The sequence below is a fragment of the Clostridium chromiireducens genome (assembly GCF_002029255.1).
GTDB lineage: Bacteria > Bacillota > Clostridia > Clostridiales > Clostridiaceae > Clostridium > Clostridium chromiireducens.
In genome coordinates this window covers 1-57,671 of the sequence record NZ_MZGT01000020.1, presented here as the reverse complement: position 1 = coordinate 57,671, position 57,671 = coordinate 1, and the positions used below count along the sequence as shown (strand labels likewise).

Below are 57,671 nucleotides of genomic sequence, written 5' to 3'. Positions count from 1 at the left end.
TGTTTAGCTGATCAAAAGCAGCTGTTGAACCACCACGACGACAACTCACAATTGCAGCTCCAGGTTTATATGCCAAAGAACCTGCACTAGCATAAAAGAGTCTATCTAAGAAAGAAGTGATTGAACCTGAAGGTGCTGCATAATGTACAGGGGAACCAAAGATCAAACCATCAACCTCTTTAGCTTTTTCTAAAGCTACATTTACAATATCATCACTATATACACACTTGCCAGCGCCACTTTTATGACATCCGCCACAGCCAATGCATCCACTGATAGGTTTATTTCCAATTTGGAAAATCTCTGTTTCGATATTTTCTTTTTCTAATTCATTTGCTATTTCACATAAAGCAGTATAAGTACATCCTTTAGCTTTTGGACTTCCATTAATTAATAATACTTTCATTTTCTTACACCTCATTATAATTATATATTTATAAATACTTATTATTAATAATATACAATAATGTAATAGAAAAAGATAGAACTCAACTTAATGTATGATTCTATCCTTAAATGAGAGTTAGCTTAGTATTTCTCATATAAAGCGTGTTCGTCACTTTTGAGAAATATATAAAATATTTGTGAATGTTGTAATATTCATATTTTCTCAGGTTTATAATCTTAATGAAAGGATAATAAATTTGCTATTACATTATCAATATTGCCTGGTGAATTTAACAACTTATCTGAAATTACAGCATAATTGCAGTCATTAGTTTTACTTTTAAGATATGTATATATTATCTGAGATTGATCAATCTCTTCTTTCCCAATATCGATAGGATAATTAATGTTTTCATGATTAAAGCAACGAACAACTTCGTTTATTAAGAGTGATTTCAAGTCTTTTGAATCAGCATCCTTTATAAAATACTTCTTTTTAAAAAGCATGTTATTTCCTTTAATGAGAAAAAATTTAAAGCTATTATTATCTAAATATTCGAGCAAAGCAATATTTGCGTTGTTTTCAGTAAATTTAACAACATTAATTCTATCAATTAGATAATTTACTGCATTTATATAATCTCTATATTTAGCAGCATTTTCAAAATCAAATTTTTCTGATGAATTCTTCATAATGCATTCCATTTCGTCAAGAATACTGTTATCTGTTCCACTGAGGAGTTTAACTATTTTATTTAATATATTTAAGTATTCCTCTAAAGCTGAGTGGTTAAAACACATCCCTATACATAAGCCTAAAGAATGATTGATGCAAGAGGATGAATTTTTTGAATTGTTATTACAAAGTATTTTGAAATATTCTTTTAATCCATAAATTCCTCTTTCAACGAGGTTTCTTCTTGAATATGGTCCAAAATAAATATTTCCATCAGTTTTACTAGATTCATGAGAGGTTTCAATACTCGGAAAATTTTCGTTTAGAATTATTTTAATATAAGAGTAAGATTTTGGATTTTTCATTAACCTATTATAAGCAGGCTTAATTTCTTTTATTAATTCACATTCAAGTAAGAAAGCCTCAAATTCTGTATCAGTGGTTCTATACTCGAAATCCTTAAGATTTTGAACTAACTTTATAATTTTAGGAGAATGAGATTTCGAGTTTATGAAATATGATCCAACTCTATTCTTTAAGTTTTTTGACTTACCAACATAAATAATGTTATTAAGAGAATCTTTCATTAGATATACACCAGGGCTAGAAGGAAGTTCTTTTACTTTCTCTTTTAAATTCATATTATACACTCCTAAAAACTAATATAGAGAAATTATTTAGTTACTATATTTTATCATGGTATATATCTAATTAATAATAAATTTTATTACCATTAAATTATGTAATAATATATGATCTAAGCAGATGTCTAATTTGACAAAAAGTAAAAATATACTATAATTATTATTAATTGTAAATAAATGGATTTGATATGGAGTAAACTATCCTTTGGAAAATGTAGCTTGTGATAATCTTAACCTTATATAGATCTTATAAGGGACAAGCAATAAAATAATACTGTTTTTTAGAAGGTATATATGAAAATAATTAAGGAGAATAGTAGAGGTGAAACGGTGAGAAGGAGTACTAATAGGACTTTAGAGTTAAGAAAATCATTAAATAATAACTCTAGAAAAAAGGCAAGAGTAAGAGCATCTAATAGTAATTTTTTTAGGGAATGGGTATTACCAACAGTTTCTGCGCTTACACTTGCGTTGCTAATAAATAAATTTATATATTTTAATGTATATATCCCCAGTGGGTCAATGATACCAACTTTGAATATTGATGATAAGTTGATTGTAACAAAAGTGTATGATAAGCAGAATCTAAAAGAAGGCGATATTATTGTATTTTATTCAGATGAGTATAAGGAAAGGTTAGTAAAGAGGTTAATAGGACTTCCGGGAGATAAAATAGAAATAAAAGATGGTATTGTATTTAGAAATGGTGAACAACTTAAAGAGAATTATTTGAAAAATAAAGATAAATACAATGGAACTTTTGAAGTACCTAAGGGAGAATACTTTTTCTTAGGAGATAATAGACCAGATTCAATAGATTCAAGACGTTGGGAAAAGCCATATATAGATGGTTCTGATATAGAAGGAAAAGTTCAGTTTAGATTTTACCCAATTAAGGATTTGGGGACAGTTAAATAACGATAAATGTGCATAGATATCCAATACAAAACTTAGATTTATGATATAGCCAACCGAAAGAGAAGGTACTCTGTTTCTCGGTTGCTAGAAAAGATAACTGTGGATTTCTATCAGTAAAAGTTGCACCAGTCCTGCTTGTTCCTTAGGCAAGCTAATGACAAGCAGGACTGGAACAACTTTTACTGAAGAAATACCTACAGCTATTTTTTCAATGCAACACTACGAAAAAGAGTACCTTCTCTTTCTGGTCTGGAAAGTATTTCAAAGCATAGATCAAATTAATAGTTTGGATATCTATATACAGAATGTGATAAAGATATTTTTGATTATATCTCTATACTAGAAATAAGTAACATATTGTTTGCAGTGTTTCATTGGAATTTTGATGGTAATGATTCTCGGCTAGAAGTTGTTCCGAATATGCTAAAACTTTAGGTTTATATCTTTACTAGAAATTATAAATATTTTCATAGCTTTTCGGAACAAAAATACTTATAATTTCGGTAAGTTATAGATATAAACTAAGTTATTTCATTAATTTAACAAGTACAGCTTTTTGAGCATGTAATCTATTTTCTGATTCATCAAAGATTGAATTCGCATGTTCCTCTAAAACTTCAGCTGATATTTCTTCACCTCTATGGGCTGGAAGACAGTGAAGTACCATGGCACTTTTATCAGCAACTTCCATTAGTTCCTTATTAACTTGGAAGCCTTCAAAGGCTTTAAGTCTTTCAGCAGATTCATCTTCTCTTCCCATACTAGCCCAGACATCAGTAATCACTACATCAGCATTTTTAGCAGCTTCAGACGGGGAAGTAGTTATTGTAAATTGAACTCCTTCTTTTTCTGCAATTTCCTTAGCTCTGCTTAAGTATTTTTCAGAGGCTGTGTAGTTTTTTGGAGATGCGATTGCGAAGTTCATTCCAACTTTTAGACATCCAATCATCAAAGAGTTTGCCATATTATGACCATCACCAATGAATGCAACTTTCAAACCTTCAAGTATGTTTTTGTTCTCCCTTATTGTCATTAAATCAGCTAATACTTGGCATGGGTGTTCTTCATCTGTTAATCCGTTTATAATTGGAATTGATGCGTATTTAGCTAATTTTTCAACTTCGTCTTGAGAGAAAGTTCTAATCATTATTCCTTGTATGAATCTAGAGAGAACTCTTGCTGTATCTTCGATTGGTTCGCCACGACCAATTTGTAAATCTCTATCAGTTAAAAAAAGTGAATTTCCACCTAATTGATACATACCTGTTTCAAAAGAAACTCTAGTTCTAGTAGATGATTTTTCAAATATCATTCCTAAACTTTTACCTTTTAAATGAGGATGTTCTATGCCATGTTTTTGTTCATATTTTAATTGATCCGCTAAGTTCAAAATATCTAAAATTTCTTCTTTAGAAAGATCATCCATTTTTAATAAATCTTTTTTCATACATATGCCTCCAAACAATAAAAATAAACAACGAACAATTAATGAGAAATTTCCAAAGAAATATTTAATCTTAAAAGGTTACTCTATAAATGTTCGTCGTTCATTAATAAACTCTATTCTACAATATTAGATAAAATCTCAAGAATAATATCTATACCAGTCTTTAATTCTTTCTCAGTTATAACAAGTGGTGGGAGAAGTCTTACTACATCTTTTCCAGCTGTTAATACTAATAACCCCTTTTTTATGGCTTCCTTTTGAACTAATCCTGGATCACATTTAACTTTTATTCCAAGCATTAATCCCATACCACGTACATCTACAACTTGAGGATTCTGAGCTTCATCTACAAGCTCTTTTACATAAGCACCTCTTTTAGATATCTTTTCTAAATATTCTTCGTTGCATATTTCTTCAAGAACAACTAAAGCACCAGAGCATGAAACTGGATTAGCTCCAAAAGTTGAACCATGATCACCAGGCTGAAATACATCTGCAACTTTTGATGAACAAAGTATTCCACCAATAGGAAGTCCAGCACCAAGGCCTTTAGCTACAGAAACTATATCAGCTTCTACATCGAAATTATTATATCCGAACATTTTACCTGTTCTACCTATACCGCATTGAACTTCATCGAAGATAACAAGTACATCTTTTTCATTACATATTTTAACTACTTCTTGAACAAAGTCCTTATTAAGTGGAATAACTCCACCTTCACCTTGGATAGCTTCAAGCATTATGGCACAAACATCATTTGTAAGTTTTGCTTTAAAATCTTCTAAATCATTTGCTTTTACATAATCAAAGCCTTCTGTGAAAGGGAAGAAGTATTTGTGGAACTTTTCTTGTCCTGTAGCTTTTAAAGTTGTAATAGTTCTTCCATGAAAAGAATCTATTAATGTAAGAATTTTATTTCTATCAGCCCCATATTTTTCATAACTATACTTTCTTGCGAGTTTTATTGAACCTTCATTAGCTTCAGCACCAGAGTTAGCAAAAAATACTTTGCTCATGTTAGCTTTTTCGGTTAATTCTTTAGCTAATTTTAAACTTGGTTCAGTATGGAAAATGTTTGAAGTATGAGCAACAGTGTTTAATTGAGTACTAGTAGCTTTAACCCATTTTTCATGTCCATATCCTAAGCTGCTAACGCCAATACCGCTAGTAAAATCTAAATATTTATTTTCATCCTGATCGTAAAGGTAAACACCTTCACCATGAGTAAGTATTAGATCTAAACGTCCATAACTATTTACAACATGTTCTTTTGCTTCATTAAAATCGTATGACATAAAATTACCTCCCAATATAAAATCAGTTGACAATTTATAATTAACAATGAGCAGTTAAGAAAGAAACTCTTTTTGGGAATTTGGACCGTGAGTTTCATTCTTAATTGTTCACAGGATGCAAAGAATTAGCATCAATATACATTGTCAATTGTTAATTATTAATAAATCATTGTTCCGATCCCTTCATTAGAGAATAACTCTAAAAGAATAGAATGAGGTACACGTCCATCAAGGATAGTTGCTTTTTCAACACCCATTCTAATTGCTTCAACACAACAATCAATTTTAGGAATCATTCCACCTTTTATTATACCTTCAAGGCATAATTTAGGTATTTGATGTAATCGTAACGTACTAATTAGAGTAGAAATATCTTTTGGATCTTTCATAACTCCTGGCACATCAGTAAGTAGTATCAATCTTTCAGCTTTTAATGCAGATGCAATTTTTGCTGCGCAAGTATCAGCATTTATATTATATGCTTTATTATCATCTTCACCTAAAGCTACACTTCCAACAACGGGTATATATCCTGAACTAATAGTAGTTTTTAATATTTCCGCGTTAACTTTAGTTATTTCACCTACATAACCTAAGTCATTTTCTGATTCTATTTTTTTAGCTTTTAAAAGAGAGCCATCCATTCCACATAAGCCAATAGCTTTTCCGCCAAATTTTTCTATTAAAGAAACTAAATTTTTGTTTACTTTTCCGCCTAAAACCATTTGAACTACTTCAATGGTGATATCATCAGTATATCTTAATCCATTAATAAATTCACTTTTGTGATTTAATCTATTTAATAAATCTGAAATATCAGGACCGCCACCGTGCACTACGATTGGTTCAATTCCAACACATTTCATTAATATAATATCGTTTATTACTGTTTCTCTAAGTTCATCACTTATCATTGCATTTCCACCGTATTTCACTACTATTATTTTTCCACGGTAGCGTTGAATATAAGGTAGTGCGTGAACTAAGACCTCAGCTCTTTCTGTCTGATTCAAGTTAATACCCCCAGTCAATTTAGAATGTACAGTTCATAATTAAAAAATTATGAACTGTACATTAAAATAAATCTAAAATTTATTAATCTATAATTTAGGATTAACTCCTATAGTCGCCATTTATTTTCACATATTCATAGCTTAGATCGCAACCCCAAACATAAGCGCTGTAACCACCTAATGATAAGTTAATTTTAATAATTACTTCATTTTCACTAAGAACTTTCTTTGCAATATCTTCATCGAAAGGTAAAGAGCTACCTGCTTCGCAAACTTTTATTGAGCCAGCCGTACTTTCGAAGGCAACATCAACTTTTTCAGGATCGAAATCAATATTTGCATATCCAAGTGCACAAAGAATTCTTCCCCAGTTTGCATCACTACCAAACATTGCAGTCTTTACTAAACTAGAATTGATAACACTTTTACCTAGAACAACAGCATCTTTTTCATTCTTTGCACCGATTATTTGACATTCTAATAGTTTTGTAGCACCTTCACCATCTTTAGCTATATTTTTAGCCATAATTGTATTTAATTCAGTAAGGGCACTTAAGAAAGTATTATAGCTTTCATCTTTTTCAGTTATAGTAGGATTTTCAGCTAAACCATTAGCTAAAATTAATACCATATCATTAGTACTTGTATCTCCATCAACGCTGACTCTGTTATAAGTTAAACCAACACTTGATTGGAGCGCTTCATGCAGCAATTCTGGAGCGATAGAAAGATCAGTTGTAATAAAAGAAAGCATTGTTCCCATATTTGGCTCAATCATACCAGAGCCTTTTGCCATTGAACCAATAGTGATTTTTTTATCTCCTAAATAAAATTCTAAAGCTAATTGCTTTTGAAAAGTATCTGTTGTCATTATAGCTAAAGATGCATCATTAGATCCATCTTTAGATAGATTTTTAGTAAGCATTGGAATACCATTTTTAATAGCATCTATATTTAAAGGAACCCCAATTACCCCTGTAGATGCAACTAAAACTTCATCTGTTTTTAAGTTTAATTCTTTAGCTTGTAGAGATGTCATCTTCTTAGCTTTATGTAATCCATCATCACCATTACAAGTGTTTGCATTACCACTATTTATTATTATTGCTTGCGCCTTTTTGTTTGATAAATGCTCTTTTGTAATATAAATAGGAGCACCTTTAACTTTATTTTTAGTATACATTCCTGCTGCAGCAGCAGGGATTTCTGAATAAATCAGAGCTAAATCCTTTTTTAAGCTTCCTGGCTTTAATCCACAGTGTATACCAGAAGCTAAGAAACCGTTAGGAGCTGTAACTCCACCATCTATATATTTTATATCCAAATTTATAACCCCCTTTAATTGACTAAAATGCCGGTGCAATTAGATTTAATCCTTCTGCTTCATCAAAACCTAAAATTATATTCATGTTTTGAATTGCTTGTCCGGAAGCGCCTTTAACCATATTATCTATTGTACTAATAACAATGATTTGATCTTCCCTATGATTTAAGTGTAGAGATATATGACAATCATTTGTTAATCGTACATTTTTTATTGAAGCTGTATCACCAAGTGGAAGTACATTTACGAAAGGTTCATCTTTATAAAACTCTGTATATAATTTATGAATTTCTTCAAGATTTACTTTATCTTTTGGAATGCAATAAATCGTTGAAACTATGCCTCTATTAATTGGAAGTAGGTGAGGAGTAAATGTTATATTCACTTTATCTTCTGCCATAGCAGATAATGTTTCTTCAATTTCAGGTGTATGTCTATGAGCTCCTACTTTATAAGGTGCAAAAGTTTCATTTTCTTCTGGAAAGTGAGTATTTAAGGTTAAGCCTCTTCCAGCACCTGTAGTTCCAGATTTAGAATCACAAATAATGTTATCTAATTTTATTAATGAGTTCTTAAGTAATGGCATTAATCCTAATTCTATAGTTGTTGGATAGCAACCAGGATTAGCAACTAAAGAACATTCCTTGATCTTATCTCTATTTAATTCTGGAAGGCCATAAACACTGTCTGAATGTATTTCAGGTTGTGTGAATTTTTTTCCATACCATTTTTCGTATTCTTCTTCGCTGGATAATCTGAAATCGGCACCCATATCAATACAGATTTTTTTATTATCTAGTGCTTTTTTAGCAATATCTTCACTTAATCCATGAGGTAGGGCAGTGAAGATCACATCGCACTTTTCAACAACATCATCAGCAGATTCACAAATTAAATTTGTTTTACTTAAGAAATTTTTATATATATTGCTAATCTCTTGACCCTCAAAGGAAACTGAGCTTAAAGCTGCAACTTCAACCTTTGGGTGAGATAATAATAATCTTAAAAGTTCAGCACCTACATATCCTGTAGCACCAATTATTCCGATTTTAATCACTTTTAAATAGCCCCCTTTTTATTAAATTACAGAGTGAATAATAGTATATTATTTTTCTGCATCTTAATTTTTAACAATAATATTTCAATTGTCTATAAAATTTCATGTTAGAAATTTCATAGACAATTGAAAGTTCTTATTAAAGAAGAAACCTTAAATAAATTTCTTCTTTAATAAGTAATCATATTTATTAAACTTCTTTATGTTCAGCTATAAAATTTTCTAATGCAGTAATTTGCATTTTTACTGATTCTGTAGAAGGACCTCCGATAACTTTACGTTCTTCTACACAAGTTAGTAAATCTATAGCATGATAGATATCTTCTTCAAAGATAGGAGAGAAGTTTTTAAATTCTTCCATAGTTAGTTCTTCAATCATCTTATTATCTTTTATGCATTGTAGAACTATTTCCCCAACGATTTCATGAGCGTTTCTAAATGCCATACCTTTTTTTACTAGGTAGTCAGCTACGTCAGTAGCATTAGTAAATCCAAGACCAGCACCTTTTCTCATATTTTCTTTCTTAACTTTCATTGTTTTAATCATTCCGCAGAAAGTTTTAAGTGAAAGAACAACTGTATCTAATCCATCAAATAGAGCTTCTTTATCTTCTTGCATATCTTTATTATAAGCAAGAGGAATTCCTTTCATAACAGTAAGTAAAGTCATAAGATCTCCGTAAACTCTACCAGTCTTACCTCTAACTAATTCTGCAACATCAGGATTCTTCTTTTGAGGCATAATGCTACTTCCAGTACTATAACCATCATCAAGTTCGATAAAGCTAAACTCATTAGTACACCAAAGAATTATTTCCTCTGAAAATCTTGATAAATGCATCATTATCATTGAAAGACATGAAAGTGTTTCAATAGCGTAATCTCTATCAGATACAGAATCTAAACTGTTTAGTGTAACTTTTGAAAAACCAAGATCACGAGCAACAGCTTCTCTATCAATAGGGTATGTAGATGTTGCTAGTGCGCCAGATCCAAGCGGCATCTCATCAACACGTTTATAGCAATCAGAAAGCCTTCCTAGATCTCTTTTAAACATTTCAGCATAAGCTAAAAGATGATGAGCAAATGTAATTGGCTGAGCCTTTTGCATATGAGTATATCCAGGCATTATTGTACCTATGTTTTCCGTAGCTTTTTCCAAAAGAACTTCTTCCAAAGCTATGATATCTTGGTTTAATGACTTTATAGCTTTCTTTAAATATAATCTTAAATCTAAAGTTACTTGGTCGTTTCTACTTCTGCCAGTATGAAGCATTTTTCCATATTCACCAATGTAATATGTTAAAGTACCTTCAACAAAGCTATGGATATCTTCCGAAGTTTCATCAATTTCTATAACTCCATTATCCATTCTTTTTAATATTTCTAGAAGACCAGAAGTAATCCTATCACTAGCTTCTTTAGAAATTATATTTTGATTCCCAAGCATCGAAGCATGAGCAAGACTTCCTTCAATATCTTCTTTATACATTCTGCTATCAACATTTATAGAAGAATTAAAATCATTAACTAATTTGTCAGTGCCTTTTTTGAATCGTCCGCCCCAAAGCTTCATTACATTTCCTCTTTCTTAATTTTTTCTTGCATTTTAGCTCTTACAACTGTTGGAAGACCATATAGATTTATGAATCCAGCAGAATCCTTTTGATCGTATACTCCATCTTCTCCAAAAGTTGCATATTCTTCACTATATAATGAATAAGGTGAAGTCATTCCGGCATTGACAATATTTCCTTTATATAATTTTAATTTAATTTCTCCTGTAACTGTTTCTTGAGTTTTATTAATGAATTCAGTTAATGCTTCTCTAAGAGGAGTAAACCATTGACCGTTATACACTAAATCAGCAAATTTCAGAGCTATTTGCTCTTTATAATGAGCAGTTTCTCTATCTAGGCAAAGTTCTTCTAAGTCTTTGTGAGCTTTGTAAAGAATAGTTCCACCTGGAGTTTCATAAACACCTCTTGATTTCATACCAACAAGTCTGTTTTCTACCATGTCAGTAATACCAATAGCATTTTCTCCACCAATTTTGTTTAATTCATCTAGTAATTCAACACTGTTCATTTTTTTACCATTTAAGCTAACTGCAATTCCTTTTTCAAAAGACAATGTAATATAAGTTGCTTCGTTTGGAGCAGCTTCTAATGACTTACAAAGTTCTAAAATCTTTTCATATTGTGGTTCATTTTCAGGAAACTCTAAATCTAAACCTTCATGGCTTAAATGCCAGATGTTTTTATCTTTACTATAGTTTGTTTCACGATTTATTTTTAATGGAACATTTTTAGCTTCTGCATATTCAATTTCATCTTCTCTTGATTTAATGTCCCAAATTCTCCATGGAGCTATTATTGGCATTTCTGGAGCAAATGCTTTAACTGCCATTTCAAATCTTACTTGGTCATTTCCTTTACCTGTGCATCCGTGGCAAATTGCATCTGCTCCTTCTGCTTTAGCAATTTCAACTAACCTTTTTCCTATTATTGGTCTAGCGAATGAAGTTCCAAGAAGGTATTTTCCTTCATATATAGCACCAGCTTGAATTGTAGGGAAGATATAATCATCAACAAATTCTTGAGTTAAATCTTCTATATATAATTTTGATGCCCCTGTTTTTATTGCTTTTTCTTCTAATCCGTCCAATTCATCCTTTTGACCTACATTACCGCATACTGCTATAACTTCGCATCCGTAATTTTCTTTAAGCCATGGAATAATAATAGATGTATCTAAGCCTCCTGAATAAGCTAAAACTACTTTGTTATACTTTGTCATTTTAAAAGCCCTCCTCAATATAATAGAAAATATCAGGCATATAAGATAAAATAACAGTCCCCCAAATATACAAACATGCTGGGCTGTTATTTTTGGAATACACCTGGATAAATTAATATAATTTTCTAATCTCATTTGATGTTTATAATTATACAGTTTTATGAAAAAATAATCAAGTGAAAAAAGAAAAAATATTCATAAAAACATTAAAAATATACATAATAAAATAAATACAATGCATAATGAATAAAAAATATGCATAAAATTTTAATTTTTATGCATGAAATTAAATCGTGCATAAGGATATGCAGAAACTGCATATTTATATAGGAATATATTCTTTAAATTAATTTCGGATAAAATTATAAAAACACCAATTTAAAGTATATTCTCGAAGTTTGGCATTTGCAGCTTCTTTATATGCTCGATACTGTGTTTTACTAAATGTAAAGATGTATGCGCATCTGTTGCATTTTCATGAACTAGGTATGTACATAATCTTACAGATTCATCTAATAAATTATCAAACTCTTGATGACTAAGATAAATAGAAGTTATATTATTATTTTCTTCAATAAAGTTTAATAATTCAAGAGATTGAGAATAAGCTTCTTCCATTTTATCACTGGTGATTTTAGATTCTATATCTTCAGCTTGTGAGCTGATATTATCACATAATTTGAGAATTGAATTATTTAAAAAATAAACACAGGTAATTGTTAAGATAAATATAAGGATTGATAATATTGCATTTCTCATTTTTTAGCCTCCTTCTCATATTCATCAAAAAGTTGGTATTTAAAATTGCCTTCAGTATCATATGAAGCAATAAGTACATGTTTTATTGAAGAAATATTATATTTTTTTAATAAAACATTTATCCATTTTTCATCTTTATTCATAGAAATAATAGAGTTTTTATGTATTTTACCATCAGAAATTAATATTCTAGGTAATTTAACTTCAGAATTTTTAGAGTTATTTCCAGAAGTTGAGTTGGATTTTTTAGAAGAATTATAATCCATGGGAAGTATCGATATTTGTCCATCGTTTTCTAGTATTGCGTATTGAATTTCATCAAGATTAAAATAATTTAAAAGGCGTAATTCTTCTAATAATTCATCTATGTTTAATTGCTGCTTCTTAAGGGTTTGATAATTGATTTTCCCTTTGTTTATTAAGATGCATGGCTCACCATCAACAAGTTTTCTTGTACTTTGAAATTTCAATCCCAGCTGAGTCAGAATTGTTTTTAAAAACAATAAAGTTATGATAGGGATAATTCCTAGTAATAATGGCAATCTCGTATCTTGCATAGGCAAGGATGCTAAATCTGAAATCATAATTGTTATTACGAACTCATATGGTTGAAGTTCGCCTATCTGTCGTTTACCCATTAATCGCATCGTTACTACAACTAGCAAGTATAAAATCGCAGTTCTAATTGATACCACAAACATTAAAAAATCACCTCGAAAATAATATCTGCAAAAAATAAATTAATATACACACCTTAGAAAAGAGCAGCTATGCTGCAATTCGGATCATTTCGCCTTAGAAAAAGCAGCTATGCTGCAATCAGGATCATCTCACCTATAAAAAGAGCAGCTATGTTGCAATTAGGATCATTCTACCTATGAGAAAAGCAGCCATGCTGCAATCAGGATTATTTCACCTATAAAAAAGCAGCTATATTACATACAAGAATATTTCTTGGTAAGTTTTGAATTGCTAGTCTCTTACATAGACCTAATAAAAAAGTTTATCCTTTTTATTAAAAATGTATATAATATATTTGAAACCATTAATTTGGTGCTGAAAACTTAAAAAAATTAAGAATTTAAAATTAATAATTGAGAGTAACATATATTTTAGTGAAGAAAATTAAATTAATTAGGTACTCATAAAATTAATTTGTTGAAAGGAAAGGTTTGGATAATATGATTGATAAAGGGATTGAACTAAAAGATTTGAATATTAAAGCCAAAAAAGGATTAACATTTTATGAGTTAATTATTGATAGCTATAAAGGTATAGCCAAAGACGTAGCTATATGTAAGCTAAACGGGAAATATCATGAATTAACTGAAGTGATAGAAGATGATGGAGATGTAGAGCTAATAGGATTTGAAACTGAACTAGGAATGAAAATTTATACTAGGACACTACAATTTATTTTTATAAAAGTAGCCTTAGATTTATTCCCGGGATCAAAAATAACTATTGACCATGCTATAAGTGATGCTGTTTATGGAGAAGTCCATAAAGAGAAGATGTTAAGTAAAGGTGATATAGACAAAATAAAAGTAAAAATGCAGGAAATAATAAATAAGGATATTCCAATAAAAAGCTTTAGGACTTCTAAGGAAGAAGCGATAAATATTTTTACAGGATATAAAATGGAGGATAAAGTTAAACTTTTAAAATATCATGACATACAATATGTTCATCTTTATGAACTGGAGGGAAGGTATGACTATTTTTATGGTCCTATGGGCTATTCTACAGGAATAATAAATATTTTTGATGTATTTAAATACGAATCAGGCTTCATTCTGCAAATACCAGAAAGAAAAAATTTAAGTGAACTTGCTGAGTTTAGAGAAGAGAAAAGCCTAACGAAGATTTTCATAGAAACACAAAGATGGTTAAATATATTAGGAATAGAAGATGTCGGAACTTTAAATGAAAAAGTCAAAAATAATGAATTAAGAGATATAATAATGATTTCAGAAGGGCTACATGAAAAGAAGATTGCCAATATTGCTGATGAAATATTAAATCGAAAAGATGTAAAAATTATATTTATTGCCGGACCATCCTCTTCGGGGAAAACTACTTTTGCAAATAGATTGAGCATACAGCTCAAGGTAAATGGCCTAATACCTATACCATTATCTTTGGATAATTACTTTGTTAACCGAGTGGATACTCCTAAGGATGAAAATGGTGAATATGATTACGAATCAATTGATGCTTTAGATTTAGAACTACTAAATAAGAACCTAGAAGGATTAATGAGAGGGGAAGATGTAGATCTTCCTATTTATAATTTTAAAACTGGAGAAAAGGAATGGAAAGACTATAAAGTTAAAGTTCCTAAAAATGGTGTATTAATTCTTGAAGGAATTCATGGATTAAATCCAGCATTAATTTCAAACAATTTAAATAGTAAGGTTTTTAAAATATATATATCTGCACTAACTCAATTAAATATAGATAACCATAATAGAATTTCAACGACAGATGTAAGAAAGGTTAGGAGAATCGTTAGGGATTCCTTATCAAGGGGATATAAAGCAGAAGATACATTAAAGATGTGGAAATCTATAAAAAGAGGCGAAAAAAATAATATATTTGTTTATCAAGAGGAAGCCGATGTTGCCTTTAATTCTACGTTAGTTTATGAACTTGGGGTGTTGAAGCCTTATGCATTAGAAGAATTAAATAAAATAGGTGAAGAAAGTTCTGTATATTCAGAGGCAATAAGATTGAAGTCTTTCCTAAGTTTCTTTAAAGAAATTAATGTTGATGAGGTGCCAAAGAATTCTCTTTTAAGAGAATTTATAGGTGGATCAGTTTTCTACGAGTATTAAAGGTATTGTGTATTAGCAAAATATAAAAATACTTGCAGTAAACTTAAATTAAGACTATATTCATGCAAGTATTTTTATTTTTCTTCGATTATCAATATCCTTGATGGATGATATTTACAATATTGAATATAATTGATATGCTTGAAATACAAGAAACATCTGAAATCACAAAAGGTATCTGTGAAACTCTTAAAGTAATCGCAATACATAGAAATAGAATACATATATGTATTCTATTTCTGTTGTTCATTGCTTCACTTTAAGTGCTTCACAATACCTTTAATTTGTGATTTAATAAATGTAAAATCACCCAAACTAAAGATAGAATATACCTAGAAAAGAAAAGGGAGTAGTAAGTTAATGAAAAACGTAGGAGTTTTTGATATATTAGGGCCAATAATGATAGGACCATCAAGTTCACATACAGCAGGAGCTGCAAGACTTGGGAAAATAGCTAGGAGTATTGCTGGTGGAGACATAGCAGAGGTAACGTTTTTATTACATGGTTCTTTTGCCAAGACATATAAAGGGCATGGAACAGATAGGGCATTAGTTGCAGGTATTCTAGGAATGGAACCAAGTGATGAAAAGCTTAGATATTCAATTGATATAGCAAAAGAAAAGAACATTAATTTCTTATTTAAAGAAATGGATTTAGGGGATGTACACCCTAATACAGTGAAATTTATTATGCGTACTACAAATGATAAATATTGTGAGGTTATGGGATCATCTATAGGTGGAGGGAATATTAAAATTACTAGAGTGAATGATAATGAAGTAGATTTTACTGGAATGTATGAGACTTTGATTATAGCCCATAAAGATGCACCAGGAGCAATTAATAAAGTGACAAGTATACTTTATTGTGAAAACATAAATGTAGCTTTTATGAGAGTCTTTAGACACCAAAGAGGTGAAGAGGCTATAATGATTTTTGAGATGGATAACAAAGTAAGTGATAACGTAATAAAACAAATTGAAAATATTGAGTTAGTACATAAGGTGATTTCAATAAGCCCGGCAAAGGAAGTGGAGTAATAATGATCGCAAAAACAGGAGAAGAATTATTAGAGATATGTAATAAATATAATATTTCATTAGGTGAATATGCATTGAGATTTGAGATAGAGGAAAAAGGATTAACAAGAGAAGAAGTAGTTGAGAAAATGAGAAAAAACTTAAAAGTTATGATTTCAGCAGCTAATGAAGGTATGGAGAAAGAAGTTTATTCAGTAAGCGGACTTATTGGTGGAGACGCTTTTAAAATACATAACTACATTAAAAAAGGTGGCGCTCTAACTGGAGATGTAACTAATATGGCCATGGCTATGGCGCTCTCATCCTCAGAAGTTAATGCGTCAATGGGAAAAATTGTTGCATGTCCAACAGCAGGGTCCTGCGGGATATTGCCCGCAGTGATTTTAAGTGCGGGCAATAAGCTTGGTTTAGATGAAGATGGGCTTATAAATGGTTTATTTGCAGCTACATCAGTTGGAATGATAATAGCATTAAACGCAACATTAGCAGGTGCAGAAGGTGGATGCCAAGCAGAATGTGGATCAGCATCTGCCATGGGAGCAGCCGCTGTAGTAGAAATGATGGGTGGAACTCCGGAAATGAGTTTAAACGCAGCCGCTATAGTAATAAAGAATGTTCTAGGCCTTGTCTGTGATCCAGTAGCAGGACTTGTTGAAATTCCTTGTGCTAAGAGAAATGCCCAAGGAGCTATAACAGCATTATGCATGGCGGATATGGTGATGGCAGGAGTAGCATCCAAAATACCATTTGATGATACAGTGAGCGCAATGTATAAAGTTGGAAAGAGCTTGCCAGAATCTCTTAGAGAAACGGCTTTAGGTGGAATAGCTATAACTAAAGAAGGCCTAAAATTGAAAGAGCAAGTTTTTGGAAAAGAAAAATAATACATAGACTAAAGGTATTGTGAAGCACTTAAAGTGAAGCAATGAACAAACGAAATAGAATACATATATGTTCCGCAGGACTGTGAAAAATTTCACTGTGAATATCTAAATGGAAAGTTGCACCACATCTGCGTGTTCCTGTGACAAGCACAGGACAAGCAAAAGTGGAACAACTTCCCATTAAGATATTCTAGCAGCTTATTTTTCAATGCCTGACTCCACATATATGTATTCTATTTCTTTGTTTTGCTACCACTTTTATTATTTCACATATACATACTAAAGAATATATGAGTATTGTATTATAAATATATAGACTGTATGAAAAGACTTGAATATTCATTAAAGGTACTGTAATCAGAAAAATGTAAAAATACTTGTATAAATATATCGCTATTTAAGCTTACTATTAAACAAAGAAAGTGGATATATGTTTTTACGCAGTGTTCATCAGAAGATTTTACTGGCTATGATTCTTAGAATATAAGTTGTTCCAAATGTGCTTGTTCAAGGCGTAGTCCTTGAAGCAAGCACTTTGGGCACAACTTATATTCTTAGAATCATCCAGCAAAATCTTCAAGGAACCGGAGTAAACACATATATCCACTTTCGGTTGTTCAGCAGTAAACTTAAATTAATCTCTTACTGCAAGTATTTTTATATTTCGGTGCTACACAATACCTTTAAGATGTGTATTATAGCGATTGGGATTCTATATTTCCTTATATAGATTTACTTCTCCGCTACCTACACGAAATTTAGCTAATAAAGGAACTATTCTTTTAAAATGTTCACTACTATTATGTAACTCGATTGCTTTCTGATCTTGCCATTCTTCTATGAAGGTAAATACGGATTCATCATTTATATCTTGAAATAGGCTATAAGAGATACAGCCAGATTCTTGTCTACTTTTATCAATTAAATCTTTCGCTAATTGAAGGTAGTTGTCTTTTTCTTCAGTTTTAATAACACTCTTTGCTACTATTTTTATCATAGTAATTTCCCCATTTCTATTTTTTTATATAGTTTAGTATATCATTTGATAACAATTTGTGTAACTAATATATGGAATAATGACCATAGATTAATTAGCATTATATTAAGTCATAAAGTAACTAATTATTGTTTAGGTATCTTAATTTGTATATAATTAACTATAAAATTGCCGATTTTATTCAGTATATAAGCCATAATATTTTTAGAAGAGGAGTTAATATGAATTTGATGGGAAGAGAGCAAATTACTATTCTTGTAGTAGACGATGAAAAAAGTATAATTGATTTTATACAAATGGGATTAGAATCAGAGGGATACATAGTGTACACAGCCTTAAATGGAAATGATGCAATTGAACTAGCTAATAAAGTAAATCCTAATATCGTTATATTAGATGTCATGTTACCAGGAATGGATGGATATGAAGTATGTTCTATTATAAAAAGGTCTACAAAAGCATCGATCATTATGCTTACAGCTTTAGATGAAGTAGATGATAAGGTAAAAGGATTAGATATTGGGGCTGATGATTATATGGCAAAGCCTTTTAGCTTTAAGGAACTTCTAGCACGTATTAATGCAAGAATAAGGAATAGTTTTCCTGAGTTAAATAGTATTACAAGTGTTGGGAATTTTACTATAGATGATAAGGCTCATGAAATGACTTATTGCGGAAGAATCTTAGAACTACCCCCAACACAATATAATTTATTGAAGTTTTTGATTATGAATAATGGAATGGCTTTAAGTAAATCATTAATACTTGAAAAGGTATGGGGATATGACTTTAATGGAGAAGAGAACATTGTTGAAGTATATATTAGATACTTAAGAGATAAGATAGATGATAAGGAGCATAATATTATAAGGACGGTGCGTGGCGTAGGGTATAAAATGGTGGCACAATGAAGAAAGTAAGAAATAAACTGAAAATAAAAAGTTTGAAATGGCAATTGCTATTTCGTTTCCTCATTATATTATTAATTTTATTAAGTGTAATGGGGATTTTCCAGTATATAAGCATGAGAGAATACTTATATGGGAGTAAACTTCAACTTTTACAGCAAAAATTTCATGAATTAGATTTAAAGAATTTATCAGAGGAAGATATAGAAGATATAGTTGAAGATAATCCAGAAGAAGTTTTAAAGAGGTTAGAAGATAAACACATGAGCATAGCGCTAATAAATAAGAGTGGAGAACCATTTTTGAAAATTAGAAACACAGATATTATCCATTCTTCAATTTCTGAAGATGATGATGATGGCGATGATGATAGCAAAGACGATGATTATAAAGATTTACTTGACAAGAAAATAGTAGAAATACCAGTACCAGTACTTTCTCCAAAAGATTATATTAGTATTTCTAACGAAAGTGGAAATTTAGAACATACATACAGAGTTGTAAAAGATCCTAATAATAAGTTGCAATTAGTTGCATTTAGGAAGGTTGGGGATTTGAATTCATCTTCAGGACTAATACAATTGAGTACACCAATAGAGGATATTACAAGTATTTTAGACAGACAGGAGTATGTACACATTAGTCTTTCCATCATGATTCTTATAATGGGAACAATACTTGGAATTACTATTTTTAATCGAACATTGAAGCCGTTATATAAGATAACTGAGACTGTGGAAGGAATAAGTGTAACTGATCTACATACAAGACTTGCTGAAGAAAATGGTCAACTAGAAATTGATAGATTATCAAAATCTTTTAATATTATGCTGGAAAGAATAGAGATATCATTTGAAAAAGAACAGTTTATAAAGGAAAAAATGAGACGTTTTGTATCTGATGCATCACATGAATTACGTACGCCACTAACCTCAATTCATGGCTTTGTTGAAGTATTGTTAAGAGGAGCAGCAAAAAATCAGGAAAAACTAGATTTAGCTCTAAACAGTATATTGATGGAAAGCGAAAGGCTTGCAAAATTGGTAAATGATCTTTTGGTGTTAACAAAGTTAGATCAACAGCCAGTTGTTGAAATAAACAAGGAAAATTTAAATGATATTATAAATGAAATAATCCCTCAACTCCAGATACTTTCTAAAGATCGAACTTTAAACTTAAAATTGAAGGACGATATATATGTATATATAAATAAAAATCAAATTAAACAGGTCATATTCAACATAACCCAAAATGCTGTGATTCATACTGATAAAGAAAAAGGTGTTATAACAATTTCTACAGATATTGAAAATTACAAAAATAAAACCTTCGCAGTTTTAAAGATATCCGATAATGGGACTGGTATACCTAAAGAGCATTTAGATAAAATATATGATAGATTTTTCAGAAGTGATTCTCACAGATCTAGGGAACAAGGAGGATATGGGTTAGGGCTTTCTATAGTAAAATCAATAATTGATAGCAATCGTGGGGAAATCAGCGTAGAAAGCGAGCTTGGAGTTGGGACAACATTTTCAATATATTTAAGATTACAAAATAAGGCAGATATATTTAATATTTTTTGATTGTGTCTAAAATTTAGAAAGGATGTTACAAAATAAGTTTATTATATTATTTTGCAACATCTTTTTTAGTATATTTAGTTATTCTATTGATTAAAATATCAACGCATCTCTAGATTAAGACGTTGTCAAGGAAAATCTGGGTCTGGAATTTTATATAATTCTCAGCAAATTCTAAGCTTGCACTAAGGATACATTAAGACTCTTTTGTTATAATTTCAACAATGAGGAGATTCATATATAGTTTAGGTAGGTGAGTATTATAAGTATAGTAAGTATTTTCATAGTGATGATTGGAATAATAATAGCTATTTTATTTTTTGTATTTGTGACGGGTAAATATGAAAAACATGAAGTAGCTAATAGTAGTTATGCTCTTGGAACTTTGATTAATTTAAGAGCAAGTGGAAATAAAGCTCAAATGGCAATAGATAAAGCGACAGAAAGGCTAAACGAAATTGATGATAGAATGTCAGCTTTTAAAGAAAGTAGTGACATATCAAAAGTAAATTTGAGTGCAGGAACTATGGCAGAGAAAGTAAATAGTGATACTTATTTTGTAGTTAAAAAGGCTATAGAGTACAGTGAAATTTTAGAAGGTACTTTTGATCCAACAATAAGACCATTAGTAACGTTATGGAGCATAGGTACAAAAGAAGAAAAAATTCCGGAAAAGTCGCAAATAGAGAAGACGTTAAAACTTGTAAACTATAATGATGTTATTTTTGATGAAGAAAATAATTCAATAATGCTAAAAAATAATAATCAGGCTTTAGATGTTGGGGGAATAGCAAAAGGATTTGCAGCTGATGAAGTAAGAGATATTTTTTACCAGCATAATATTAAAAGTGCATTAATTGATTTAGGTGGAAACATTTTTGCTCTCGGAAGTAAGGAGGATGGTTCAGATTGGAAGGTTGGAATTCAAAGCCCATTTAAATCTAGGGGAGAATATGTGGGAATATTAAGTGTAAAGAATAAATCAATAGTTACCTCAGGTAATTATGAAAGATATTTTATGAAAGATAGAAAGAGATTTCATCATATAATTGATCCTAAAACAGGATATCCATCTGAAAGCAAAATCATAAGTGCAACTATTATATCTGATAATTCAATTGACGGAGATGGCTTATCAACTGGTGTTTATATAATTGGCATTGATAAAGCTATGAAGATTATAGAGACTATAGAGGGGATTGACGCTATATTTATTACAGAAGATAAGAAAGTATATAAAACATCAGGCATTGATGAAAGTATTTTTACATTAACAGATAGCGAATTTTTTGAAGAACTATAGCATAAGAGAAGGAGTAATAAGTATGGCTAAGAAAATAAAGAAATCCCAGGTTTTAAGATATTGTGTTCAATTAATATTATTTTTATTATTACCAGGTTTATATGCAATGACTTTTAGTGAATTAAGAACAGTATATGAAATGATTATTAAAGGGAACTTTAATTTCCTTCAAGCATTACCAAGCTTAGTAGAATTTGTGGCAGTAATGTTTTTAACCATAATAGCAGGAAGATGGTTTTGTGGCTGGATGTGTGCTTTTGGGGCTTATAATGATTTAATATACTTTATATCAAAAAAGATATTTAAAGGTAAATTTAAAGTAAATGAAAAAGTTGATTCTATACTTAAATATGTAAAATATGTGGTATTAATATTCATAATAATTATTTCATGGACAATAGGAAGTAATATTTTAGAAAGCACAAGTCCTTGGGATGTATTTGGACAAATAACTAATATATCAACTGTTCTTTCTAATTTGCTTATTGGACTTGTATTATTAGTTTTAATTACTATAGGAGCATTTTTTATTGAAAGATTTTTCTGCAGATATTTATGTCCTTTAGGTGCTGTATTTTCAATAATTTCTAAGGTTGGAATAACAAAAATTAATAAGCCAAAAGCTGATTGTGGTAAATGTAGAGCGTGTACAATGAATTGTTCAATGGGATTACAACTTTATAAGGTTGATAAAGTTAAAGGTGGAGATTGCATAAACTGCCTAAAGTGTACAGAGGTTTGCCCTAGAAATAATGCTAATGCGAATATACTAGGACAAGATCTGAATGCTGCATTAACTGGTTCTGTGGCAATGGCTGCAATGTTAGGTGTTTATGGATTTACAAACTTCGGAGTTGACGCTTTAACTAAGGCAGGGATAATTTCTAGTGATAGTGCAGTTTCTAGTAGTGAATATTCAAGTAATCCAACTTTAGCTAATGATTCACAAAAGTATAAAGATGGGATATATACTGGAAGTGGTCAAGGGTTTAATGGAGGAACAACTAAAGTTTCCATCACAATAGCTGATGGAAAAATATCGAAGATCGATATTTTATCAAATGGGGATGATCATCAATATTTTGAGAGAGCATCAGGAATAATAACAAAAGAAATACTATCAAAGCAATCAACAGATGTTGATGTAGTATCAGGAGCGACTTATAGTTCTAAAGGAATCCTAAGTGCAGTTAAGGACGCGTTAGGAAAAGCATCTGGTACTGATTCAGACAGTGATGCTTCAAACAATAGTAATGAAACTAAAGATCAAGCAGCAGCTTCAGTTCCAGCTCCAGAAGCAAGCTCGAAAGATAAAATCTTAGATACAGGAGATAGTGTTAAGGTAACCGCTTCGAAATTTAAAGATGGAACATATATAGGAACTGGAACAGGATTTGAAGGTGCAACAACTAAAATATCCGTTACTATAGCTAATGGAAAAATGAATAGTATTAAAACTTCATCTTATGGGGACACTCCAGAGTTTTATCAAAAGGCTTCAGGTGTTCTAATAAATAAAATGCTTTCAAGTCAATCAACAGTTGTAAATACAGTTTCGGGGGCCACTTTTAGTTCAAGGGGAATTATAGATGCAGTTAAAAATGCATTGAATCAAGCAGGTGTTCCTGATTCAGGCAGCAATGCTAGTAGTGCTGTTTCTAGCGATAATACGTCTAAGGGCGGACCACCAACACCACCAGTGGCAAACTCAAAAAGTACTCCACCGCCAGTTTCAGAGCAAACACGTGCAACACCACCGCCAGTGGTAAATCAAAAGGGTACATCTTCTAACTCAACAGCAAGCCAAGGAGTCACAGGTTCAAGTGGAAGTACTAGTGGAGGAACAACTAGTAAGGGGAAATATAAAGATGGAACTTATGCAGGTAGTGGATCAGGCTTTGGAGGAACAACTAAAATTTCTGTTGCTATAACTAACGGAAAGATAGTAAGTATAAGTACTATATCAAATGAAGATACTTCAAGATATTATAATAGAGCTATAGGAACAATAACAAACAGTGTGATTTCAAAGCAGTCAGCTTCTGTAGACACCGTGTCTGGCGCAACATATAGCAGTAACGGTATAATTGAGGCAATAAGAAATGCTTTAAGTCAAGCAAAATAATAAAAAGAGATAGTACAGTTTGAACTAAACCTCGTTAAGTAGATATATAAATTACTTAACAAGGATAAATTCAACATGTACTATCTTTTTCGTTGGCTTTTATCTTCACTGATATAGTAGCTTTGATAGCTAATTCTCAGTCAATTCTCAGTTTGGATTAAGGGAGTATTAAGGTTGTGTTGCTATAATTCAATTAATGAAGAAATTAAAATATAGAAGATAATGAAGTGAAAATAATATTTCTATTAAAACTTAATCGTAAAAATTTGATTAATGGTAATTAACATAAAAATTCATTATCGCTAAAGATATAGAGCTAGAAAAGGAGAAGGAAATATGGCAAGTAAGATAAAAAGATCGCAGATCATAAGGCATGTTGTACAATTGATTTCATTTATTCTGTTACCAGGTCTTTATTCAATGACATTTAGTGAAGTAAAAACAGTATATCAAATGATTATCAATGGCAATTTTAACTTTTTTACAGCATTACCAAGTTTAATGGAATTTATAGCTATTATGCTTTTGACAATAGTATTAGGGAGATGGTTCTGTGGATGGATATGTGCATTTGGTGCGTATAATGATTTAATATATTTTATATCAAGAAAAGTATTCAAGATAAAATTTAGAGTAGATGAAAAAGTTGATTATGTACTTAAGTACGTTAAGTACATAGTATTAGTTTTTATAATAGCTATTTCATGGACTATGGGAAGCAGTATACTAGAAAGCACAAGTCCTTGGGATGCTTTTGGTCAAATAACTGATATATCTACTATTTTTTCAAGCTTACTTATTGGATTGATATTTTTAATATTAATCACAATAGGATCAGCATTTATTGAGAGATTTTTCTGTAGATACCTATGTCCTTTAGGTGCAATATTCTCCATTACTTCTAAAATTGGAATAGTTAAGATTAATAAGCCCAAAGCTGATTGCGGTAAATGTAGAGCATGCACAATGAATTGTTCGATGGGGTTACCACTTTATAATGTAGATTGTGTCAAGGGTGGCGATTGTATTAACTGCTTAAAATGTACTGAAGTATGTTATAGAAATAATGCTAATGTAAATGTAGCTAGTAGAGATTTAGATGCTAAGTTAACAGGATCAGTGGCAATGGCTACATTTTTAGGTGTATATGGACTTACTAGCTTCGCTGGAAATGCAGTAACTAAATCAGGAATTTCAGTTAATAGCAATACAATTTCAAGTAGTGAAAATTTAGAAAATAGTTCTTCACAAACTTATAAAGATGGAACAACTGCAATTTCAAATGCAGCTCAAAATACTACAAGTGAATATAAAGATGGTACATACACAGGAAGTGGAACTGGTTATAGAGGAGGAACCACTAAGGTTTCTGTTACTGTATTAGATGGAAAAATATCAAATATAAAAACTATATCTAATCAAGATACTCCAAAGTTTTATAAAAGAGTAGAAGGAACTATAATAAAGAGCATAATTTCAAAACAATCAACCTCAGTAGATACAATTTCAGGTGCAACTTATAGCTCAAAAGGGATTATGAGTGCCGTAGCAAATGCTTTGACTCAAGCAAAATAATTAAAATAGTCTAATTTATCTTAAGTTGTATATAATCTGTAGTTTGTTTTAGTATTTAAAGTACTAGAATTGAAAAATGAGAAATTAGAGTAATAAATAGAAATTTTTTTATGACACTATATAGAATTAAATTTATAGGTTCAGAGTAACACATTTAGAGAAAAAAGTTAATATAATAATTTCAAGATTATAATATTAGCAGGAGTATGAGATAAAATGCCAACTAAAAGCAGAAATAATGCAGTTAAAAAAACTACTTTTGTACCAACAAAACGAGTTAAAGAGAAGAAGAAAACCATATTAATTGAAGTTGCAAAAGATCAAGTCATAGGAGAATTTGTTAATGGTTTTGAGGTAATAAAACCAGTTAAAAGATATGGTAAATACTATGTACAAGTTAAAAATAAATAATATTCAAGTGAGTGAAAATCTCACATGAAGAATTTGCCTTCTACATTATCATAGATATCAAATTTAAGATTTAGATTTATGTGTAACTTACCCAAATAAGTAACATATTGTGTTTTGGTTTCTAGGAATTTTGATGGTAATGATTCCAAAGAAAAACTAAAAACAAAATGTTTCTACTTTCGGTGGATTATCGCATAAGTCTAAGCTTTGTATTAAATATCTATATCGAATTTTAAATAATAAGTTATTATATACTTGACGATTTGCAATTAATGGTATAATCTTTATCTTGTGAAAGATAATTTTATAATTGAATAACTAGGGGAGCTAATATTTTGGCTGAGATTGGAAAGATTGATTTCCTAGACTCTTATAACCTGATTTGGTTAATACCAACGTAGGGAAGTATATTGATATTTTTTGTGCACATGTTTATTAATGTATCCCTTTGGATACATTTTTTTTGCTTAAAAATAATTAACTTCTTTCAAAGTTAATCATTTAATCACAGTAAGATGTGGTTTAATAAAATTTTATTTCACAAAGTTTTATTAATTTATTGATTTAAGGAGGTTTTTTAATGAAAGAAAAAAGTAAAGCACAAAAAATTGCATTAAGCGGTGTTTTAATTGGTATTTCAGTAATTTTTGGAACTTTTTCAATACCAATTTTAGGCGCTAAAATTTCTCCGATACAACACTTTGTAAATGTAGTTGGGGCAATAACATTAGGTCCAATTTATGCACTTTTAAATGCGCTTATTGCATCACTAATTAGAAATATTATGGGAACTGGTACTTTGCTGGCATTTCCAGGAAGTATGGTAGGAGCACTGCTTGCAGGTATTCTTTATAAGAAATTTAGGAAGCCAAGTATAGCTGTAATTGGAGAATTAATTGGAACTGGAATATTAGGAGCATTATTGGCCTATCCTATAGCTGTACTGCTTTTAGGTAAAAAGGCAGCACTTTTTGCATATGTGACTCCATTTATATCTAGCTGTAGTGTAGGATCTGTTATAGCTTATTTCTTTGTAAAAGTTCCGGTGATAAGTAAAATACTAATAGATAATGAAGTATCAACATATGACAATGATTTAAAAAACATACACAAAGTTTAGTGATAAATATACAGAAATAATTTAACTGTAGAATAAGACGAAAGGGTGATTTTATGTTTAGAGCATTAACTATTGCAGGTTCAGATTCATGTGGAGGAGCAGGTATTCAAGCAGACTTAAAGGCATTTTCAGCTAACGGAGTTTATGGTATGAGTGTAATTACAGCTGTAACTGCGCAGAATACAATGGGTGTGTTTGGAATTCAAGATATAAATCCTGATATGATTGAAGCACAAATAAATGTTATTTTTGAGGATATAAGGGTAGACGTAATTAAGATAGGGATGGTTTCTAAAATTGAGTCTATACAAGCTATATCTAAAGCATTAAGAAAAGTTAAAGATTTACCAGTAATTGTTTTAGATCCTGTTATGATCTCTAAAAGTGGATTTAACTTATTATCTAGAGATGCAAAGGATACTTTGGTTAAGGAATTATTTCCACTTGCAACACTAATCACTCCAAATTTACCAGAAGCAGAAGAAATTTTAGGGATAAAAATAGAAACTTTAGAAGAGATGAAAGAAGCAGCTTTAAAACTTAAAGAGCTAGGGCCAAAAGCTGTTTTGGTTAAGGGCGGACACCTAGAAGGTGAAGCAACGGATTTATTATTTGATGGAAAAGACTTTGTAATTTTGAAGCAAGAAAGAATTGATACTAAACATACTCATGGAACAGGTTGTACTTTATCATCTACTATAGCCGCAAATTTAGCTAAAAATATGACAGTTGAAGAAGCTGTTAGGTGTGGTAAAAAGTATATAACATGTGCAATTGAACATGGATTTGAGCTTGGAAAAGGTGTGGGTCCTACCCATCATTTTTATGAACTTTATAAGAAAGCAGGAATTGATACTAAGTAAAAAATATAAAACATTTATTAGCAAATATCCATAAGAATTATGATGACTTAAATATTCGAGACTTAAAAATATACATCAGAAATTAATTTATTATTATTTAAGGAGAGAAAAGAAATGAGTTATAAAACACAAATGGAAGCAGCAAAAAAAGGTATTGTCACTAAGGAAATGAAAATAGTAGCTGAAAAAGAAAGAATTTCAGAAGAGAAGTTAATGAAACTCGTTGCAGAAGGTAAGGTTGCTATACCAGCAAATATTAATCATAAATCTCTTAGTCCAGAAGGTATTGGTGATGGATTAAGAACAAAAATAAATGTAAACTTAGGGATTTCAGGAGATTCAGTTGATTATTGCAGAGAAATGGAAAAAGTGAAAATGGCAATCGACTTCGGGGCTGAAGCGATAATGGATTTAAGTAACTACGGAAAGACTCAAGAGTTTAGAGAAAAACTTATTGATTATTCTCCAGCTATGATAGGTACAGTTCCAATGTATGATGCAATTGGATATCTTGAAAAAGATCTATTAGATATAAAAGCAAAGGATTTTCTTGATGTAGTTTTAGCTCATGCAAAGGCTGGAGTTGATTTTGTTACTATTCACGCCGGAATTAATAAGAGAACTGTTGCATTATTTAAAGAAGATAAAAGAAGATTAAATATAGTATCTAGAGGAGGGTCTTTATTATTTGCTTGGATGGAAATGACAGGCAATGAAAACCCATTCTACGAATATTATGATGAGTTACTTGATATCCTTAGAGAATACGATGTAACAATAAGTCTTGGAGATGCAATGAGACCAGGATGTCTGGATGATTCAACTGACGCTGGACAAATTACTGAACTTATAGAATTAGGTTTGTTAACAAAGAGAGCTTGGTCGAAAGATGTACAAGTTATGATAGAAGGACCAGGACATATGGCTATGAATGAAATAGCAGCTAATATGCAAATTGAAAAAAGATTATGCCATGGCGCACCTTTCTATGTACTTGGACCTCTTGTCACAGATATTGCACCAGGATATGACCATATTACTTCAGCTATAGGTGGAGCTATTGCTGCAACACATGGGGCTAATTTCCTTTGCTATGTAACACCAGCTGAGCATTTAAGACTTCCAGATTTATCGGATGTTAGAGAGGGAATTATTGCATCAAAAATTGCAGCACACGCAGCAGATATAGCTAATGGACTTCCAGGAGCAAGAGATAGAGATAATGCTATGGCAGATGCGCGTCAAAAACTTGATTGGGAAGAGATGTTTAAGATTGCTATTGATGGAAAGAAAGCTAGAGAATATTTTGAAAGTGTACCGCCAGAAGATATGCATAGCTGTTCTATGTGTGGAAAAATGTGCGCAGTAAGAACTACTAATAGAATCTTAAATGGTGATAAAGTAGAACTTTTTGATAAAAAATAAAATCAATGATATACGGCCAATAAACCGAAATTAGATACATATTAGTTGCATAGGACTAATAAAAATTTCGCTGGAATGTTCTAAATAGAAGGTTGCATCCATTTATGCATGCTCCTAATATTCATTAAGACAAGCAAAAATGGAACAACCTTCTATTAAGAACATTCGGCAGCTTATTTTTATATGCCTATTTCACTAATATGTATCTAATTTCTTTGTTTGGGTATACATATAAGTATCGTTTGGTTATATATCAAATATAAAAGGGTATTGCATAATTTATATAGTTTAGAGGAGCTATTTATTAACAAAGAATGCCAATGTGAATATTAAAATGTGTTTAATTTTTCTAGAATTTGTTGTAAGCTTTTAGATGAAAGTATACAAGTTTTGTTTTGATAAAATTTGATGTTTATTTTGAAAGGAGGTATTTTGGTAAGAATGATTAAAAGCTAAATTCTTACTAAAAGGTATTTATGAATAATAATGAAATATCAATTAAAATAGGAAATCTACTAGATGAGGTTAGGAATAAGAAACCACTTGTACATAATATAACAAATTATGTTACGGTTAATGATTGCGCGAATATTTTGCTTGCAATAGGAGCATCACCAATTATGGCTGATGATATTAAGGAAGCAGCAGATATTACTAAAATTTCATCTGCACTTGTAATAAATATTGGCACATTAAATGAAAGAACTATTGAATCGATGATTGTATCAGGAAAAAAAGCAAATGAATTAAATATGCCAGTTGTTTTTGATCCAGTGGGAGCAGGTGCATCAGAATTTAGAAATGCAACTACTAAGAGAATATTGGATGAAGTTAAGATAAGTGTGTTACGTGGAAATATGTCTGAAATTAAATTTATAAGTGGACTAGAATCTTCAACTAAAGGCGTAGATGCATCTGAAAGCGATGTAAAAACAGGTAGTGATGAAGGAATTGATGTTGCAAAGAATCTATCTAATAAGCTTAATTGTACTGTAGCTATTACAGGCGCAACAGACATTGTATCTGATGGAGAAAGAGTTGCTATACTTGAAAACGGGACTAAAATGCTATCAAATGTTACAGGAACAGGCTGCATGACAACTTCATTAATTGGAGCATTCTGTGGTGCAGGGTCAGATTATTTCCTTGGAGCAGTTTCAGGCATTACGTCCATGGGAATAGCAGGGGAAATTGCATTTGAAAAAGCAGGGCAAATTGGAACGGGAAGCTTTCATATAGCAATTATAGATGCTATAAGTAATTTAACTTCAGAAGTAATTAAGAATATGGCTAAGGCTACAGAAATATAAAAAAACTGGAGGAAATTTTTATGAAAACTAAAATAGATTATAGTATTTATCTTGTAACGGATAGAGATTTAATGAGTACAGAAACTTTAGAAGAAGCCATAGAACAAGCTATACTTGGAGGATGTACATTAGTTCAATTAAGGGAAAAAGATTGTTCATCTCTTGATTTTTATATTACAGCTGTAAGAGTAAAAGAAATTACTGATAAGTACAATGTGCCACTAATAATAAATGATAGACTAGATATTGCACTTGCAGTAGATGCTGCAGGAGTCCATGTTGGTCAAAGTGATATGCCAGCGACTATTGTAAGAAAAATTATAGGTGAAGATAAGATAATTGGAGTTTCAACAGGATCATTAGAACAAGCGCTAAAAGCACAAGAAGATGGGGCAGATTATATAGGGGTTGGAGCTATGTATGCAACAGGAACAAAGAAAGATGCTAACCCAACTAGTATGGAAGAATTAAAGAAAATAAGAGAAAACATATCCATTCCTATAGTAGTGATAGGTGGAATAAATAAAGATAGAGTTAGAGATTTTGAAAATATGGGAATCGATGGTCTTGCAATAGTTTCAGCAATTATAGCCCAAAGAGATATTACTGAGGCAACTAAAGAATTAAAGAATATTTTTATAAGTTATAGAGAAGCATAGTTATTTTCAGATATAATCAAAATGAATTTATCAATTCAACCTCATATATTTATATAAAATTTATGGAGTAAGTAAAATAAAGAATGAATTTAATTTTTATATGACCAATTAATATGCAAGTCCATGTTTAGGTGAGGCTTATTTTGGTTAAAAAAATTTTTATAATAAGGTAGGTATAATAATTATTAATTCTATCATGATTATTTGTAATAAATTGAATTAAAATATCAAGAATAAGCATATTAAAATAGCTTTATAATTGTGGAGGTATAATATGAAGTTTGATATTTATAAAATTGCTGATAATTATAAGCTCTCAGAAACAGAGAGACAGGTCTTGCAATACATATTGACTAATATCGATTCTGTTTTAACTAAAGGGGTAAGAGATGTTGCCACAATTAACTATACATCGGCAGCAACAATAATAAAGCTATCAAAGAAGCTAGGTTATACAGGTTATGTGGATATGATATATCGCTTAAACTTTATAATAAAAAATCATGAGAATAATCAAGAACATACCTCCGATATAACTAGCTTTATATCGGAAATTGAGAATAAGAAAATAGAAGATTTCATTTCTATGCTAATTAAACATAGAGAAGATATAATTTTAATAACGGCCACTGGATTCTCTGATTCAATTGCAGATTTCTTTTGGAGAAAGATGTTAGTGCTTGGATTTAAATGCATCAAAACAAATTCCTATGGAGTATATGACAGCAATCAAATAGGAGGGGCCTTAGTTATTGGAATATCTAAAAGTGGAGAAACAGAAAGTATAACAAAAGTGATTGATTATGCATCAAAAAATGAACTAGATATTATAACATTTACTGGCAAGTCAGAGAATCATATGGCTAAGAAAGCAACCTTAAATTTTATGATATTAGATGATAAAGAATTAGATGATAGAAATCTTACTGCAAACTATTTTTATGCTAGGGTAATGATTGTAATGGAATATTTGCTAGACAAGGTAATGAGTAATTTATAAAATATGTAGAAAGCTATCTCAAGGTTAACTAGTGAGATAGCTCTTTTTGATGTAAAGGTAAACATGTTTACTTTTGAGTCAACATGTTGCTGAAACGTCTAAAACTATTAACAATAGCTATTAATAATGATATTCTATTCTCACAGGTAATTACCAAAGAAAATTATAAATAGTGAAGGGGAATATTTAAATGAAAGATAAGATTTTAAATAGTATGCAGAAATTTGCCAAAGCTATGATTGGACCGGTCTTATTCTTACCTATTGTTGGTATGTTGATTGCACTGACAGCAGTTTTTACTAATAAAACATTCGTAACGGAAGGTGGAGTAATTTGGGTAACAGGAAAATTCTTTAATGGAATGTTATCACCGATTATGGGGAACTTGAGTATTTTGTTTTGTGTCGGAATAGCGATGGGGATGTCAAAGAAGAAAAAAGCGGAAGCAGCATTCATTTCTATTATGTCATATATTCTATTTTTAGGTGCGAATAGTAAGTGGTTAGAGCTATCTGGAAAAATAATTAAAGGTGATACAGCATCAGCTTTATATGGAACAGGACAAACAATCCAACTAGGATTTCATGTGACAGATATGGGAGTATTTCTAGGGATGATTCTAGGAGTGCTAGTAGCTGTAGTGCATAATAAATATATAGATAAGGAGTTTCGTGGTGCTATGGCTCCATATGGTAATAGTAAATTTGTATTCGTTATCATGATTCCGGTAGTAGCGATATTAAGCATTGGTACTACATATATCTGGCCTACAATAGCTGCTGGAATTACAGCTCTTACTGGATTTATGAGTTCTGCAGGGGCAGCTGGAGTATTTGTTTATGGATTTCTAAATAGATTCTTAGTTCCAACAGGCTTACATCATTTAATTTGGTCTCCATTCCTATATTCAGCAGTTGGTGATCAGATGATAATAAATGGCCAAAATGTAATTGGAGCAAAGCCAGTTTTTCTAGCATTGCTTAATGATTCAACAATCTCTATTATGCCTGATTCAGCAAGATTTTTAACATACGGATTAGTTAAAACTTTTGGTGTAATTGGAGTTGCCTTAGCATTTTACTTCACTGCTAAAAAAGCAAAGCGTAGTAATTTAAAAGCACAATTAATACCATCAACATTAACAGCAGTAATTGCAGGTATTACAGAACCATTAGAATTTACATTTATTTTTGCGGCACCATTATTATGGTTTGTTTATTCAGTGATTGATGGATTATTCCAAATGTTTGTATACCTATTAAATGTAAGAGTATGTGCAACTAATGGAATATTAGATTTTCTAGTAATAAACTTGCCAGCGGGTATAGGCAAAACTCATTGGCCTGTGTATATATTAGTGGGATTAGTTGAAATAGTTGTGATTTTCCTAGTGTTCAAATTTATGATTGAGAAGATGAATTTAAGAACACCTGGAAGAGAAGAGAATGGTACAGATGCTGTAATTGATTTAAATGAAAATGCAGCAAAAGTTAAGCAAGATATGAAATCGGAAAATAAAAATAATAGTAAAGCTAATAACGATGATGAAAAAGCACTAACAATAATTAAAGCATTAGGTGGAAAAGCAAATATAGTAACAGTAGAAAATTGTTTTTCAAGGCTTAGAGTAGATGTTGTAGATAATAGCCTAATTGATGAAGAAGCTTTAAAAGGAACAGGTGCAGCAGGTGTTGTGAAAAAAGGAAATAATATACAAGTTGTATATGGCCTTTCAATTAATAAAATTAGAACAATAGTAGATGAAGCATTAGACAGAGTAGAATAAAATCAAGGAGGAATCATTAAAATGAAAAAATTTAAATTAGTAATAGTAGGTGGAGGAAGCACATATACACCAGGGATTGTAAAGAGTTTACTTTCAAAGAAAGAGGAGTTTAAAATATCAGAATTAAGATTATATGATATAAATGCGGAACGTCAAAATAAAGTAGGAGTGATAGTAAAGAAAGTAGTAGAAATGTTTGATCCAGAGGTAAAACTTGTTCTTACAACTGATCCAGAAGAAGGATTTAAAGATGCAGATTTTGTTTTTGCTCAAATGCGTGTTGGATTATATAAAATGAGAGAACAAGACGAAAAAATTCCACTAAAATATGATGTGGTTGGTCAAGAAACATGTGGTCCTGGAGGACTAGCGTATGGATTAAGAACAATATATCCCATGGTGGAAATGATAGATTTTTGTGAAAAATATGCAAATAAAAATTATTGGATTGTTAATTATTCTAATCCAGCAGCTATTGTAGCAAAAGCTATGTATAAGTTAAGACCAAATGCAAGGATTTTAAATATCTGTGATATGCCAGTTGCAATTATGAGAAATATGGCTAATATCTTAGATTGTGATAGACATGATATAGAGGCAGATTATTTTGGATTAAATCACTTTGGGTGGTTTACAAAAATTAGAGTTAGTGGTGAAGATAAAACTGAGGAATTAAAAGCATATGTAAAGGAATATGGTTATATTCCTCCAGATTCAAGAAGTGAAGTAAGACATAATGATGCATCATGGCTTCATACATTTGAGAATGCTAAACATATAATGCAAATGTTCCCTAAATATCTTCCAAATACGTATATGCAATATTATCTTTTAGGAGATAGAATTGTAAAAGAAGCAGATAAAAATCATACTAGAGCTAATGAAGTAATGGAAGGAAGAGAGAAGAAGATATTTGATGCTGTAGATCAATATAATGCTACAGGGCAAATTGATCTTACACAATTCTTTACTGGAGTGCATGGAGAATTTATCGTTGAAGTTGCTATGAGCTTAGCTTTTGATTCAAGAAAGAGACATTTAGTTATGGTAGAAAACAATGGGGCAATAAAAAACTTACCTGACGATGCTATGGTAGAAGTACCTGCATATATAACTAAAGATGGACCAGAACCAATACGTGTAGGAGAAATACCAACTTTCTATAAAGGAATAATTGAACAACAAGAAGCATCAGAAAAACTGGTAGTTGAGGCGGCTATTGAAGGCTCATATGAAAAAGCACTTATGGCATTTACTATGAACAAAACAATTCCATCTGCATTTGTAGCAAAACAGATTTTAGATGATATGATTGAGGCTAATAAAGAATATTGGCCAGATTTAAAATAGGAGAATGTATGTTTAATATATTTAGTAAAAAAAAGAATAAAAGGTTGTATGCATTTGCTAATGGTGTAAGTGTAGATTTAAAAGATGTAAAGGATGAAGTATTTTCACAGAAGATGATGGGGGATGGTATAGCAATTAAGCCCAATGACAATAAAATTTTTTCACCATGTGATGGAGATATAGTTACGATAATGAAAGAAAGTAAGCATGCAATAGGAATTAAAACAGATGATAATATGGAAATTCTCATACATGTTGGACTTGATACAGTACATTTAAAAGGGGAAGGATTCATTTTGCACTGTGAAGAAGAAAAACGAGTAAAAAAGGGAGACCTTCTTCTAGAGTTTAACAAGGAGTCACTAAAAGAAAAATCAATAGATGATATTACGATGCTTATCATCACGAACTCCAATGAACATGAAGTCTTAAACTCTCATATTGGAAAAGTTATGAAAGTAGAAGAAAGTATTTTACTAGAATATAAGTAGTTAATTAATAAGCAAGCTCTTCTTTTTTGGGGGGCTTGTTTTTATAAATAGATTTTACATTATATTATTATGTAAAAGTTAAGTTAAAACCTATTAATAGTACGATTAAAGTATTTTAAATAATTTATTTTTTAGCACAAGCAACATAAGCAATAGGTTATATAAGATTGGAGACTATGAAAAATTAACTTTAATTTGCGAAAATAAAACAAGTGAACTTAATTCAAGAAAAAACCATTATAAAAATAATTTCAATATATAAAAAAACAGAAAATATTGAAATAGTTAATAACAATATAGCAAATGATATACAAGAGACGAGTGCAGAATCAGAAAAAATAAGTGCTCCAGCACAAGAGGTAGATCCTGGTATAAACGTATTATCTAATAAAGCATTAGAAGGAAGGAATGTTGCAAGTAAATCAAAGGAAAGAGCCATAGAAGTTAGAAATAAAGGAATTACATGAACAGAAGAAACAAAAAAACTATATAGTGAGGAAAAAGAAAAAGGATTAAAATCAATTTAAGATGGAAAGATAATAAATAACATAAAAGTAATAGCTGATACTATTTTTAGAGCGAACTAATCTGTTAGTTCTTAATGCAGCTATTGATGTAGCTAAAGCTGGAGAGAAATATTATGAAGATGCAGATTGTGTTACAAAGATATCTGATGAAATAGCATCTATGACAGAAGAACTTACAGCAACAATGACACAAGTAAGTGAAGCAGTTCAAAATACTGCAGAGACAGCACAAAAGTTTTCTGAGAATACTGAGACAATTAGAGAAAGAATCTGTTAAACAACAAGATCTATAGAGCAAGTATCAAAAATTGCATGAAATCAATCTGAAATTGCTAAGCAGCTAAATCACATTGTAAATAGGTTTAGAATCTAAGAAGATAGTAAATTATTAAAATGTTTTTGTGAAAAATTTAACCTGTTTATGCTAAAAAGATGTATAATATTTTCATGTGGATTAATTATACTAGGAGGGATTTTAGATGGAAATATTGGAGCTAAAAAAGAATCTATACTGGACAGGGGTATTAGATGCTAATTTAAGAGTTTTTGACATTATAATGGAAACAGAATTTGGGACTTCTTATAATTCATATTTACTTAAAACAAGTGAAAAGACAGTGCTATTTGAAACAGCAAAGGTAAAATTCTTTGATGGATATTTAAAAGCGTTAAGTCAATTAGTTGATGTCAAAGATATTGATTATATTGTGGTAAATCATACTGAGCCAGATCATGCAGGAAGCATAGAAAAGCTTATTGAAATAAATCCTAATATCGAGATTATTGGAAGTCAAGTTGCTATAGGATTCTTAAAGAATATAGTAAATAGAGATTTTAAAAACAGAATAGTAAAAGAAAATGAAACATTAGATTTAGGTGATAGGACTTTACGTTTCATGTCAGTACCAAATTTACACTGGCCTGATACAATGTATACATACATAGAAGAAGATAAAACTTTAGTTACGTGTGACTCTTTCGGTTCTCACTATAGTTTTGATGGAATTTTATTAAGTAAGCTTGAAGATAATGATGGATATTTAAGAGCTCTTAAGTATTACTTTGATTGCATTATTGGGCCGTTCAAAAATCCATTTATGATTAAAGCTTTAGATAGAATTAAAGATTTAGAAATTAATATGATTTGTACAGGACACGGTCCAGTAGTTGACTGCAGAATAGATGAAATAATGGAATACTATAAGAAATGGTCTAACGTTCCTAATCCAAATCCAAGAAAAACTGTTATCATCCCATATGTAAGCGCTTATGGATATACGAAGGAATTAGCATTCAAGATAGCTGAAGGAATTAAGGCTAGTGGAGATGTAGATGTTAGACTTTACGATATGGTAGAGTCTGATCAAGAAAAAGTACTTGAAGAACTTGAATTTGCAGATGGTATTTTATTTGGTACTCCAACAATAGTAGGTGAAGCATTAAAGCCAATTTGGGATTTAACTACTTCCATCTTTGCAAGAACTCATGCTAATAAACTTGCAAGTGCTTTTGGAAGCTATGGATGGAGCGGAGAAGGTGTTCCTCATATTATAGAAAGACTAAAACAACTTAGAATGAAGGTTGTTGATGAAGGATTCAGAGTTAAATTTAAACCAAGTGATAATGAATTAACAGAGGCTTATGAGTATGGTTATAATTTTGGATTCTTACTTCTAAATAAGGAGAATCTGAGTAAAAATTAATAGTGATTGCTATTTATGTTAGGACTTATTATATAAGTCCTAATTTTAATTGTGGTAAAATTAAAAAAATATAGAGGTGAAGTTATGTTTGAAATATCATTTCCAGTAAATTATTCTGAAATTGAAACTGTATTAGATAAGCTTATAACAATAGGTTTAGTCTCAACTTATTATGATGCACCTTATCAGGTAACTGTTGATTCTAATGGTTATGGGTTTTATGAAAAAGAAAATGAATTTGTAGACTTAAAGGTTTATCCAGAAAGCGAAAGTATAGATGAATGTAATAGATGTATTGATAAAATTAGAGAAGTCCTAGATATAGAAGAAAATATAACTTTATCTGAGTTAAAAGAAGATAATTGGCAGCAGCCTTTTGAGCCTGTTGATTTAAATAATGGATGGATAATTGCTGAACCTAATGAAATTGTTGATGATAATAAGATGAAAATTAATTTTGAGTCTCAAGGGTCCTTTGGTACAGGGTTACATGAAACAACACAGGATTTACTTAGATATATATTAGAAAAAGACTTTTCAGGTAAGACCATACTTGATTTAGGTACAGGATCAGGGATATTAAGTATAGCTGCTGGATTAAAGAATTCAGAACATATAGTAGCGCTGGACATAAGAGATGTGACTGCTGAGGTTTTACATAATGCACGCCTTAATAATATTGACAATATAGAAGTTGTTGTAGCAGATGTTACTTCCAAGAATTCAGGTGTTAATGATAAATTCGACGTAGTATTTATTAATATTGGTGGAGAGGAAACATTATCATCTATGGAGCTAATTAATAATGTTATAAAAGATAGTGGGACGTTATTTGTATCTGGATTAGTGGAATGGAGCAGTGACAAGGTGCTTCATGAACTTGAAGTTCAAGGATATAATCTTTTAAAGAGTACTAAAACGAATGAATGGGTAACTATGATTCTAAAAAAAGGAGCTTAAAAATGAGTATAGGATACGCATGTTTAACAATTGGAGTTCCAGGTACAAACTTAAAAAGCTGTACCGCTAAAAATGTAACAGAAGAAAAGTTATTAGAAATAATATCATATAATTTAAAATCTATTGAAAATATCATTGATTATAATATTCAAAATAATATAAAACTTTTTAGGATTACTTCTGACTTAATACCATTTGGATCTAGCCCATTAAACAAATTATCTTGGTGGGAAATATTTTCACAAGAATTTTTGGCTATAGGAAAGAAAATTAGAGAGAATAACATAAGGGTATCGATGCATCCAGGTCAATATACAGTTCTTAATTCTCCGAGTGAAGAAGTTGTGAGTAGAGCAATTGAAGATTTGAATTATCATACCAAGGTTTTAGATAGCCTTGGAGTTGAGGGAGAGCATAAAATTATATTACATATTGGTGGAGTCTATAACGATAAAGAACAAGCGGTAAATAGATTTGTTGATAATTATAAGCAGTTAGATGACGCCGTAAAGCAAAGACTTGTTATTGAAAATGATGATAAGTCCTATAATATAAACGATGTTCTTAAAATAGGAACGAAATTAAACATCCCAGTCGTTTTTGATAATCTTCATAATGAAATAAATTGTTATGATAAAGAAAAAAGCGATTTATATTTGATAAATGAATGCAAAAAGACTTGGAAAGAAAAAGATGGGAATCAGAAAATGCACTACTCTCAGCAAGATCCGTTAAAGAAAGCTGGTTCCCATTCAAATACAATAAGAATAAGTAAATTTCTAGATTTCTATGAAAGTATAGAAAGACAAGATATAGATATAATGCTTGAAGTTAAAGATAAAAATCTTTCAGCAGTAAAATGTATAAATTCTGTTAATAAAAATAATAAGATAATAAAACTTGAAGAAGAATGGGGAAGATATAAGTATAAAGTTCTAGAGGATTCTCCTTCACATTATTTAGAGATAAGAAATTTACTTAAAAATAAAAATAAATATCCTGTAGTTCAGTTTTATAATTGTGTTGAGGATGCGATGGAAACTGAAACTAAAGTTGGCAACTCAATAAATGCGGCATTGCATATTTGGGGATATTTTAAAAATGTAGCAGATAATAAGGAAAAAAATAGTTTCTTAAAGAGTATCGAAGATCATAAGCAAGGTAAAGTTTCTATAAATTCAATAAAAAATAAATTATTTAAGATGGCTGTAAAATATAATGAACAATATCTTTTAGATTCTTATTACTTTTTTCTTTAAACAATAATTAAAGTTCTTAGTTATGCGATAACTTACCGAAATTATAAACATTTTTGCTCCGAAAAACTATGAAAATATTTATAATTTCTAGTGAAGATATTAACTTTAAGCTTTAGCAAATTTGTAAATATGCTTATATAATAAAATGATTATTTTTTCTAGCAACCGAGTAACAGAGCACCTTCTCTTTCTGTAAGTTACACATAAGTCTAAGTTACATGCTGTTTATTTAGAATAAAACAATGTATAATATTTTCATATAGATGAAAATTATAGGGAGGAATTTTATATGGAGATATTAGAATTAAAAAAGAGTTTCTATTGGACAGGAGTATTAGATCCAGATTTAAAAGTATTTGATATAGTTATGGAAACAGAATTTGGAACATCATATAATTCTTATTTACTTAAGACAAGTGAAAAAACTGTATTATTTGAAACTGCAAAGGTTAAATTCTTTGATGGATATTTGAAAGCATTAAATAAATTAGTTGATATTAAAGAGATTGACTATATTATAGTAAATCATACAGAACCTGACCATGCAGGAAGTATAGAAAAACTAATCGAAATAAACCCTAATATCAAAATTGTTGGAACTCAAGTTGCTATAGGCTTCTTAAAGAATATTGTTAATCGTGATTTTTATAGTATAGCGGTAAAAGAAAACGATATTTTAGAATTAGGTGACAAAACTTTACGTTTTATGCTTTTACCAAATTTACATTGGCCTGATACAATGTATACATATATTGAGGAAGATAAAACCTTAGTTACTTGTGATTCTTTTGGTTCTCATTATAGTTTTGATGAAGTTTTGTTGAGTAAAGTGACAGATAACGAAGGATATTTAAGAGCAACTAAGTACTATTTTGATTGTATTATAGGGCCTTTTAAGAATCCGTTTATGACTAAGGCTTTAGATAGAATTAAAGATTTAGATATAAATATGATATGTACAGGGCATGGTCCAGTTATAGACTGTAGGATAGATGAAATCATAGAGCTTTATAAGAAATGGTGTACTGTAGTTAATCCAAATCCAAGAAAAACAGTAATTATACCTTATGTAAGTGCCTATGGGTATACAAAGGAATTAGCAAATAAGATAACTGAAGGGATTAAAGACAGTGGAGAAATAGATGTAAGATCTTATGATTTAGTTGAAGAAGATAAAGCAAAAGTTATTGAGGAATTAGCATTTGCAGATGGTATCTTATTTGGTACTCCTACTATTGTAGGGGAAGCGTTAGAACCAATTTGGGACTTGACTATAAAAATGTTTGCAAGAACCCATGGCGGAAAACTTGCTAGTGCGTTTGGAAGCTATGGTTGGAGTGGAGAAGGTGTTCCTCATATTATAGAAAGATTAAAACAACTTAAATTGAAGGTCGTTGATGATGGATTCCGTATTAAATTTAAGCCTAGTAACAGTGAATTAAGTGAGGCTTATGATTATGGATATAATTTTGGATGCGTTTTGCAAAATAAAGAAAATGCAAAGAAGAAATCTGCAAAAAGAACATTAGTTAAATGTTTAGTATGTGGTGAAATATTTGATTCTAGTCTTGAAATATGTCCAGTTTGTGGTGTTGGAAAGGAAAATTTCATACCAGTAGAAGTAGAAGATTCAGATTACAAGAAAAATACAAATGAAATATATTTGATTCTTGGAAACGGTGCAGCTGGTATTAGTGCCGCAACAGCCATAAGGGAAAGAAATGAGACATGCTCAATAGTTTTAGTTTCAAATGAAAATGTCCTTGGATATAACCGTCCAATGTTAACAAAATCAATGATAGCCAAATTTAATTCTAAGCAAATAGCAGTACATGATGAAGAGTGGTATAAAGAAAATAATATTACAAATGTACTTGATAGAGAATTAATTAAGATTAATACAAGGGAAAAAGAAGCACTTTTTAAAGATGGAATTAGATTAAAATATGATAAATGTATTTATGCATTAGGTGCAGAATGTTTTGTTCCACCAATTCCAGGAAAAGACAAAAAAGAGGTTATAGCAATCCGAAGGATTTCTGATACAGATAAAATTACAGAATTGCTACCAAAAGTAAAAAATGCAGTTATAATAGGTGGAGGAGTTCTTGGGCTTGAAGCTGCATGGGAGTTAGCAAAAGCAAAATGTAAAGTAACAGTGTTAGAATTAGCAGATAAATTAATGGGTCGCCAATTAGATTATGAAGGTGGAAAATTCTTAGAGCAAATAATTAAAGATGCTGGAATTGACGTAAGATTAAATGTGAAAATCGATGAAATAGAAGGTGAAAATTCAGTTACCGGAGTTAGAATTAATGGTGGAGAAGTTATTGCTGCAGATTTAGTTGTTGTATCTTGCGGAATTACGCCTAACTCTAGGATAGCTCAAGAAGCAGGAATTAATATTAATAGAGCGATAGTTGTAAATGAAAATATGGAAACTAATGTATCAGACATCTATGCATGTGGAGACTGTGCAGAGTATAATGGAATAAATTATGGAATATGGCCGCAAGCTTTGGAAATGGGAAAAGTAGCTGGCGCTAATGCAACAGGTGATTCATTAGTTTATGAAACAGTAGATGCAGCATTAACATTTAATGGAGCTAATACTTCATTGTATGCAATTGGTGATAATGGTAAAAACCCAGAAATTCAATATAAAACAGTAGAGTTTAAAGATCCAGCTAAAAAGACATATACAAAATACTATTTTGCAAATAATCGTTTATGTGGAGCTATCTTGATTGGAGATACTAGCAATATTGCTAAGATAACACAAGACGTAAAAGAGAATAGATTATTCAAGGAAATGTTTTAAGTTAAACTTATATAACTAAAAATAAATATATTAAAATAAAGATTAGGGTTTAATTCACAAACCCTAATCTTTATTTTAATATGACATAATGTTGTCTAATTATATAGATTATAATATATATAAAACAATAAATTATATAAAAAGGAGAAATTTATGGCGGATGCTTTAAAGGATATATATAGTAAAGAATTTTTAGAGAGTTTTGCAGGGAAGGTGCAATCGACTTACAATATTTTTGATGAAAAAGGGTTTGTAGATGATGTTATAGATAATAAATGGCAGGAACTTAAACTGAAAGAAAGAATTAGAAGAATTTCTGAAATACTCGGGAGATATTTGCCAGAAAAATATGGGGATGCTTTAGAAGTATTATTTTCAATTGATGAAGAGTGTATCGGATTTCCTTATCTGTTCTTTCCTGATTTTGTAGTGGTATATGGCAGTAAATTTGAACATTGGGAACTTTCAATGAAAGCAATAGAACGTTTTACAATGAGATCTTCTTCCGAATTTGCGGTTAGACCATTTATAATATCTGATCCAGAATTTATGATGCAGCAAATGCTTAAATGGTCTAAAAGTGATAATGAACACGTAAGAAGATTGGCAAGCGAGGGATGTCGCCCACGACTTCCATGGGGAGAAGGAATTCCAGTATTTAAAAAAGATCCAAAACCAGTGATTTCTGTTTTAGAACAATTAAAAGAAGATCAATCAGTTTATGTTCGGAAGAGTGTCGCTAATAATTTAAATGATATTTCTAAAGATAATCCAGAAACAATTATAGAAATAATAAAAAAATGGAAAGGTAAAAATTCTTATACAGATTGGATATTAAGACATGGAGCTAGGACATTAATTCGTAAGGCTGATCCAGAAGTTATGAGATTATTTGGATATGGAGATGTTCAAGGTAACTCCATTGTAACTAGTGCTAATTTATCCGTAGATCTAAAAGCAGTAAAAATAGGAGAAAATTCTACTTTTACATACGAAGTTTATGTTCGTAATGGGGAGCGTGTACATATTAGGATTGAGTATGGAATTGATTTTGTGAAGGCGAGAGGAAATGTTTCGCGTAAATTATTTTTATTGTCTGATAAGACGGTACTAGGTGGCGAGCATATTACTGGAGCTAGAACTCATAGTTGGAAGAATCTCACTACACGTCGTCATTATGAAGGAGAGCATAAAATTGTACTGTTAGTAAATGGATGTGAAGTTTCTAACACTATCATTAACCTCGAAAAGTAGAGAAAAGTAGCACAAAGTACATTGGCAGCGTATTAGAATCTCAGGCCTCGTTATGCTACGAATCTGTAGACTAATATTATAGACCTATAATTTCGTCTTTTATGGAATCATAAATTTATTAAAAAAATAACATAACGATTTTAGAAACCTGCTATTAGTTGCAATAGCAGGTTTCTTTAACGTTTACTAAGTAAATAAGATAAAAATGTAGTAGTATTTGTTTTAGATAATATATTGACTACATGGTCAGTAGGGAGCATAATAACAATATATTGACCTGATGGTCAAAAGTGTAGAGTGGGGGGATTTTAATGAAAGATCCTATTGTTATAGTAAAAGATGTTACAAAGGAATATAACATGGGAGAGGTGACTGTAAAGGCATCTGATGAAATGAATTTTGAAATTTTTGAAGGAGAATTTGTTGTTGTACTAGGGCCCAGTGGATCAGGGAAAAGTACTGTTTTAAATATGGTCGGAGGTATGGACAGGCCGACTTCGGGTGAAGTAATTATAGATGGAGAAAATATAACAAAGTATTCTGATAATGAACTTACTATGTACAGACGAAAAAAAGTAGGTTTTGTGTTTCAATTTTATAACTTAATGTCAAATCTCACAGCTCTTGAAAATGTAGAATTAGTAAGATCTCTTAGTGATAATCCTTTAAATGCTAATGATATTATGAGGGATGTTGGATTAAGTGACAGAGCTCATAATTTTCCAGCGCAGCTATCAGGTGGTGAGCAGCAAAGAGTGGCTATAGCAAGAGCTTTAGTAAAGAATCCACTTCTGCTTTTATGTGATGAACCTACGGGAGCTTTAGACTATGTTACAGGAAAGTTGATTTTAAAATTACTCTATGATATTAATAAAAATTCTAATAAGACAATAGTAGTTATTACTCATAATGCAGCTATAGCTGCGATGGCTGACAGGGTTATAAAAGTAAAAAGTGGTACTGTTGAGTCAATTACAATTAATGAAAACCCTGAGTCACCTGAAAGGATAGAATGGTAATGAAAATTTTATTTAGAAATTTACTTAGAGATTTAAAAAAATCAAAAGGCCAGTTTATTTCTATTTTAATAATTGTTATTCTAGGAGTTGCATTTTATACATCATTAAATTCTGTATTCAAAAATCTATCTAATTCAAGTACTCAATATTACGAGGAATATAGATTAGCTGATATTTGGGTGGATCTTTATAAAGCACCAGCAAGTGCAAAAGACAAGATAGAAAGTTTACCATATGTAAAGATGAGTACTGAGAGAATTATTAATGATGCCAGCATAAGCTTATCAGAAGAAAATGCAACCTTGAGGTTCATAACTCTTCCAGATATAAAGAGAGATATTGTAAATGATATTGTAATAAAATCAGGAAGATATTTTTCAGAAGAAGATAATAACCAATGTCTTCTAGACGAAGATTTTCTAAAGGCAAATAACTTAAATTTAGGAGAATATATTTATCCGGTCATTAATGGAAATAAGGTAAAACTTAAAATTGTTGGTTCAGCCAAAAGTCCTGAATTTGTATATACATTAAAGGATTCAAGCGAGATAATGGTGGATAATAAGAAGTTCGGAATAATTTATATAAAGCAATCTTTTGGAGAAGCAATTTTTGATTCTAAGGGATTTATAAATAATATTTCTATTAATCTTTCTAATGGGACTCGCATAGAAACAGCTAAAGATGACATAAGGAAGATTTTAAAGAATTATGGTGTGAAAAGTGTTATGGATAGAGATGAGCAAATAAGCAGTAAGATGATAAGTGAAGAAATAAAGCAATTGAAGTCTACGGGAGGTAGTTTCCCTATTGTATTTTTTTTGGTTTCTTCAATTATTATATATATTATGATGGGAAGAATGGTAGAAAATCAAAGAGTGCAGATTGGAGTATTAAAGGCTTTGGGATTCACCAATGTTCAAGTACTTACCTATTATATGAGCTTTTCTATGATTATTGCTGTTATTGGCAGCTTAATAGGATCGGTAGTAGGAACATACATGGGGGTAGGGTTAACAAAAATGTATAACCAATATTTCAGTTTACCCCTTAGTGAAATTAGGATTTATGGAGAATTCGTAATTCCAGCCTTCGTATTGACATTAGCTTTTAGTTTGTTTGCTGGGTATAATTCTTGCAAGGTCATTTTTAAAATTATGCCTAGCGAAGCCATGAGAGAGAAATCCCCTGAAGCTGGTAAGAAAATACTTTTTGAGAAAATAGAATTTATATGGAGCAATATCAGCAATTTGGGAAAGATTATACTTCGAAACTTATTTAGATATAAAAGAAGAGCATTATTAACTTCACTAGGAATTATTTTTTCGTCAGCATTACTTTTAGTTGCTTTAAGTATGAGTGATTCCATGAACTTTATGATAGAAGAACAATATGGAAATATTCAAAATTATGATATCAAGGTAAAGTTCCCTAAAATAATGAGTGTAGAGGAATTAAGCAGCATTAAAAATATTGAGCACGTAACGGAATTAGAGCCAGTATTAGAAACAGGTGTTGAAATATCAAATGGATGGAGAAGTAAAGATGTTGGTTTAACAGCACTTATAGAAGAACCACAAATATATCGAGTTGAAGATACTAGTGGTAATAAAATAAATCTTCCGAACAATGGAATACTTATATCTGAAAAACTTGCCAATGTGCTTGGAGTAAAAGTAAATGATAAAGTTAATATTAAGTTTTTCTTCCCAGGAAAAGAAAAACGGGAAGCAGTTGTTAAGGGAATTATAGTTCAATATATAGGTTTGAGTGCCTATACTTCTATGGATGGATTAAATAATATGCTTGGTGAAGGAATGATTGCAAGTTCTGCTGTATTAAAGCTTGATAATGGTAAATTTGAAAATGAGGTTGAAAATAAACTTAAAGATATGCCTGGAATTACATCTGTAGAATCAAAATCAGATTCACTTAATGCTCTTTTAAAGAATATGGGAGCCATGAAATCGTCCGTAGGAGCAATGATTGTGCTTGCAGCAATTTTGCTTATAGCAGTTTTATATAATATTGCCACAATCAATATATTTGAAAGACAAAGAGAATTAGCTACTTTAAAAGTATTGGGGTTTACAAATAATGAAATTAAAAAACTAATTTTTAATGAAAATTATATAATCTCAACATTTGGTATCATTATTGGCTTACCATTTGGAAAGTGGCTTGGCAGTGCTATGATGGCAAATAGTAGCACAGATTCTTACAGTATACCTTATGTTGTAGAAATTAGGAGTTATATTATAACTGTAATACTTACTCTTGTTTTTACGCTTGTAACTAATTTAATGTTAATGAGAAAAATTAAGTCAATTGATATGTTAGAAGTTTTGAAGAATAAAGAATAGAAAGCTGATTGATAATCTATTTAAGATATAAAAGGGAGATGTGTTATATATGAAAAAGAAGAAATTGCTTTGGACAGGAATAATAGCAGTAATATGTATAGCAAGTATATCTGTATACATAGTGATGCAACAAGGACAAGCAGTAGAGACTTCACTAGTTGAAAAGGGAGAAATAAAACAATTTATTGAAGATACAGCTACAGTTCAAAGTACTAAAAAACAGATTGTCTATGTTGAGGGAGCAGGAAAAATCGATAGTATAAAGTTTAATGTAGGTGATACTGTAAAAAAAGATGATATCTTGCTTACAATGGATAAGAAAGACTTAGAATTAAAACTCCAAGATGCGGATTCTAAAATTAAAGCAGCTCAATCACAGCTTTCAGGTACTGATATCTCTAACTATGTAAATAAGATTGAAATTTCAGAGGCAGAGGTTGATAAGGCTAAAGTTTCCTATGAATCAGCATCAAGAAGTTTGAATAATTCAAAAGTACTATATGAATCCGGTGCCATAAGTAAACAGGAACTAGATAATGTGGAAGATACTTATAAAAATGCTGAAGCTGTTTTGAAATCTTCAAGTAATCAATTAGAAGAGATAAAAAAGGGAACACCTGATTACGTTAAAAATGGTTATGAAGCTGGTGTTGAACAAGCTGTGATTTTAAGGAACAGTATAATGAGAGAGATTGATAAGCAGCAAGTATTATCACCAATTGATGGAATTGTTGTTGAGAAGCTTTTGGAGGAAAATGCTATAGTAGTGCCAGGTACAACAGCATTTCTAATAGATAATACTAAAAATTTAGAATTAGAAGCTAACATATTGTCGGATGATATTTATAAGGTTAAAATAGGTAATGAAGTTGAAGTGAGCGGAAAGGCAATAGGAAACTCACTATTAAAAGGTAAAATTATAAAAATAGCACCAGAGGCTAAAAATATTACTTCTTCTTTAGGTGTAAATCAAAAGCGAGTAATGGTCACTATTGAAATTAATGATGATACAGATTTATTAAAGCCTGGCTATGATTTAGACATTAAAATTATCACTGAAATAAAAAGTGATACTTTAGTAATACCTGATAGTTCTGTATTTGATTATAAAGGAGATTCTTGTGTATTTGCTGTAGTTGACGGAAAAACTGTTATAAGGCAAATCAAAAAAGGTATAGAAAGTGAGAAGACAATTGAAGTATTAGGTGGTTTAGAAGAAGGTGAAAGGATAGTATTAAAACCTGATAACAATACAAAAGAGGGAATGAAAGTCAGGGGTTAGAGAGCTATTATTTTAAAGAAAGTGAGGAACATTAGAGTTGTGATAGATAAGTTTGAAAATTTACCAGAAGATAAGAAAAAAAGAATATTAGATTCTGCCATTGAAGAATTTGCAGTGAATGGATATGATAAAGCATCTACAAATTCCATTGTGAAAAAAGCTGATATTTCCAAGGGAATACTATTTCATTATTTTGGGAGCAAGAAGAATCTATTTTTATATCTCTTTGATTATTGTATAAATACTTTGATTGACAAGTATTATTTACTAGATGATATTGAAGCGGAGGATATATTTGAAAGATTCATGAGAGTGAGCATAAAAAAGATGAAAGTAATTCAAGATGAACCTCTTATGAATAAATTAGTATTTTCAGCTATTACTAATATGCCTAAAGATTTAAAGGAAGAGCTTACAGTGAGACATAATAATTATACTTCTAAATACTTACCAGAATTTTTTGAGAAGGTAGATACAACAAACTTTAAAGAAGGAATTGATTCACAGAAAGCTATAGAGTTAATGATGATGTGTATGGATGGGCTTTCTAGCAAATACATACAGAGGTATAAGGATGTCTCAATGGATGAGGTTATGAATAATTACGATGAGATTATGGAAGACTTTAATAAGTATCTAGATATTTTGAAATTTGGAATTTATAAAAGCGGCGAATCTAAATAATAATTATTAAACGAAGCTTAATATAACTTATTCTTATTAAAGGAATTATTATAATTTATTTTATGACTGGATGGTAAAAATGAAGATTAATGTTAAGGAACTTATATTATTTGGAATATTAGGAGGATTTATTGCAGCGTCTCAGTTTGCGCTAAGTTTTCTTCCTAATATCGAAGTTGTAAGTCTATTCATTATAGTATTTTCATTAATATATAGGAAAAGAACTCTTTATATTGTTTATACTTATGTAGCCATTATGGGAGTCATTTATGGGTTCGGGCTTTGGTGGTTAGGCTATGCAATAATATGGCCACTTCTTAGTGTAATAACTTTTACTTTTATAAATTTCTTTATGGAAAAATATTTAGCGCTAGCTATTTATTCGGGAATTTTTGGATTATCATTTGGATTATTTTTTGCTATTCCTTATGTGATTTTTAGTGGAGTGAATTCTGGGGTGGCATATTGGACAGCAGGACTTCAATTTGACTTAATTCATGGAATAGGAAATTATTTTATTATGATAATTTTAGGGAAAAAGATATATAATTTATTAAATATGTTAAATCACAAATATTTTTTTACATATGTATAGAAAACTTATTGGACTATAAGTACTCAAGGATGGAAACGGAATGGTAAATGTTTATGAATAATTTGATAATATCTTTTAATGTAATAATGCCTTTATTTATTAATATAATATTAGGATATTTTATAAGGAAAATTGGACATTTTCATGGTGATACTGTAAAGAAAATGAATAATGTTACATTCAAAACATTTTTCCCTATATTATTATTCAATAATGTGTATAGTACAAGCTTTAAAGGAACATTTAATTCTAGGCTGATGATTTTTGCAATTAGTATTGTATTAATAAGTTGCGTTTCTCTATGCATCATTATTCCGTTAATCGAGAAAGATAATAGGAAACGAGGAGTTATAATTCAAACAATATTTAGAAGTAATTTTATTCTATTCGCATTACCAATTACTATATCTTTATTTGGAGAGGAAAGTTCTGGTGTTGCAGCATTATTAATTGCAGTAATAATTCCACTATTTAATTTTTTAGCAGTAGTTGTTTTAGAAATTTTTAGAGGTGGAGATATAAATATTAGAAAGATTATCGTGAGTATAATAACTAATCCTCTTATACTAGGATGTTTCGCGGGAATAATTGCAATGGTTATAGGAATCAAATTACCACAAGTACTGGAAAAAACAATTGATGATCTTTCTAAAGTAGCAACTCCGCTAGCACTTATCATTTTAGGTGCATCGTTTAGATTAAATAAAATTAAGAAATATACAAGACAATTACTAATCGGCGCTATAGGAAGATTAATTTTAATCCCAGGTATATTTTTACCTATTGCCATAGGATTAGGTTTTAGAAACGTAGAACTAGCTAATATAATGGTTTTAGTTTCAGCGCCAACGGCTACATCAGCATTTATAATGGCTGAAGAAATGGGAGGGGATGGTGAATTAGCTGGGCAGCTCATCGTATTTACATCTGTATTTTCAATGATTACCATGTTTTTATGGATATTTCTAATAAAAGAATGTGGCTACATATAATTTAGTTTCAGAATTTAATTATAGTTTCGATTTTACATAAAAGAATGATGTGGTAAATATTACTTTATGGTGTTTTTTATTTTTCACAGTTATTATAGAAAATACACATAAAATGTTTTTATATAAAAGTTTAAGATTATGAAAAGGATATAAATCCGACTCAATGTTTCCAAGAGAAATATACTTGACATTAAATTATTATGTGATTTAATATGAAGTAAGCATCGTTAGATATGTGGTAAACAGTTATTATTAGATTTAATATTTGAAGGTCATAGAAATGAAAGGTTACTTGAATACGATATTGTTCACGTTAACAATGATAGGAGTTTGAATATTTAAGGTTAAAAGAATATTTAAAAATCTATAGTGAAAAATATTATTAATATCAATATTTTATTGTTAAATATAAGGTGTTTTATAAGCAAGAATTTATGTTATGGAGGATGAATAATATGTTTTTATTAGATGAAGCAAATAAATGCTTTTTATGCAAAAATTCAAAGTGCAAGGCGAATTGTCCTATTAGTACTCCAATTCCAGAAATTATAGCACTCTATAAAGATGGAAAACTTAAAGAAGCAGGGGAAATATTATTTAATAATAATCCTCTTTCAGTTGTATGTTCAATAGTTTGTCCTCACGAAAATCAATGCGCAGGAAATTGCATAAGAGGGATAAAGCAAGAACCTGTAAAATTTTATGAGATTGAAAAAGAAGTATCGGAAGCATACTTGGATTCAATAAAATTTGAGAATTTACCAAAGAATAAAGATAGAATTGCTATTATAGGTGGTGGACCAGCGGGAATAACAATTGCTTTTTTATTAGCTAAAAGAGGTTTTAAAATAACAATTTTTGATTCCAATGAAAAAATTGGAGGAGTATTAAGGTATGGAATTCCTGAATATAGATTACCTAAGTATTTAATAGATAAGTTGGAAGACAAGCTTATAGAACTAGGAGTAATGATTAGACCTAATACTTTAATAGGACCTGTTGTCAGTATTGATAGATTATTCGAAGAAGGCTATAAGTCAATATTTATTGGAACAGGAGTATGGAATCCTAAAACTTTAAATATCAAAGGGGAGACCTTAGGAAATGTCCATTTCGCTATAGATTATCTTAAATCGCCAGGCGTGTATAGGTTAGGCAAAAGAGTTGCAGTAATAGGTGCAGGAAATGTTGCTATGGACGCTGCTAGAACAGCAAAAAGAAATGGTTGTGAAGAAGTTACAATTATCTATAGAGGTGACTTTGAAAAGATGAGTGCTACCAATAAAGAAATCGAAGAAGCTAGGGAAGACGGAATTAAGTTTAAGTTGTTTAGGTCTCCAATTGAAATAATAGAAAATGGAGTGAAATTAATTAATAAAGAAGAGCAGAGTGAAGGTGTGGAAGAATTTTTTGAGTGCGATTCTACTATTGTTGCAATAAGTCAAACACCTAAAACAAATATAGTTTCTAATACAACAAAACTTGAAACTAATAACTCAGGACTTATCATTGCAGATGAAAGAGGTAATACTACGAGAGCAGGAGTATTTAGTTCTGGGGATGTAGTTACAGGAGCTAAGACTGTGGTTGAAGCTGTAGCATATGCAAAAATAGTTGCAGATGCTATGGAAGAGTATTGTGAGTCACAAAATTCATAGTTTACTACAATAAGGTATTGAGAAGAACCAGAAATACCTTTGATAATATTTAATTAGGTTATCCATGAAATACTTAAAGTGTCATCAATACAAATAAAGAGAATACATATATGCATTCTCTTTCGTTTGCTTATTGCCTCACTTTAAGTTCTTCGCAATACATTTATATAGCTGAATGGACTTATACATATTAAAATTTAAGGAAAAATTAATATTGTTTGCATAACCATTAAATTGTAATTATAAACAAATATTGCTAAAATATAGAATGGAAGGAAGGGATAGTTATTATGTATATTAAAAAGAAGCTTACTACCTTTATTTTTTCTATAGTAATAGTATTGAGTTTATTTACAACTTTAGGTGTACAAGCAGCAACTAATGACATAAGAATAGTATCAGATAGTCAAGTCACTGCAAAGCAAGCTAAAGAGTGGGCAAAGTCTAAGGGATCAACAGAACAATTTGTTGATTTAGCAGATCTTTATTTTAAATATTACTCTAGCCATGGAGGGATTAACCCTGCAATTGCTTATGTGCAGGCAGCGAAAGAGACATGCTATGGTAAATTTGGTGGAGTATTAGATGAAAGCTTTCATAACCCTTGCGGGCTAAAGATAGCAACTGGAGGTTCAGATACTGATAAGAGTGCTCATAAAAAATTTAATAGCTGGGATGAAGGTGTAAAAGCACATTTAGATCATCTAGCATTATATGCAGGAGTTAGCGGATACCCAACAAGTAATTCTTATGATGAAAGGCAATTTATAACTATTAAAGGTAAAGCTGAAACAGTAAACTCATTAGGTGGAAACTGGGCACCAAGTCCAACCTATGGTGAAGAGGTAAATCAGTTATATAATGATTTACTTTCATATTCTGGTATAAAAAGTGCAATTGATGCAACAACACAAAATTCTGTAGCTAATAATTCAGGAAAGACAAGTTCAAGTAACACATCCAATGCAAACCCAGGAGTGCCTGAAGTTAAACCAAGTGCATTGAATGCAATTAAAGCTATTGAAGTAAATAGTGCTGACAATAATACAGTAAATATTATGTCAAACATTGGTTGGAAGAATCAAAATGGAGAATGGTATTATTATAGATCAGATAATACAAAGGCTACTGGATGGATAAAACCTGATAATAATTGGTATTATTTAAAGGATAATGGTTCAATGGCTACAGGTTGGATAAATGATAATGGAACATGGTATTATCTAAATGACTCAGGAGCAATTACTAAGGGATGGCTAAGAACAAATAATGATTGTTATTTCCTTCAAGGTGATGGAAGTATGGTTACTGGTCTTGAAGTAATAGACAACAGAATATATTCATTCAATAATAATGGTAATATGGAAAAGGGATGGAAAAGTATCAATGGACATTCATATTATTTTAGTTTAGATGGAAGTATGGCTACTGGCTGGATAAATGATAGTGGTAATAAGTATTATTTGTATGATGCAGGCGCTAGGGCTAGAGGTTGGGTTAATCTTGATAGCGCATGGTATTATTTTAAGGAAAGCGGAATTATGGCAACTGGATGGATAACATCTGGAAAGGATACATACTATCTTGATATATCAACTGGAAAAATGCTTACTAGTACCACAATAGAAGGCTATAAGATCGGAGCTGACGGGAAGAGGCAAACCTCGTTTAATCAAAATGATAAAGATGATCCAAAATCTAATGGTTCAACAAATAATAATTCGTCAGATGACAAAATAACAATAACAGTAGATGCAGGGCACGATTATGGTGCTCATAGTGATGGTGGAACTGTAACTACAATAGACGGAATAACATATAGTGAATCAGATTTAGATATTCAGGTGGCAGTTAAGTTGAAAAATGAACTTAAAAAGAGAGGATATAATGTCGTAATGACAAGGGAAAAAGGAGAGAAACCTGATTATGGTTCGATAAATAATAGCCTTGCTCACAGAGTAGAGGTTGCAAATAAGTCAAATTCAAGTTTCTTTATAAGCATACATCATAATGCAGTAGATGGTATACCAACAGTAAAAGGGGTTGAAACTTATTATAGTGTGAAATCTAAAGATACTGAATATGGTGGAGGCATAGATTATGAGAGATTAGAGAAATCTAAAGAAATGGCTAAGGCAATAAATGACAGTATTGCTGAAAAGATTGATACAAATAATAGAGGAGCTAAAAGTGATGAAAGCTCTGCAGTTGGAACTTTGTTTGTACTTAGAAATACTAATATGCCAGCTGTTTTAGTTGAAACAGGATTTATAACAAATGAAGAGGAAGCAATAAGATGTGCATCTTCTGATGAACAACAAAAGGTGGCAGAAGCTATCGCAGAAGCTATAGAAGATAACCTTTCATAAAAAATAGTTGAAATCAATAAAACAGTGGTTAGTTCTTATATTTTAAGAATTAAACCGCTGTTTTGTGTTTAAGATTTCAAACTTGTGGTATATACTATATATTAGAAACGAACTTATAGTAATTTTGTTATTACATAAAAGAAAGGTATTTTAGTATGGATAATAAACAGAAGATATTTTATGTTTTAAAAAAATATTATGGTTTTGATACTTTAAGAAGAGGTCAATTTGAGATTATAAATAGTATTTTAAGTGGCTTAGATACATTTTGCCTTATGCCAACAGGTGCTGGAAAATCTATTTGTTATCAAGTACCGGCTATAATTATGCAAGGTGTAACCATAGTAATATCACCTCTAATATCTCTTATGAAAGATCAAGTGGACAATCTACTTGGAGTTGGAATTAAGGCAGCATACATTAACAGTACTCAAAATATGGATACAATTAAAAATATATTAATAGAAGCCTCTTTAGGGGAATATAAGATAATTTATATTTCACCCGAGCGACTTGAATCTAGAATATTTAAAGATATGATTAAGGATCTTCATATATGTCAAATTGCAATTGATGAGGCACATTGTGTATCACAGTGGGGTCATGATTTTAGGCAAAGTTATTTAGAAATTTCAAGTTTTTATAAAAGCCTAAAGAACAAGCCGGTGATATCAGCATTTACTGCAACAGCTACAAGTGAGGTTAGAGAAGATTCTATAAAGCTTTTAGGCTTAGAAAATCCATATGTATATAGAGGAGATATTAATAGAGACAATTTAAATATTAATATACTCAAGGAAGTGGATAAGCTTGAAACTCTTAAGGATATAATAAGGGAAAATGAAGGGCAGTCAGGAATAGTCTACTGTGCATCACGAAAAGAAGTGGATTATTTACATTACCATTTAAAAGATTTAGGATATAACGTTGGAAAATATCATGGTGGACTTAAAGACGATGAAAAGGAAAAATTCCAGGAAGAATTTTTATACGAAAATTTAGATATAATAATTGCAACTAATGCTTTTGGCATGGGAATAGATAAGTCTAATATTAGGTTTATTATTCATTTTACTTTTCCTCAAAATATAGAATCTTATTACCAAGAAATAGGTAGAGGTGGCAGAGATGGAGAAAAGTGCGATTGTTATTTATTTTATAGTGAATCTGATATAAGTAGGGTCGAATATATAATTAACAAGAGTTCAACGATGAGTAGAAGAGAAATTCAACTTAGGAAATTTCAACTCATGATTGATTATTGCAACTTAAAAGAGTGTTATAGAAAATATATATTAAATTATTTTGGAAATGACAGGAGATTGAGCTATTGCAATAATTGCAGTAATTGTTTGAATGACGATGAATTAAAAGATTTTACTAAGGAAAGCCAGATGATATTATCTACAGTTTTTAGAACAAAGGAGCAATATGGTGTATCAGTTCTTGTGGATATTCTAAAGGGATTTAAGGGGCCAAAGATAATACAAAATAATCTAGATAAGATAACAACTTACGGACTAATGAAAGAATATGGGAATAACTTCATAAAAGATTTAATCAAAAGCTTATTAAATGAAGGATATGTTGACTTAAAAGAAGGTACTTATTCAATGTTAAAGTTAAATGCTAGGTCAATGAGAGTACTGAAAAGTAAAGAAACAGTATTATTTAAAATATTAGATAGCAGAGAGGATATTTTAAATAAAGAGCTATTTGAAGCACTAAAATCATGGAGAAAAGACAAGGCATATAAAGAAAGAATAAAACCATATATAATATTCTCTGATACAAGTTTAATTTCTATCTCCAATAGCAAGCCAAAAACTTTAGATGAATTATTAGAAATCAGAGGAGTTGGAACTAAAAAGATCGAAGCTTATGGAAAAGAATTATTAAGCATAATAAAAAAAAATGGTGAAAAGGAAGTTAAGCAGTAAAATGTTTAACTTCCTTTTTATTTTATCTTTAAACAATATCGATATTGTGTTCTAAAACCATATCTACTTAATTAACTACATCACACTATTTAGTTATATTTAATAAGAGAAATAACAATACAACAACTTGTTAATTTTAATTTAATAAAAAATAAGTTACGTTAATATTTTGTGAAATTTGTATTAATTTTAATATAACATAAATAATTTTAACTTATGTTAAAATAAATTATTGATAAAAATATACGATCAGTA

Annotated in this window: 46 protein-coding genes and 1 riboswitch (1 of these 47 running past the window's edge); of the genes, 34 read left to right on the top strand and 12 right to left on the bottom strand. The window is 30.5% G+C overall.

The genetic code is table 11. The annotated features are described in order from the left end of the window. Together CLCHR_RS09010 and CLCHR_RS09005 are read right to left on the bottom strand one after the other, a co-directional pair. Positions 1-406 carry the 5' portion of a flavodoxin family protein gene (locus CLCHR_RS09010; RefSeq protein ID WP_079439376.1) on the bottom strand. The gene continues 224 nt to the left of window position 1, outside the view, so the window shows 406 of its 630 coding nt (coding positions 1-406); the start codon lies at positions 404-406; its stop codon lies off the left edge, out of view. Positions 407-624: 218 nt separating this feature from the next. Next, on the bottom strand, positions 625-1,704 hold the full coding sequence (locus CLCHR_RS09005; protein ID WP_079439375.1) for a GIY-YIG nuclease family protein: 1,080 nt from the start codon (positions 1,702-1,704) through the stop codon (positions 625-627). Between the two features lie 297 nt (positions 1,705-2,001). Here CLCHR_RS09005 and lepB point away from each other — a divergent pair, with 297 nt between their 5' ends. Beyond that, complete coding sequence (lepB, locus tag CLCHR_RS09000) at positions 2,002-2,625, top strand: signal peptidase I (protein ID WP_079439374.1); 624 nt, start codon at positions 2,002-2,004, stop codon at positions 2,623-2,625. A gap of 526 nt (positions 2,626-3,151) precedes the next feature. Here lepB and argF read toward each other — a convergent pair. The 9 genes from argF to CLCHR_RS08955 all read right to left on the bottom strand — a co-directional run bounded on the left by argF (position 3,152) and on the right by CLCHR_RS08955 (position 13,023). After that, complete coding sequence (gene argF, locus CLCHR_RS08995) at positions 3,152-4,072, bottom strand: ornithine carbamoyltransferase (RefSeq protein WP_079439373.1); 921 nt, start codon at positions 4,070-4,072, stop codon at positions 3,152-3,154. Positions 4,073-4,185: 113 nt separating this feature from the next. Next, positions 4,186-5,370, bottom strand: coding sequence for an aspartate aminotransferase family protein (locus tag CLCHR_RS08990; RefSeq protein WP_079439372.1), 1,185 nt, complete (start codon positions 5,368-5,370; stop codon positions 4,186-4,188). A gap of 158 nt (positions 5,371-5,528) precedes the next feature. Continuing rightward, positions 5,529-6,383 (bottom strand): acetylglutamate kinase, encoded by an 855-nt coding sequence (gene argB / locus CLCHR_RS08985; protein WP_079439371.1) that lies wholly within the window; start codon positions 6,381-6,383, stop codon positions 5,529-5,531. Between the two features lie 100 nt (positions 6,384-6,483). Continuing rightward, complete coding sequence (argJ, locus tag CLCHR_RS08980) at positions 6,484-7,707, bottom strand: bifunctional glutamate N-acetyltransferase/amino-acid acetyltransferase ArgJ (protein ID WP_079439370.1); 1,224 nt, start codon at positions 7,705-7,707, stop codon at positions 6,484-6,486. Positions 7,708-7,729: 22 nt separating this feature from the next. Beyond that, complete coding sequence (gene argC, locus CLCHR_RS08975) at positions 7,730-8,764, bottom strand: N-acetyl-gamma-glutamyl-phosphate reductase (RefSeq protein ID WP_079439369.1); 1,035 nt, start codon at positions 8,762-8,764, stop codon at positions 7,730-7,732. Between the two features lie 190 nt (positions 8,765-8,954). Then, the gene (gene argH, locus CLCHR_RS08970; protein ID WP_079439368.1) at positions 8,955-10,340 is read right to left on the bottom strand and encodes an argininosuccinate lyase; all 1,386 of its coding nucleotides are present in this window, start codon (positions 10,338-10,340) and stop codon (positions 8,955-8,957) included. Beyond that, on the bottom strand, positions 10,340-11,563 hold the full coding sequence (locus CLCHR_RS08965; protein ID WP_079439367.1) for an argininosuccinate synthase: 1,224 nt from the start codon (positions 11,561-11,563) through the stop codon (positions 10,340-10,342). Before CLCHR_RS08965 ends, argH begins: the two co-directional genes overlap by 1 nt. A 378-nt stretch (positions 11,564-11,941) precedes the next feature. After that, a complete protein-coding gene (locus CLCHR_RS08960) occupies positions 11,942-12,322 on the bottom strand; it encodes a DUF4363 family protein (protein ID WP_079439366.1) in 381 nt (126 codons plus the stop codon). Then, complete coding sequence (locus CLCHR_RS08955) at positions 12,319-13,023, bottom strand: DUF421 domain-containing protein (protein WP_079439365.1); 705 nt, start codon at positions 13,021-13,023, stop codon at positions 12,319-12,321. Before CLCHR_RS08955 ends, CLCHR_RS08960 begins: the two co-directional genes overlap by 4 nt. A 480-nt stretch (positions 13,024-13,503) precedes the next feature. Here CLCHR_RS08955 and CLCHR_RS08950 point away from each other — a divergent pair, with 480 nt between their 5' ends. From CLCHR_RS08950 to sdaAA, 3 genes are all read left to right on the top strand, one after another. Beyond that, entirely contained in the window at positions 13,504-15,159 is a 1,656-nt protein-coding gene (locus tag CLCHR_RS08950; RefSeq protein ID WP_079439364.1) for a nucleoside kinase, read from the top strand. A gap of 360 nt (positions 15,160-15,519) precedes the next feature. Next, on the top strand, positions 15,520-16,200 hold the full coding sequence (sdaAB, locus tag CLCHR_RS08945; protein WP_079439363.1) for an L-serine ammonia-lyase, iron-sulfur-dependent subunit beta: 681 nt from the start codon (positions 15,520-15,522) through the stop codon (positions 16,198-16,200). A 2-nt stretch (positions 16,201-16,202) separates the two neighbouring features. Then, positions 16,203-17,084, top strand: coding sequence for an L-serine ammonia-lyase, iron-sulfur-dependent, subunit alpha (gene sdaAA, locus CLCHR_RS08940; protein WP_079439362.1), 882 nt, complete (start codon positions 16,203-16,205; stop codon positions 17,082-17,084). Positions 17,085-17,796: 712 nt separating this feature from the next. On the opposite strand, the gene CLCHR_RS08935 is transcribed toward sdaAA, so the two are convergent. Continuing rightward, a complete protein-coding gene (locus CLCHR_RS08935; RefSeq protein WP_079439361.1) occupies positions 17,797-18,081 on the bottom strand; it encodes a putative quinol monooxygenase in 285 nt (94 codons plus the stop codon). 221 nt (positions 18,082-18,302) lie between these two features. Here CLCHR_RS08935 and CLCHR_RS08930 point away from each other — a divergent pair, with 221 nt between their 5' ends. From CLCHR_RS08930 to recQ, 30 genes are all read left to right on the top strand, one after another. Further along, positions 18,303-18,992, top strand: a complete 690-nt coding sequence (locus tag CLCHR_RS08930) for a response regulator transcription factor (RefSeq protein ID WP_079439360.1) — start codon at positions 18,303-18,305, stop codon at positions 18,990-18,992. Beyond that, a complete protein-coding gene (locus tag CLCHR_RS08925) occupies positions 18,989-20,575 on the top strand; it encodes a sensor histidine kinase (protein ID WP_079439359.1) in 1,587 nt (528 codons plus the stop codon). Before CLCHR_RS08930 ends, CLCHR_RS08925 begins: the two co-directional genes overlap by 4 nt. 250 nt (positions 20,576-20,825) lie before the next feature. Beyond that, positions 20,826-21,875, top strand: coding sequence for an FAD:protein FMN transferase (locus tag CLCHR_RS08920; RefSeq protein ID WP_079439358.1), 1,050 nt, complete (start codon positions 20,826-20,828; stop codon positions 21,873-21,875). A gap of 22 nt (positions 21,876-21,897) precedes the next feature. Then, positions 21,898-24,000 carry an FMN-binding protein gene (locus tag CLCHR_RS08915; protein WP_079439357.1) on the top strand — a complete coding sequence of 701 codons (2,103 nt, stop codon included), beginning with the start codon at positions 21,898-21,900 and terminating at the stop codon, positions 23,998-24,000. 336 nt (positions 24,001-24,336) lie between these two features. After that, a complete protein-coding gene (locus tag CLCHR_RS08910) occupies positions 24,337-25,575 on the top strand; it encodes a 4Fe-4S binding protein (RefSeq protein ID WP_079439356.1) in 1,239 nt (412 codons plus the stop codon). Positions 25,576-25,791: 216 nt separating this feature from the next. Beyond that, positions 25,792-25,986 carry a hypothetical protein gene (locus tag CLCHR_RS08905; protein WP_079439355.1) on the top strand — a complete coding sequence of 65 codons (195 nt, stop codon included), beginning with the start codon at positions 25,792-25,794 and terminating at the stop codon, positions 25,984-25,986. Between the two features lie 310 nt (positions 25,987-26,296). Next, positions 26,297-26,407, top strand: a riboswitch (TPP riboswitch). Between the two features lie 159 nt (positions 26,408-26,566). Next, positions 26,567-27,106 carry an energy coupling factor transporter S component ThiW gene (gene thiW / locus CLCHR_RS08900; protein WP_079439354.1) on the top strand — a complete coding sequence of 180 codons (540 nt, stop codon included), beginning with the start codon at positions 26,567-26,569 and terminating at the stop codon, positions 27,104-27,106. A 53-nt stretch (positions 27,107-27,159) separates the two neighbouring features. Continuing rightward, the gene (thiD, locus tag CLCHR_RS08895; RefSeq protein WP_079439353.1) at positions 27,160-27,969 is read left to right on the top strand and encodes a bifunctional hydroxymethylpyrimidine kinase/phosphomethylpyrimidine kinase; all 810 of its coding nucleotides are present in this window, start codon (positions 27,160-27,162) and stop codon (positions 27,967-27,969) included. A 114-nt stretch (positions 27,970-28,083) separates the two neighbouring features. Then, entirely contained in the window at positions 28,084-29,394 is a 1,311-nt protein-coding gene (gene thiC, locus CLCHR_RS08890) for a phosphomethylpyrimidine synthase ThiC (RefSeq protein ID WP_079439352.1), read from the top strand. A gap of 476 nt (positions 29,395-29,870) precedes the next feature. Continuing rightward, positions 29,871-30,704: a hydroxyethylthiazole kinase gene (gene thiM, locus CLCHR_RS08885; protein WP_079439351.1), complete on the top strand. Its 834-nt coding sequence runs from the start codon at positions 29,871-29,873 to the stop codon at positions 30,702-30,704. Between the two features lie 20 nt (positions 30,705-30,724). Next, a complete protein-coding gene (thiE, locus tag CLCHR_RS08880) occupies positions 30,725-31,363 on the top strand; it encodes a thiamine phosphate synthase (RefSeq protein WP_079439350.1) in 639 nt (212 codons plus the stop codon). 274 nt (positions 31,364-31,637) lie between these two features. Continuing rightward, on the top strand, positions 31,638-32,363 hold the full coding sequence (locus tag CLCHR_RS08875) for a MurR/RpiR family transcriptional regulator (protein WP_079439349.1): 726 nt from the start codon (positions 31,638-31,640) through the stop codon (positions 32,361-32,363). A gap of 190 nt (positions 32,364-32,553) precedes the next feature. Further along, the gene (locus tag CLCHR_RS08870) at positions 32,554-34,149 is read left to right on the top strand and encodes a PTS transporter subunit EIIC (protein ID WP_079439348.1); all 1,596 of its coding nucleotides are present in this window, start codon (positions 32,554-32,556) and stop codon (positions 34,147-34,149) included. Between the two features lie 21 nt (positions 34,150-34,170). Continuing rightward, positions 34,171-35,499, top strand: coding sequence for a 6-phospho-alpha-glucosidase (locus CLCHR_RS08865; protein ID WP_079439347.1), 1,329 nt, complete (start codon positions 34,171-34,173; stop codon positions 35,497-35,499). A gap of 8 nt (positions 35,500-35,507) precedes the next feature. Continuing rightward, the gene (locus CLCHR_RS08860; RefSeq protein WP_079439346.1) at positions 35,508-35,990 is read left to right on the top strand and encodes a PTS sugar transporter subunit IIA; all 483 of its coding nucleotides are present in this window, start codon (positions 35,508-35,510) and stop codon (positions 35,988-35,990) included. 212 nt (positions 35,991-36,202) lie between these two features. Continuing rightward, on the top strand, positions 36,203-36,457 hold the full coding sequence (locus CLCHR_RS08855; protein ID WP_079439345.1) for a hypothetical protein: 255 nt from the start codon (positions 36,203-36,205) through the stop codon (positions 36,455-36,457). Positions 36,458-36,996: 539 nt separating this feature from the next. Then, the gene (locus CLCHR_RS08850) at positions 36,997-38,220 is read left to right on the top strand and encodes an FprA family A-type flavoprotein (RefSeq protein ID WP_079439344.1); all 1,224 of its coding nucleotides are present in this window, start codon (positions 36,997-36,999) and stop codon (positions 38,218-38,220) included. A gap of 84 nt (positions 38,221-38,304) precedes the next feature. Continuing rightward, complete coding sequence (locus tag CLCHR_RS08845; protein WP_079439343.1) at positions 38,305-39,180, top strand: 50S ribosomal protein L11 methyltransferase; 876 nt, start codon at positions 38,305-38,307, stop codon at positions 39,178-39,180. 2 nt (positions 39,181-39,182) lie between these two features. Next, positions 39,183-40,439, top strand: coding sequence for a UV DNA damage repair endonuclease UvsE (gene uvsE / locus CLCHR_RS08840; RefSeq protein ID WP_079439342.1), 1,257 nt, complete (start codon positions 39,183-39,185; stop codon positions 40,437-40,439). Between the two features lie 289 nt (positions 40,440-40,728). Then, the gene (locus CLCHR_RS08835) at positions 40,729-43,260 is read left to right on the top strand and encodes an FAD-dependent oxidoreductase (protein WP_079439341.1); all 2,532 of its coding nucleotides are present in this window, start codon (positions 40,729-40,731) and stop codon (positions 43,258-43,260) included. 153 nt (positions 43,261-43,413) lie between these two features. Beyond that, entirely contained in the window at positions 43,414-44,514 is a 1,101-nt protein-coding gene (locus tag CLCHR_RS08830) for a DNA alkylation repair protein (protein WP_079439340.1), read from the top strand. Positions 44,515-44,825: 311 nt separating this feature from the next. Next, on the top strand, positions 44,826-45,533 hold the full coding sequence (locus CLCHR_RS08825; protein ID WP_079439339.1) for an ABC transporter ATP-binding protein: 708 nt from the start codon (positions 44,826-44,828) through the stop codon (positions 45,531-45,533). Then, a complete protein-coding gene (locus CLCHR_RS08820; RefSeq protein ID WP_079439338.1) occupies positions 45,533-47,896 on the top strand; it encodes an ABC transporter permease in 2,364 nt (787 codons plus the stop codon). The genes CLCHR_RS08825 and CLCHR_RS08820 overlap by 1 nt, the downstream gene beginning before the upstream one ends. Positions 47,897-47,945: 49 nt before the next feature. Continuing rightward, on the top strand, positions 47,946-49,178 hold the full coding sequence (locus CLCHR_RS08815; RefSeq protein ID WP_079439337.1) for an efflux RND transporter periplasmic adaptor subunit: 1,233 nt from the start codon (positions 47,946-47,948) through the stop codon (positions 49,176-49,178). Between the two features lie 39 nt (positions 49,179-49,217). Next, positions 49,218-49,862 (top strand): TetR/AcrR family transcriptional regulator, encoded by a 645-nt coding sequence (locus CLCHR_RS08810; protein WP_242966006.1) that lies wholly within the window; start codon positions 49,218-49,220, stop codon positions 49,860-49,862. 79 nt (positions 49,863-49,941) lie between these two features. Next, positions 49,942-50,457 (top strand): hypothetical protein, encoded by a 516-nt coding sequence (locus CLCHR_RS08805; protein ID WP_079439336.1) that lies wholly within the window; start codon positions 49,942-49,944, stop codon positions 50,455-50,457. A 53-nt stretch (positions 50,458-50,510) separates the two neighbouring features. Continuing rightward, complete coding sequence (locus CLCHR_RS08800) at positions 50,511-51,449, top strand: AEC family transporter (RefSeq protein WP_079439397.1); 939 nt, start codon at positions 50,511-50,513, stop codon at positions 51,447-51,449. A gap of 455 nt (positions 51,450-51,904) precedes the next feature. After that, on the top strand, positions 51,905-53,107 hold the full coding sequence (locus CLCHR_RS08795) for an NAD(P)-dependent oxidoreductase (protein WP_207652310.1): 1,203 nt from the start codon (positions 51,905-51,907) through the stop codon (positions 53,105-53,107). A gap of 290 nt (positions 53,108-53,397) precedes the next feature. Further along, the gene (locus CLCHR_RS08790) at positions 53,398-55,476 is read left to right on the top strand and encodes an N-acetylmuramoyl-L-alanine amidase (RefSeq protein ID WP_079439334.1); all 2,079 of its coding nucleotides are present in this window, start codon (positions 53,398-53,400) and stop codon (positions 55,474-55,476) included. A gap of 155 nt (positions 55,477-55,631) precedes the next feature. Continuing rightward, entirely contained in the window at positions 55,632-57,416 is a 1,785-nt protein-coding gene (gene recQ / locus CLCHR_RS08785; protein ID WP_079439333.1) for a DNA helicase RecQ, read from the top strand. Positions 57,417-57,671 lie beyond the last annotated feature (255 nt).

What these genes read in the sequence shown, in the direction of transcription:
- CLCHR_RS09005 (WP_079439375.1), bottom strand. Translation starts at nt 1,704, where the DNA reads ATGAATTTAAAAGAGAAAGTAAAAGAACTTCCTTCTAGCCCTGGTGTA.
- lepB (WP_079439374.1), top strand. Translation starts at nt 2,002, where the DNA reads ATGAAAATAATTAAGGAGAATAGTAGAGGTGAAACGGTGAGAAGGAGT.
- argF (WP_079439373.1), bottom strand. Translation starts at nt 4,072, where the DNA reads ATGAAAAAAGATTTATTAAAAATGGATGATCTTTCTAAAGAAGAAATT.
- CLCHR_RS08990 (WP_079439372.1), bottom strand. Translation starts at nt 5,370, where the DNA reads ATGTCATACGATTTTAATGAAGCAAAAGAACATGTTGTAAATAGTTAT.
- argH (WP_079439368.1), bottom strand. Translation starts at nt 10,340, where the DNA reads ATGAAGCTTTGGGGCGGACGATTCAAAAAAGGCACTGACAAATTAGTT.
- CLCHR_RS08965 (WP_079439367.1), bottom strand. Translation starts at nt 11,563, where the DNA reads ATGACAAAGTATAACAAAGTAGTTTTAGCTTATTCAGGAGGCTTAGAT.
- CLCHR_RS08960 (WP_079439366.1), bottom strand. Translation starts at nt 12,322, where the DNA reads ATGAGAAATGCAATATTATCAATCCTTATATTTATCTTAACAATTACC.
- CLCHR_RS08955 (WP_079439365.1), bottom strand. Translation starts at nt 13,023, where the DNA reads ATGTTTGTGGTATCAATTAGAACTGCGATTTTATACTTGCTAGTTGTA.
- CLCHR_RS08950 (WP_079439364.1), top strand. Translation starts at nt 13,504, where the DNA reads ATGATTGATAAAGGGATTGAACTAAAAGATTTGAATATTAAAGCCAAA.
- sdaAB (WP_079439363.1), top strand. Translation starts at nt 15,520, where the DNA reads ATGAAAAACGTAGGAGTTTTTGATATATTAGGGCCAATAATGATAGGA.
- sdaAA (WP_079439362.1), top strand. Translation starts at nt 16,203, where the DNA reads ATGATCGCAAAAACAGGAGAAGAATTATTAGAGATATGTAATAAATAT.
- CLCHR_RS08935 (WP_079439361.1), bottom strand. Translation starts at nt 18,081, where the DNA reads ATGATAAAAATAGTAGCAAAGAGTGTTATTAAAACTGAAGAAAAAGAC.
- CLCHR_RS08930 (WP_079439360.1), top strand. Translation starts at nt 18,303, where the DNA reads ATGAATTTGATGGGAAGAGAGCAAATTACTATTCTTGTAGTAGACGAT.
- CLCHR_RS08925 (WP_079439359.1), top strand. Translation starts at nt 18,989, where the DNA reads ATGAAGAAAGTAAGAAATAAACTGAAAATAAAAAGTTTGAAATGGCAA.
- CLCHR_RS08915 (WP_079439357.1), top strand. Translation starts at nt 21,898, where the DNA reads ATGGCTAAGAAAATAAAGAAATCCCAGGTTTTAAGATATTGTGTTCAA.
- CLCHR_RS08910 (WP_079439356.1), top strand. Translation starts at nt 24,337, where the DNA reads ATGGCAAGTAAGATAAAAAGATCGCAGATCATAAGGCATGTTGTACAA.
- CLCHR_RS08905 (WP_079439355.1), top strand. Translation starts at nt 25,792, where the DNA reads ATGCCAACTAAAAGCAGAAATAATGCAGTTAAAAAAACTACTTTTGTA.
- thiW (WP_079439354.1), top strand. Translation starts at nt 26,567, where the DNA reads ATGAAAGAAAAAAGTAAAGCACAAAAAATTGCATTAAGCGGTGTTTTA.
- thiD (WP_079439353.1), top strand. Translation starts at nt 27,160, where the DNA reads ATGTTTAGAGCATTAACTATTGCAGGTTCAGATTCATGTGGAGGAGCA.
- thiC (WP_079439352.1), top strand. Translation starts at nt 28,084, where the DNA reads ATGAGTTATAAAACACAAATGGAAGCAGCAAAAAAAGGTATTGTCACT.
- thiM (WP_079439351.1), top strand. Translation starts at nt 29,871, where the DNA reads ATGAATAATAATGAAATATCAATTAAAATAGGAAATCTACTAGATGAG.
- thiE (WP_079439350.1), top strand. Translation starts at nt 30,725, where the DNA reads ATGAAAACTAAAATAGATTATAGTATTTATCTTGTAACGGATAGAGAT.
- CLCHR_RS08875 (WP_079439349.1), top strand. Translation starts at nt 31,638, where the DNA reads ATGAAGTTTGATATTTATAAAATTGCTGATAATTATAAGCTCTCAGAA.
- CLCHR_RS08870 (WP_079439348.1), top strand. Translation starts at nt 32,554, where the DNA reads ATGAAAGATAAGATTTTAAATAGTATGCAGAAATTTGCCAAAGCTATG.
- CLCHR_RS08865 (WP_079439347.1), top strand. Translation starts at nt 34,171, where the DNA reads ATGAAAAAATTTAAATTAGTAATAGTAGGTGGAGGAAGCACATATACA.
- CLCHR_RS08860 (WP_079439346.1), top strand. Translation starts at nt 35,508, where the DNA reads ATGTTTAATATATTTAGTAAAAAAAAGAATAAAAGGTTGTATGCATTT.
- CLCHR_RS08850 (WP_079439344.1), top strand. Translation starts at nt 36,997, where the DNA reads ATGGAAATATTGGAGCTAAAAAAGAATCTATACTGGACAGGGGTATTA.
- CLCHR_RS08845 (WP_079439343.1), top strand. Translation starts at nt 38,305, where the DNA reads ATGTTTGAAATATCATTTCCAGTAAATTATTCTGAAATTGAAACTGTA.
- uvsE (WP_079439342.1), top strand. Translation starts at nt 39,183, where the DNA reads ATGAGTATAGGATACGCATGTTTAACAATTGGAGTTCCAGGTACAAAC.
- CLCHR_RS08835 (WP_079439341.1), top strand. Translation starts at nt 40,729, where the DNA reads ATGGAGATATTAGAATTAAAAAAGAGTTTCTATTGGACAGGAGTATTA.
- CLCHR_RS08830 (WP_079439340.1), top strand. Translation starts at nt 43,414, where the DNA reads ATGGCGGATGCTTTAAAGGATATATATAGTAAAGAATTTTTAGAGAGT.
- CLCHR_RS08825 (WP_079439339.1), top strand. Translation starts at nt 44,826, where the DNA reads ATGAAAGATCCTATTGTTATAGTAAAAGATGTTACAAAGGAATATAAC.
- CLCHR_RS08820 (WP_079439338.1), top strand. Translation starts at nt 45,533, where the DNA reads ATGAAAATTTTATTTAGAAATTTACTTAGAGATTTAAAAAAATCAAAA.
- CLCHR_RS08815 (WP_079439337.1), top strand. Translation starts at nt 47,946, where the DNA reads ATGAAAAAGAAGAAATTGCTTTGGACAGGAATAATAGCAGTAATATGT.
- CLCHR_RS08805 (WP_079439336.1), top strand. Translation starts at nt 49,942, where the DNA reads ATGAAGATTAATGTTAAGGAACTTATATTATTTGGAATATTAGGAGGA.
- CLCHR_RS08800 (WP_079439397.1), top strand. Translation starts at nt 50,511, where the DNA reads ATGAATAATTTGATAATATCTTTTAATGTAATAATGCCTTTATTTATT.
- CLCHR_RS08795 (WP_207652310.1), top strand. Translation starts at nt 51,905, where the DNA reads ATGTTTTTATTAGATGAAGCAAATAAATGCTTTTTATGCAAAAATTCA.
- CLCHR_RS08790 (WP_079439334.1), top strand. Translation starts at nt 53,398, where the DNA reads ATGTATATTAAAAAGAAGCTTACTACCTTTATTTTTTCTATAGTAATA.
- recQ (WP_079439333.1), top strand. Translation starts at nt 55,632, where the DNA reads ATGGATAATAAACAGAAGATATTTTATGTTTTAAAAAAATATTATGGT.